At 73.0% G+C, this 57,671-nt stretch carries 41 protein-coding genes (2 of these 41 cut by a window edge); 22 read left to right on the forward strand and 19 right to left on the reverse strand.

Annotation, left to right across the window (positions count from 1 at the left end; genetic code table 11):
- Positions 1-8, reverse strand: partial view of an alpha-galactosidase gene (locus tag ACFPLC_RS35205; RefSeq protein WP_378204896.1) — the start only. The gene continues 2,083 nt to the left of window position 1, outside the view; the window shows 8 of its 2,091 coding nt (coding positions 1-8); its start codon is at positions 6-8; its stop codon lies off the left edge, out of view.
- A 236-nt stretch (positions 9-244) separates the two neighbouring features.
- Here ACFPLC_RS35205 and ACFPLC_RS35210 point away from each other — a divergent pair, with 236 nt between their 5' ends.
- Positions 245-1,240: a hypothetical protein gene (locus ACFPLC_RS35210; protein WP_378236034.1), complete on the forward strand. Its 996-nt coding sequence runs from the start codon at positions 245-247 to the stop codon at positions 1,238-1,240.
- Between the two features lie 47 nt (positions 1,241-1,287).
- On the opposite strand, the gene ACFPLC_RS35215 is transcribed toward ACFPLC_RS35210, so the two are convergent.
- The gene (locus tag ACFPLC_RS35215) at positions 1,288-2,244 is read right to left on the reverse strand and encodes a methionyl-tRNA formyltransferase (RefSeq protein ID WP_378204983.1); all 957 of its coding nucleotides are present in this window, start codon (positions 2,242-2,244) and stop codon (positions 1,288-1,290) included.
- 113 nt (positions 2,245-2,357) lie between these two features.
- Between ACFPLC_RS35215 and ACFPLC_RS35220 the strand changes: the two genes are divergently transcribed.
- Positions 2,358-3,656 carry a lysine N(6)-hydroxylase/L-ornithine N(5)-oxygenase family protein gene (locus ACFPLC_RS35220; protein WP_378204901.1) on the forward strand — a complete coding sequence of 433 codons (1,299 nt, stop codon included), beginning with the start codon at positions 2,358-2,360 and terminating at the stop codon, positions 3,654-3,656.
- Here the strand turns inward: ACFPLC_RS35220 and ACFPLC_RS35225 are convergent.
- The 5 genes from ACFPLC_RS35225 to ACFPLC_RS35245 are packed head-to-tail and all read right to left on the reverse strand — an operon-like array spanning position 3,643 to position 7,455.
- Entirely contained in the window at positions 3,643-4,035 is a 393-nt protein-coding gene (locus ACFPLC_RS35225) for a hypothetical protein (protein ID WP_378204904.1), read from the reverse strand. The genes ACFPLC_RS35220 and ACFPLC_RS35225 overlap by 14 nt on opposite strands.
- A 4-nt stretch (positions 4,036-4,039) precedes the next feature.
- Complete coding sequence (locus ACFPLC_RS35230; protein ID WP_378204906.1) at positions 4,040-4,525, reverse strand: DinB family protein; 486 nt, start codon at positions 4,523-4,525, stop codon at positions 4,040-4,042.
- 20 nt (positions 4,526-4,545) lie between these two features.
- Positions 4,546-5,355, reverse strand: coding sequence for an ABC transporter ATP-binding protein (locus ACFPLC_RS35235; RefSeq protein WP_378204909.1), 810 nt, complete (start codon positions 5,353-5,355; stop codon positions 4,546-4,548).
- A 4-nt stretch (positions 5,356-5,359) separates the two neighbouring features.
- Positions 5,360-6,418: a FecCD family ABC transporter permease gene (locus ACFPLC_RS35240; RefSeq protein WP_378204912.1), complete on the reverse strand. Its 1,059-nt coding sequence runs from the start codon at positions 6,416-6,418 to the stop codon at positions 5,360-5,362.
- Positions 6,418-7,455 carry a FecCD family ABC transporter permease gene (locus ACFPLC_RS35245; protein ID WP_378204914.1) on the reverse strand — a complete coding sequence of 346 codons (1,038 nt, stop codon included), beginning with the start codon at positions 7,453-7,455 and terminating at the stop codon, positions 6,418-6,420. Before ACFPLC_RS35245 ends, ACFPLC_RS35240 begins: the two co-directional genes overlap by 1 nt.
- A 136-nt stretch (positions 7,456-7,591) precedes the next feature.
- On the opposite strand from ACFPLC_RS35245, the gene ACFPLC_RS35250 reads away from it, so the two are divergent.
- From ACFPLC_RS35250 to ACFPLC_RS35265, 4 genes are all read left to right on the forward strand, one after another.
- Positions 7,592-25,630 (forward strand): non-ribosomal peptide synthetase, encoded by an 18,039-nt coding sequence (locus tag ACFPLC_RS35250; protein WP_378236035.1) that lies wholly within the window; start codon positions 7,592-7,594, stop codon positions 25,628-25,630.
- Positions 25,615-26,028 (forward strand): aspartate 1-decarboxylase, encoded by a 414-nt coding sequence (panD, locus tag ACFPLC_RS35255; protein WP_378204920.1) that lies wholly within the window; start codon positions 25,615-25,617, stop codon positions 26,026-26,028. The genes ACFPLC_RS35250 and panD overlap by 16 nt, the downstream gene beginning before the upstream one ends.
- A 67-nt stretch (positions 26,029-26,095) precedes the next feature.
- Positions 26,096-27,118: an ABC transporter substrate-binding protein gene (locus ACFPLC_RS35260; protein WP_378204923.1), complete on the forward strand. Its 1,023-nt coding sequence runs from the start codon at positions 26,096-26,098 to the stop codon at positions 27,116-27,118.
- A gap of 11 nt (positions 27,119-27,129) precedes the next feature.
- Positions 27,130-27,339, forward strand: coding sequence for an MbtH family protein (locus ACFPLC_RS35265; RefSeq protein ID WP_191306322.1), 210 nt, complete (start codon positions 27,130-27,132; stop codon positions 27,337-27,339).
- 256 nt (positions 27,340-27,595) lie between these two features.
- Here the strand turns inward: ACFPLC_RS35265 and ACFPLC_RS35270 are convergent, their stop codons facing one another.
- Genes ACFPLC_RS35270 through ACFPLC_RS35280 form a run of 3 tightly spaced genes read right to left on the reverse strand, consistent with a single transcriptional unit; the run spans position 27,596 to position 31,916 of the window.
- Complete coding sequence (locus tag ACFPLC_RS35270; RefSeq protein WP_378204926.1) at positions 27,596-29,347, reverse strand: ABC transporter ATP-binding protein; 1,752 nt, start codon at positions 29,345-29,347, stop codon at positions 27,596-27,598.
- Positions 29,344-31,014 (reverse strand): ABC transporter ATP-binding protein, encoded by a 1,671-nt coding sequence (locus tag ACFPLC_RS35275; protein WP_378204929.1) that lies wholly within the window; start codon positions 31,012-31,014, stop codon positions 29,344-29,346. Before ACFPLC_RS35275 ends, ACFPLC_RS35270 begins: the two co-directional genes overlap by 4 nt.
- A 53-nt stretch (positions 31,015-31,067) precedes the next feature.
- Complete coding sequence (locus ACFPLC_RS35280) at positions 31,068-31,916, reverse strand: DMT family protein (protein ID WP_378204932.1); 849 nt, start codon at positions 31,914-31,916, stop codon at positions 31,068-31,070.
- Positions 31,917-31,961: 45 nt separating this feature from the next.
- Between ACFPLC_RS35280 and ACFPLC_RS35285 the strand changes: the two genes are divergently transcribed.
- Both ACFPLC_RS35285 and srmL read left to right on the forward strand, forming a co-directional pair.
- The gene (locus ACFPLC_RS35285; RefSeq protein ID WP_378204935.1) at positions 31,962-32,474 is read left to right on the forward strand and encodes a DinB family protein; all 513 of its coding nucleotides are present in this window, start codon (positions 31,962-31,964) and stop codon (positions 32,472-32,474) included.
- A 610-nt stretch (positions 32,475-33,084) separates the two neighbouring features.
- The gene (gene srmL, locus ACFPLC_RS35290) at positions 33,085-34,206 is read left to right on the forward strand and encodes a PheS-related mystery ligase SrmL (protein WP_378204938.1); all 1,122 of its coding nucleotides are present in this window, start codon (positions 33,085-33,087) and stop codon (positions 34,204-34,206) included.
- Here srmL and ACFPLC_RS35295 read toward each other — a convergent pair.
- Entirely contained in the window at positions 34,175-34,786 is a 612-nt protein-coding gene (locus ACFPLC_RS35295; RefSeq protein ID WP_378204940.1) for a dihydrofolate reductase family protein, read from the reverse strand. The two genes, srmL and ACFPLC_RS35295, sit on opposite strands and share 32 nt — an antisense overlap.
- 102 nt (positions 34,787-34,888) lie before the next feature.
- Between ACFPLC_RS35295 and ACFPLC_RS35300 the strand changes: the two genes are divergently transcribed.
- The 6 genes from ACFPLC_RS35300 (at position 34,889) to ACFPLC_RS35325 (ending at position 40,289) form a co-directional block, all read left to right on the forward strand.
- A complete protein-coding gene (locus tag ACFPLC_RS35300) occupies positions 34,889-35,770 on the forward strand; it encodes a LysR family transcriptional regulator (RefSeq protein WP_378204943.1) in 882 nt (293 codons plus the stop codon).
- Positions 35,771-35,780: 10 nt separating this feature from the next.
- A complete protein-coding gene (locus ACFPLC_RS35305; RefSeq protein WP_191306313.1) occupies positions 35,781-36,491 on the forward strand; it encodes an MBL fold metallo-hydrolase in 711 nt (236 codons plus the stop codon).
- A gap of 124 nt (positions 36,492-36,615) precedes the next feature.
- Positions 36,616-37,434 carry an ABC transporter permease gene (locus ACFPLC_RS35310; RefSeq protein ID WP_378204946.1) on the forward strand — a complete coding sequence of 273 codons (819 nt, stop codon included), beginning with the start codon at positions 36,616-36,618 and terminating at the stop codon, positions 37,432-37,434.
- Entirely contained in the window at positions 37,419-38,123 is a 705-nt protein-coding gene (locus ACFPLC_RS35315; protein ID WP_378204949.1) for an ABC transporter ATP-binding protein, read from the forward strand. Before ACFPLC_RS35310 ends, ACFPLC_RS35315 begins: the two co-directional genes overlap by 16 nt.
- Positions 38,110-39,120, forward strand: a complete 1,011-nt coding sequence (locus ACFPLC_RS35320) for an ABC transporter substrate-binding protein (RefSeq protein ID WP_378204951.1) — start codon at positions 38,110-38,112, stop codon at positions 39,118-39,120. Before ACFPLC_RS35315 ends, ACFPLC_RS35320 begins: the two co-directional genes overlap by 14 nt.
- On the forward strand, positions 39,117-40,289 hold the full coding sequence (locus ACFPLC_RS35325; protein WP_378204953.1) for an LLM class flavin-dependent oxidoreductase: 1,173 nt from the start codon (positions 39,117-39,119) through the stop codon (positions 40,287-40,289). Before ACFPLC_RS35320 ends, ACFPLC_RS35325 begins: the two co-directional genes overlap by 4 nt.
- Here the strand turns inward: ACFPLC_RS35325 and ACFPLC_RS35330 are convergent.
- The 5 genes from ACFPLC_RS35330 to ACFPLC_RS35350 form a co-directional block, all read right to left on the reverse strand.
- Entirely contained in the window at positions 40,246-41,001 is a 756-nt protein-coding gene (locus ACFPLC_RS35330; protein WP_378204956.1) for a DJ-1/PfpI family protein, read from the reverse strand. The two genes, ACFPLC_RS35325 and ACFPLC_RS35330, sit on opposite strands and share 44 nt — an antisense overlap.
- On the reverse strand, positions 40,998-42,002 hold the full coding sequence (locus ACFPLC_RS35335) for a GlxA family transcriptional regulator (RefSeq protein WP_378204959.1): 1,005 nt from the start codon (positions 42,000-42,002) through the stop codon (positions 40,998-41,000). Before ACFPLC_RS35335 ends, ACFPLC_RS35330 begins: the two co-directional genes overlap by 4 nt.
- A gap of 10 nt (positions 42,003-42,012) precedes the next feature.
- A complete protein-coding gene (locus tag ACFPLC_RS35340) occupies positions 42,013-44,109 on the reverse strand; it encodes a glycosyl transferase (RefSeq protein ID WP_378204962.1) in 2,097 nt (698 codons plus the stop codon).
- Positions 44,110-44,171: 62 nt separating this feature from the next.
- The gene (locus ACFPLC_RS35345) at positions 44,172-44,945 is read right to left on the reverse strand and encodes an IclR family transcriptional regulator (protein WP_378204965.1); all 774 of its coding nucleotides are present in this window, start codon (positions 44,943-44,945) and stop codon (positions 44,172-44,174) included.
- 50 nt (positions 44,946-44,995) lie between these two features.
- Positions 44,996-45,586, reverse strand: a complete 591-nt coding sequence (locus ACFPLC_RS35350) for a TetR/AcrR family transcriptional regulator (RefSeq protein WP_378204968.1) — start codon at positions 45,584-45,586, stop codon at positions 44,996-44,998.
- A gap of 86 nt (positions 45,587-45,672) precedes the next feature.
- Here ACFPLC_RS35350 and ACFPLC_RS35355 point away from each other — a divergent pair, with 86 nt between their 5' ends.
- The 5 genes from ACFPLC_RS35355 to ACFPLC_RS35375 all read left to right on the forward strand — a co-directional run bounded on the left by ACFPLC_RS35355 (position 45,673) and on the right by ACFPLC_RS35375 (position 51,823).
- Complete coding sequence (locus ACFPLC_RS35355) at positions 45,673-46,590, forward strand: oxygenase MpaB family protein (protein ID WP_378204971.1); 918 nt, start codon at positions 45,673-45,675, stop codon at positions 46,588-46,590.
- A gap of 9 nt (positions 46,591-46,599) precedes the next feature.
- Complete coding sequence (locus ACFPLC_RS35360; protein ID WP_378204974.1) at positions 46,600-47,625, forward strand: LLM class F420-dependent oxidoreductase; 1,026 nt, start codon at positions 46,600-46,602, stop codon at positions 47,623-47,625.
- Between the two features lie 118 nt (positions 47,626-47,743).
- Complete coding sequence (locus tag ACFPLC_RS35365; protein ID WP_378204977.1) at positions 47,744-49,057, forward strand: MFS transporter; 1,314 nt, start codon at positions 47,744-47,746, stop codon at positions 49,055-49,057.
- A complete protein-coding gene (locus tag ACFPLC_RS35370) occupies positions 49,044-50,462 on the forward strand; it encodes a pyridoxal phosphate-dependent decarboxylase family protein (protein WP_378204980.1) in 1,419 nt (472 codons plus the stop codon). Before ACFPLC_RS35365 ends, ACFPLC_RS35370 begins: the two co-directional genes overlap by 14 nt.
- Before the next feature lie 104 nt (positions 50,463-50,566).
- Positions 50,567-51,823 carry an IS4 family transposase gene (locus ACFPLC_RS35375; protein ID WP_378235794.1) on the forward strand — a complete coding sequence of 419 codons (1,257 nt, stop codon included), beginning with the start codon at positions 50,567-50,569 and terminating at the stop codon, positions 51,821-51,823.
- Between the two features lie 264 nt (positions 51,824-52,087).
- Here ACFPLC_RS35375 and ACFPLC_RS35380 read toward each other — a convergent pair whose 3' ends face one another.
- Both ACFPLC_RS35380 and folE read right to left on the reverse strand, forming a co-directional pair.
- On the reverse strand, positions 52,088-53,293 hold the full coding sequence (locus ACFPLC_RS35380; RefSeq protein ID WP_378204197.1) for an NAD(P)/FAD-dependent oxidoreductase: 1,206 nt from the start codon (positions 53,291-53,293) through the stop codon (positions 52,088-52,090).
- A complete protein-coding gene (gene folE, locus ACFPLC_RS35385) occupies positions 53,293-53,913 on the reverse strand; it encodes a GTP cyclohydrolase I FolE (protein WP_191309270.1) in 621 nt (206 codons plus the stop codon). Before folE ends, ACFPLC_RS35380 begins: the two co-directional genes overlap by 1 nt.
- Positions 53,914-54,002: 89 nt before the next feature.
- On the opposite strand from folE, the gene ACFPLC_RS35390 reads away from it, so the two are divergent.
- On the forward strand, positions 54,003-54,653 hold the full coding sequence (locus ACFPLC_RS35390; RefSeq protein ID WP_378204200.1) for a helix-turn-helix transcriptional regulator: 651 nt from the start codon (positions 54,003-54,005) through the stop codon (positions 54,651-54,653).
- A gap of 37 nt (positions 54,654-54,690) precedes the next feature.
- Here the strand turns inward: ACFPLC_RS35390 and ACFPLC_RS35395 are convergent, their stop codons facing one another.
- Entirely contained in the window at positions 54,691-56,382 is a 1,692-nt protein-coding gene (locus ACFPLC_RS35395; protein WP_465251640.1) for a CU044_5270 family protein, read from the reverse strand.
- Positions 56,383-56,486: 104 nt separating this feature from the next.
- Here ACFPLC_RS35395 and ACFPLC_RS35410 point away from each other — a divergent pair, with 104 nt between their 5' ends.
- Together ACFPLC_RS35410 and ACFPLC_RS35415 are read left to right on the forward strand one after the other, a co-directional pair.
- Positions 56,487-57,356: a serine hydrolase gene (locus ACFPLC_RS35410; RefSeq protein WP_378204206.1), complete on the forward strand. Its 870-nt coding sequence runs from the start codon at positions 56,487-56,489 to the stop codon at positions 57,354-57,356.
- Positions 57,357-57,436: 80 nt separating this feature from the next.
- Positions 57,437-57,671, forward strand: partial view of a LacI family DNA-binding transcriptional regulator gene (locus ACFPLC_RS35415; RefSeq protein ID WP_378204343.1) — the beginning only. Its footprint extends 809 nt past the window's final position; only the first 235 of its 1,044 coding nucleotides appear in the window; its start codon is at positions 57,437-57,439; its stop codon lies beyond the right edge, outside the window.

Below are 57,671 nucleotides of genomic sequence, written 5' to 3' on the forward strand. Positions count from 1 at the left end.
ACGGCCATGCGGGCCATCCTGCTCACCGCCGGGACCGCCGCCAAGGGATGTCCCACCCACCGGGCACCGCGCAAATGTGACGCCAGAGCCTCCGTAGTGTTATTTCCTGCGGCTGTTCGAGTGGCTTTCCGGAAATGACTTTGGTTCCGTCGGGTGGCCCTCGTAACAATGGGTGAGATCGGAAAGATTCGAGGGGTGGCGACGTGGCGGCGACGCCGGCTGTCGTCGACGAGGGGAGATTGCCGTGGTGGCGGAAAGCGAGTTGAGGGGTACGCCGGTAGTCCTGGAAATGCCGGACGACTGCCCGTGCCTGCCCGACCTCATCGAGGCCAAGCGCGCCGGGGGACCGCGGTTCGCGGCGATGCGGGCGGCGTACGAGCGCGAGCAGGGAAAGATCCTGGAAGAGTTCTACGCGCTCGATTTCCGGGCGGCGGTGCTGCTCGTCGCCGCCAAGGAGCGGAAGGAGGTGAACGGCGGTGCGGAGCGGGCGGTCCTCAAGATGAGGCTGTACTACGACCCGCTCGAGAGCACCACGGAAGTCGACGACGTCTTCCAGTCGGCTCGCCGGGTGGAGCGGAAGTACTCGGTCCTGCTTCGCGGGGAGACCCAGGAAATCCTCGCGCGGGGCATCTACACGACGGCGGTGGTCCTCCTGAGCGTGCTCGACGCGATGGTGCGTTCTCCGCACAAGTCCGAGCGGGTGACGGCCGCGGCCGCTTCGGCCAGGAAGGAGATCCGCCAGATCGAGCAGAACGCGCGCGATGCGGCGTTGGACCGCGCGCTCATCCGCTACCTCGGCGGTCTCGCCGTGGGGGCCGTGCTGGCCCTCGCCGTCGTGATCGGCCTGAATTTCCTGCCCATGCAGGCCGAATTCGGCCCCCGGCTGCTCACCTGCCTGGTGTCCGGTGCCGTCGGCGCGATCTTGAGCGTCATGACGCGCACGGCGAACCGGGAAAGGGTGCGGGTGGGCCTCGACCAGGGCCGGGTCGTGGTCTTCCTTTCCGGCGGTTTCCGGCTGATCATCGGCGCCATCTTCGGCGCGGCGATGTTCGTGCTCGTCGGCGCCGGACTGCTGCCGATCGCCGTTCCGGCCGGCCCGGAACAGGTCAAGTTGTTCTTCGCCGGCCTCGCTTTCCTCGCCGGGTTCAGCGAACGGTGGGCGCAGGACACGATCGTCCGCACCCTGCCCGGCGCCGTGGACCGGAACGCGGTCGAGCCGGCGCGGGGCAAGGACGGCTGACCGGTCAGGGCCGGTCGGTCAGTCCATCCATGCCCCCGCCACCACCCTCAACGGAGACGCTTCGCGTCACTGCACAAATATCCGCCCATCGTCTTGAAGTACTCGTGCGCGGGCAGTTCGGTCCCGTCGGCCGTGCGGACGCGCTCGACCAGCAGGCCGGGGGACTGCCCGCGGCGAGCCTCCGGCCCGGCGACGATCACCACGCCGTCGCCCTCGCGGATGAAGATCCGGCCCGGCGTGCCGCCGTAGTGGCCCCGCGACACCGACGCCTTGAGAATCCGCAGCTCCTCGCCGCGGTGGTAGGCGAACGCGTTCGGGTACGGGTCCGAAAGCGCGCGCACGAACCGCTCGAGGTCCGCGGGCGGCAGCGTCCAGTCGATCAGGCTGTCCCGCTTGGCCCGCTTGTGGAAGAAGCTCGCCTTGGACCGGTCCTGCGGCACCGGGGTGTAGCCGGTCTCGATCATCGAGATGGCTTCGGCGGTGATCGGCGCGATCAGGTCGACCGTGCGGTGGAAGAGGTCGGTCGTGGTGTCGGCGGGCCCGACCGGAATCGCGCGCTGCAGCACGATATCGCCGGCGTCGAGTTCGCCGTCCATCATGTGGGCGGTGACGCCGACTTCGGGCTCGCCGTTGATCATGGCCCAGATGAGCGGCGAGAAGCCCGCGTACGCAGGCAGCAGCGAGTCGTGGATGTTCAGGGTGCCGTGGCGCGGCAGCTCGAAGATCTCCGGCGGCAGCCAGGTGCGCCAGTTGTTCGCCACGATCAGGTCGAGGTCGGCGGCCTTGAGCTCGGCCAGCAGCTCGGCGTCGTCCGGGCGGGTCCGCAGCAGGACGCGGATGCCGTGCTCCGCGGCGAGGTCCGCGACCGAGTCGGCCCAGATCCGCTCGTAGGCGTGGTCGCTCTTCGGGTGGGTGACCACGAGGGCGACCTCGTGGCCGGCGTCGATGAGCGCCTGGAGGGTCCGGTGCCCCCAGGTCTGGTAGCCGAACATCGCCACGCGCATTCGAGAGTGCCTTTCGGGGTCGGGGACGAACATCACCACGAACGTACTAGGACAGGCTCGCCTAAGTTAGGTTAGGGTGCCCTGAACCGTACCGGAGCGCGCGAGGGAGCAACATGACTGCAGAGGTCCCGATCTACGACATCGTCGGCGTGGGCTTCGGGCCGTCGAACCTCGCTCTCGCGATCGCCCTCGCCGAGCACAACGCGGGCCCCGGGGACCCGGTGACCGCGCACTTCCTCGAGCGGCAGCCGCGCTTCGGCTGGCACCGCGGGATGCTGATCGACACCGCGACCATGCAGGTGTCGTTCCTCAAGGACCTCGTCACCATGCGGAACCCCACCAGCGAGTTCAGCTTCCTCAACTACCTGCACGCGGCCGGGCGGCTGGTCGACTTCATCAACCACAAGAACCTCTTCCCGCTGCGCGTGGAGTTCCACGACTACTTCGAGTGGGCGGCCGCGAAGGTCGACGACGTCGTCTCCTACGGCACCGAGGTCGTCTCCGTGACGCCGGTGTACGACGGCGCCGAGGTCGCGTACTTCGACGTCCGGGCTTCGGACGGGTCGACGCTGCGTGCCCGGAACCTGGTGATGGGCACCGGTTTGCGGCCCCAGCTGCCCGCGGGCGTCACGGCCGGGCCGCGGATCTGGCACAACAGCGAACTGCTCTTCCGCGTGGACGCCCTGCGGAGCGCCGACCCGAAGCGGTTCGTCGTGGTCGGGGCCGGCCAGAGCGCCGCCGAGGTCGCCGCGTTGCTGCACGACGAGTTCCCCCGCGCCGAGGTGTGCGCGGTGTTCGCCCGCTACGGCTACAGCCCGGCCGACGACAGCTCGTTCGCCAACCGCATCTTCGACCCGGACGCCGTCGACCAGTTCTACCGCGCGGGCGAGCCGGTCAAGGACCGCCTGATGCGCTACCACGGCGCGACGAACTACTCGGCCGTCGACCTCGACCTGATCGACGAGCTCTACCGGCGCGTCTACCGCGAGAAGGTGCTGGGCGTGGAACGGCTGCGGTTGTTCAACGTCTCGCGCCCGGCCGAGGTGACCGACGCGGGCACGGTGACGGTCGAATCCCTGACCACCGGCGAGCGCACGGTCCTGGACGCCGACGCGGTCGTCTACGCCACGGGTTACCGGCCCGCGGACCCGACGCCGCTGCTCGGCGAACTGGGCCCGCGGTGCCTGCGCGACGAGTCCGGGCGCCTGCGCGTCGAGCGCGACTACCGGCTGGTGACCGAAGCGCCCGTCCGCGGCGGGATCTACCTGCAGGGCGGCACCGAGCACACGCACGGCATCACGTCGTCGCTGCTGTCGAACACCGCGGTGCGGGTGGGGGAGATCCTGCAGTCCGTCGTGGACCGCCGGGTGGTCGCGGAGCCGGCCGGGGAGCTGGCGGTCAGCGCGCGCTGAAGCGCCACACGGCGGTGACGTCGTAGAGGAACGTCGAGCGCACGACGAGCGCCGGACCGGGAAGCGCCTGCTTCAGCCGGTCCAGCGCCTCTTCGGTGCCGGAGGGCCCGCGGGGCACCCAGACGCGCCCGGTCGACGGTGGCTCGAGGAACTCCCGCAGGCGCTCGAAGACGTCGTCCGGGGCGGCGGACAGCGCGTACTGCCGCTCGCCGGGGCCCTTCTCCGAGTGCGCCGCCGCGACGACCTCGAAGTGCCAGCACGAACCGGGATCGGCGATCCGCAGGTAGCCCTCGATCGGGCCGTCGTACCAGTCGAGCACGGCGAGCCGCTCGACGCGCAGGTCCGCCGGCGGGGTGGTCAGCAGGCGTTCGGCGAGCACGCCGTCAGCCCGCGGTGATCTGTTCCCGGAGGATGTCGCCGTGGCCGGTGTGGCGGGCGAGTTCCTCGATCAGGAACAGGTAGACGAACCGGAGGGTCACCTCGCCGACGACCGGGTGCGTCCACCGGTCGTCGAGCGAGAAGCCGGCCGCGATCTCGCGGGAGCGCGCGCTGGTCCGCTCGTACTCGGCGATCACGCCCTCGACCGTTTCGTCGTCGGCGACCGCGAAACTGACGTCCCCGGGAGTCGAGGGGCCGTCGATCTCGGCCTCGTCGAGCCCGGCGATCAGCCACTGGAACCACCGCCGCTCGGCGACGGCGGCGTGCTTGACCAGGGCGATCGGCGTGGTCAGGGACGGGACGAGCCGGCGCCGGGCGTCGGCTTCCGAGAGGCCTCGGAGGTTTTCGACGAGAGCGAGGCGGCCCCGGTCGATCATGGTTTCCAGCAGGTCACGCTCGGAGCCGGTGGTCTTCTCGGGCAGCACGTACATGCCGCCAGCTTGCCCGAGAATCAGCCCTGGTGCACCGGTGCCGGGTGGTGGCGGCTGATCGGGATGACCATCGGTGTCCCGCTCACCGGGTCCGGGGTCACCTGGCAGCGGACGTCGAAGACCTCCTCGACGAGCTCCTCCGTGATCACCGACGCCGGCTCGCCGGAGGCCACCACGCGGCCCGCCTTCATCGCGATCACGTGGTCGGCGTAGCGGCACGCCTGCGGGAGGTCGTGCAGCACCATCACCACCGTGCGGCCCTCCGCGCGGTTGAGGTCGACCACCAGGTCCAGCACGTCGATCTGGTGGGCGAGGTCCAGGTACGTCGTCGGCTCGTCGAGCAGCAGCACCGGGGTGCCCTGGGCGACCGCCATCGCGATCCACGCGCGCTGGCGCTGGCCACCGGAGAGCTCGTCCACCGGGCGGTCGGCCAGGTCGGTCATCGACGTGGCCTCCAGGGCGGCGCGGACCGCGTCTTCGTCCGATGTGGACCATTGGCGCCACCAGCTCTGGTGTGGGGCGCGGCCGCGGCCGACGAGGTCGGCCACCGTCATGCCCTCGGGCGCCACCGGGGACTGCGGCAGGATGCCGAGCCGCTGGGCGACCTGGCGGGTGGGAAGGTCCTGGATCGAGCGGCCGTCGAGGTACACCGCGCCCGACTTCGGGGTCAGCAGCCGGGCCATCGTGCGCAGCAGCGTCGACTTCCCGCACGCGTTCGCCCCGACGATCGCGGTGATCCGCCCGGGCGGGACGTCGAGGTCGAGGCCGTCGATGACGACCCGGTCGTCGTAGGCGACGCGCAGGTCCTGCACGCGCAGTGACGGTGTCATCTTCTCAGCCTCCGGAGCCGGATCGGTTGGCCCTGGCCAGCAGCCAGAGCAGCAGCGGGGCGCCGAGCGCGCCGGTCACGATGCCGACCGGCAGCGGGGACGCGGTGATCGTGCGGGCCAGGATGTCGCTGCCCAGCACCACGACCGCGCCGGTGAGCGCGGACGCCGTCAGTGGCGGGGAAGCCTGGCGCGCCAGGCGTTGCGCGATCTGCGGCGCGGTCAGCGCGACGAACGAGACCGGTCCCGCGGACGCCGTCGCGAAGGCCACCAGCCCGGCGCCGGACAGCAGCAGGCCCAGCCGCACCGGCTGCACCGGCGTGCCGAGCCCCGCGGCCACGTCGTCACCGAGCTGCAGCGTGCGCATCCACCGCGACAGGGCCAGCACGAGCGGCAGCAGCACCGCCAGCGCGACGGCCAGCGGGACGACGTGCTCCCAGCCGCGGTTGGCGAGGTTGCCGACCAGCCAGCCGATCGAGGCCTGGGCTTCGGTGATCTGCGCGCGGCTGAGCAGGTAGTCGGTCAGGCTGGTGCACATCGCGAAGATGCCGATGCCGACCAGGATGATCCGGTAGCCGGTGGTGCCGCGCCGCCACGCGAGGACGTACACGAGCAGGCCGGTCAGCAGCCCGCCGAGCAGGCCGAGGGTGGTGGTGCCGAGGCCGCCGCCGAAGCCGAAGGAGATCCCGGCGACGACGGCGGTGGCCGCGCCCGCGTTGATGCCGATCATGTCCGGGCTGGCCAGGGGATTGCGCGTGATGGTCTGGAACACCGCGCCGGACGCGCCGAACGCGAGCCCGGCCAGCAGCCCGGTCAGCGCCCGCGGCAGCCGCAGCTCCCGGACGATGTAGCCGGTGCCGCTGTCGCCGCCGCCGAACACCGCGGACAGGACGTCGGACACGCTCAGCGGGACGTCCCCGATCGTCATGCCCACGCAGAACAACACGAACGCGACCACGGCGAGCACCAGCGAGACGGCCACGAGCCGCAGCCGGACCTGCCCGGACACCGCGGGTTTCGCGAGGCGGAAGGTGACGCGGTCGCGCCGCACCTGCAGCAGGCTCATCAGGACTCCACCAGCTTGCGGCGGCGGACCAGCCAGATGAAGAACGGCGCGCCGACGAAGGCGACGATCACGCCCGCCCGGACTTCGCCGGGGCGCGCCATGACCCGGCCGAGGATGTCGGCGGCCAGCAGCAGGCAGGGAGCGAGGACGGCGGTGTAGGGCAGCAGCCACCGGTGGTCCGGGCCGATGACGAACCGCACGGCGTGCGGGACGATCAGGCCGAGGAACACGATCGGGCCGGCGACCGCGACCGAGGCACCGGTCAGGAGCGTGATGGCCAGCGCGCCGCGCAGCCGCAGCGGGCCCAGCCGCCGTCCGAGCGCGACCGCGACGTCGTCGCCGAGCGCGAGGCTGTTGAGCGCGGGGCCGCTGGCGATCGCCAGCACCACGCCGGCCAGGAGGAACGGCAGGACCCGCAGCAGCGAACCGCTGTCGACGCCGGCGAGCGAACCGGCCGACCAGAACCGGAAACGGTTGAGCGCCACCGGGTCCGAGAGCACCATCGCGCTGGTGAACGAGCCGAGCAGGGCCGTGACGGCGGCTCCGGCGAGGGCGAGCTTGACCGGGCTCGAGCCGCTGCGGCCGCGGGTGCCGAGGAAGTAGACGACCACCGTCGCGGCGAGCGCGCCGGCGAAGGCGAACCAGATGTAGCCGTAGAGCGAGCTGACGCCGAGCACGGTGATGGAGAAGACGATGGCGAACGCCGCTCCGGCGCTGATGCCGAGCAGGCCCGGCTCGGCCAGCGGGTTGCGGGTCAGCGCCTGCATGAGCGTGCCGGCCAGGCCGAGCGCGGCGCCGACCAGCACGGCCAGCAGCGTCCGCGGCATCCGGACACTGTGGATGATCACCGCGTCGGCCGAACCGTCGTCGTGCCACAGCACCTGCCAGACGGCGCCGAACGAAATTTCCTTCGACCCCAGCCAGACGCTCAGCAGGCACAGGAAAACCAGGACACCGAGAGCGGCCAGCAGACCGAGCGCGCGGCCCGTGTGTGGCGGGCGTCGCTTGAGAGCGATCCCTCCGGGGTCTGTTCGCACCGCACCTCCGACTGGTATTGATTTTAGGTAAGGCTAACCGATGGTACAGGAGTGCATCCTCACCATCCGTTTGTTAGGGTCACCTAAGTTCGCGCCCCGATCGGGGCGCCGTGAGCAGCGGGAGGCTGGTCTATCGGTGAGCAACGGTGACGCTGTGCAGCAGCAGGGGTCGAGGCTCGGGTTCTGGCGTGACCGCCTCGCTTCGGCCCCGAAGGAGCTGCCGCTCCCGGTCGACCGGCCGTACCTCGGGGAGCCCGTCTTCGCCCGGCTGGACCGGCCGCTGCCCGCCGTCGACGAGCTGACCCTCCTCGCGGCGTTCACGGTGCTGTTGTCCCGGTACACGGGGACGGCGGACGTCGTGCTCGGGATCGGCGCGCTGGTGCCCCTCCGGGTGGATCTGGGCGGCTCACCGGGGTTTGACGAGGTGGTGGCGCGCGTCCGCGAGGCGCGGGAACAGGCCCTGGCGCACGAAGTTCCGTTCGAAGACCTGGTCGCCGAACTCGGACCCGAGCCCGGGCGCGGGGGATCGGTGCTGGTCAACGTGGGTTTCGGCGCCGAGACGGACCTGGCCCTCGACCTGAACCTGACCCGGGACGGCGTGGACTACCGCGCCGACGTCCTCGACGAATCCACTGTGGACCGGATGCTGGACCACCTCGGCAACCTTCTCGCCGACGCCCGCGAACGTCCACAGTGGCCGGTGGCCCGGCTGGAGCTCATGACGGCACCGGAACGGCACCGGATCTTCGAGGAATGGAACGACACGGATTTCGGGACGCCGTTGTCGACCCTGCCGGAGCTGTTCGCGGACCGCGTCCGGGAGGCGCCGGACGCGGTCGCGCTCGTCTTCGAGGACGAGGAACTGACCTACGCCGAGCTGGACGGGCGCGCGAACCGGCTCGCCCACCTCCTCATCGGGCGCGGCGCCGGGCCGGAACAGATCGTCGCGCTCGCCGTGCCGCGCTCGATCGAGATGATCGTCGCCGAGCTGGCCGTCCTCAAGGCCGGCGCCGCCTACCTGCCGCTGGACCCGGACTACCCGGCCGAGCGCATCGCGTTCATGGTCGCCGACGCCCGCCCGGTCTGCGTGGTGACCACGCGCGATCTCGCCGACCGTTTCGACGGCGACGTCCTGCTGCTCGACGACGTCTCGTGGGCCCCGGCGGCGGATCCGGCCGTCGCGATGGTCCCGGCCAACGCCGCCTACGTCATCTACACCTCCGGCTCCACCGGGCGGCCCAAGGGTGTCGTGGTTTCCCACGCCGGTGTCGCGAAGCTGGTCGCGACGCAGTCCGAGCGGTTCGGGGTGGGCCCGCACAGCCGGGTGCTGCAGTTCGCGTCGCCGAGTTTCGACGTCGCGTTCTGGGACCTGTGCCTCGGGCTGCTCTCCGGTGGCCGTCTGGTGATCGTCCCGGCCGAACGCCGGGTGCCCGGCCCCGAGCTGGCCGAGTACGCCCACGCCCACGGCGTCGACTTCATGATCCTGCCGCCCGCCCTGTTGGCCGAGTTCCCGGAAGAGTGCGATCTGCCGAAGGACAGCGTGCTGCTGGCGGGCACGGAACGCGTGGCGCCGGAGCTGGTGCGCCGCTGGGCGCCGGGCCGGCGGATGTTCAACGCCTACGGTCCGACCGAGGCCACGACCAACTCGACGCTCGGGCTCTGCGACCCGCTGATCGCGCCGGGGTCCGCCGTGCCGATCGGCGTGCCGGACCCGGGAACCCGCGCGTACGTCCTCGACGCGCACCTCGCGCCGGTTCCGGTCGGGGTGGTGGGGGAGCTGTACCTCGCGGGCTCCGGCTTGGCGCGCGGCTACCTCGGCCGTCCGGGGCTGACGGCGGAGCGGTTCGTCGCCGATCCGTTCGGTTCCGGCGGGCGGCTCTACCGAACCGGTGACCTGGTCAAGTGGTTGCCGGACGGGCGGCTGGTGTTCCTCGGCCGGGCGGACGACCAGGTCAAGATCCGGGGGTACCGGATCGAGCTCGGCGAGATCGAGTCGGTGCTGGCCGAACACCCGCGCGTCGGCCAGTCGGTCGTCGTCGCGCAGGACGGGCAGCTGATCGCCTACGCCGTGCCGGTGCCCGACCGCGACCAGGCGGCCGAGCGGGGCCACGTCGACGAATGGCACGACGTCCACGAGGAGATGCTCGCCGGCTCCCACGGCATCGAGGAGAACTTCGCGGGCTGGAACTCCAGCTACGACGGCTCCGAGCTCCCCCTGGCCGAGATGCGGGAATGGCACGCGGCGACGATCGAGCGGATCCGCGCGCTGCGGCCGGAGCGGGTGCTGGAGATCGGGGTCGGCAGCGGGCTCATCCTGTCCCGGATCGCCCCGGACGCCGAAACCTATTGGGGTGTCGACCTTTCCGAAAGCGCCATCGAGAACGTCCGGCGCGAGGTCGCGGCCACGGACTACGCGAGCAAGGTGCACCTGGCCGCGCGGCCCGCCCACGATCTGGGCGAGCTGCCGGAGTTCGACACGGTGATCATCAACTCGGTCGCGCAGTACTTCCCGAGCGCCGACTACCTCGCCGAGGTCGTCCGGACCGTCGCGGGCCGGCTGACACCGGGCGGGACGATCTTCCTCGGCGACATCCGGAACCTGCGCTCGCTGCGGGCGTTCCGGACCGCCGTCGAACTGCAGCGCGGCCGGACCGACGTGGCCGCGGTCGACCAGTCGATCGCCCGCGAGGGCGAACTGGTCCTCGACCCGGACTTCTTCCCGGCGCTGGCCCGCGACCTCGACGGCTTCGGCGACGTCGACCTGTGGGTCAAGCGCGGCACCGCGCACAACGAGCTGACCCGGCACCGCTACGACGTCGTCCTGCGGAAGGCGCCGCGGCGTGAGGTGGCCGGGGAGCAGGTCGTCGCGTTCGGCGATCTCGGGGCGGTGGAACGGTTCCTGGCCGCCGAGACGCCGGAGCGGCTGCGGGTCACCGCGATCCCGGACGCGCGGCTGGCCGGCGAGCTGGCCGCGGTCCGCGCCCTGGACACCGGCGACCCCGAAGCGGCCGTGGCCGCCCTCGACCGCCGGGACGGTGTCGACCCCGAGGCCCTGTATGCGCTCGGCGAACAGGTCGGGTACCGCGTCGCCGTCACGTTGGCGGCCGAAGGCGAACTGGAAGCCGTCTTCACGAGGGGCGAAGACGGCGCTGCCTACCGGCCGGTGCGGCAGACGGGCACGCCGGGGTCGTACGCCAACAATCCCGCCGCCCGGCGTGAGACCGGTGCGCTCGTGGCCTCGCTGCGTGCGCACGTGCGGGACCGGCTGCCGCTGTACATGGTGCCGTCGGCGTTCGTGGTGCTCGACAGGCTGCCCGTGCTCGCCTCCGGCAAGCTGGACCGTAAGGCCCTGCCGAGCCCGGAACGCTTCACCGCCGGGCCCGGCCGCGCGCCGCGCAACCCCGTCGAACAGCTGCTGTGCGAGATGTTCGCCGACGTCCTCGGCTGGGGCGGGGCGGGGCCGAACAACACAGTCGGTCCGGACGACGACTTCTTCGCCCTCGGCGGCCACTCGCTGCTCGCCACCCGGCTGATCCAGCGGATCCGCGCGGCCGTCGGCGCCGAGGTGCCGGTGCGGGCGGTGTTCGACGCCCCGACCCCCGCCTCGCTCGCCCACCTCCTCGCCGGGGCCGTCACCGAGACCGCGCGGCGGCCGCTCACCCGCGTCGCCGAACGGCCGGAGCGGCTGCCGCTGTCGTTCGCGCAGCAGCGCCTGTGGTTCCTGCACGGCCTGGAAGGCGGCTCGGCGACCTACAACGTCCCGCTCGTCATGCGGCTGGCCGGTGAGCTGGACGTCGAGGCGCTGCGCCAAGCGCTCAACGACGTCCTGGCCCGGCACGAAGCCCTGCGGACCGTCTTCCCGGTCGCCGACGGCGTGCCCTATCAGGAGGTTCTCCCCGAGGGGACCGTGGAACTCACCGTCCGCGAGGTGTCCGATGTGGACGCCGAAGTGGACGCGATCGTCCGCGGCGTGTTCGACCTCGGTGCCGGGGTCCCGGTGCGCGCGGAACTGCTCGGCGACGGCCCGCGGCGGCACGTGCTCGTCCTCGTCGTGCACCACATCGCCGCCGACGGCTGGTCGCTGTCGCCGCTGTGGCGGGACATCGCGACGGCCTACCGCGCCCGCCGGCACGGTGAGACTCCACAGTGGACGCCGCTGCCGGTGCAGTACGCGGACTACACGCTCTGGCAACGCGATCTCCTGGCCTCCGAAGAAGCCGCCCAGCTCGGCTACTGGCGGGAAACCCTCGACGGCCTGCCCGAGCGCATCCCGCTCCCGCTCGACCGGCCGCACCCGCCGGTCTCGGCCTACCGCGGCGGGTTCTTCACCTTCACCTGGGACGCCAGGCTCCAGGCCGCCCTCGCCGACCTCGCCCGTGCCTGCGGGGCCAGCCCGTTCATGGTCGTGCACGCGGGCCTGACGGCGCTGCTGTCCCGCCTCGGCGCGGGCACCGACATCCCGATCGGCACCCCGATCGCCGGCCGCACCGACCCCGCCCTCGACGACCTCGTCGGCTTCTTCGTCAACACCCTCGTCCTGCGCGTCGACACCGGTGGCGACCCCTCCTTCCGCGACCTCGTCGCCCGGGTCCGCGAACGCAGCCTCGACGCGTACGCCCACCAGGACGTCCCGTTCGAGCGGCTGGTCGAAGCGCTCAACCCGGCCCGGTCGCTGGCGCACCACCCGCTGTTCCAGACCATGCTCGCCTGGCAGAACACCCCCGGCAGCGGTGTCGAGCTGCCCGGGCTGACCGTCACCGAGCAGCCCGTCGGCACCGGCACGGCCAAGTTCGACCTCTGGTTCTCCTTCACCGAGCGGGCCGACGGCGTGGGTGGCCAAGCCGAGTTCAACGCCGAGGTGTTCGACCGGGCCACCGTCGCCGGCCTCCTTGATCGCCTCGAGACCCTGCTCCGGCAGGTCGCCGCCGCCCCGGACCGCCGGCTCGGCTCACTGGACGTGCTGACCGCCGCCGAGCGTGCCGGCCTCGAAAAGACCTGGTCCGGGGCCACGCAGGACGTTCCCGCGGTCACCGTGCCCGAGCTGTTCGCCGCCCAGGTCGCGCGGACCCCCGGGCATCCCGCGCTCGTCTTCGAGGACGACGAACTCACCTACGCCGAGCTGGACGCGGTCTCGAACCGCCTGGCCCGCGTGCTGGCCGCGCGCGGCGCCGGGCCCGAGCGCGTGGTCGCCCTGGCCCTGCCCCGCTCGACGCACCTGGTCACGGGCATCCTCGCCGTGCTCAAGACGGGCGCGGCCTACCTGCCGCTCGACCCCGGCTACCCGGCCGACCGCATCGCCTTCATGCTCGAAGACGCCGATCCGGCGCTGGTGCTGGCCGTCGCGGACACCGCTGTCGAAGGCGCCCTGCTCCTGGACGACCCGGAAACCCTGGCGGGCGTCTCCGGCGAGCCCCTGGAGGTTACCCTCCGGCCGGAGAACCCGGCGTACGTCATCTACACCTCCGGCTCGACGGGCCGTCCGAAGGGCGTCGTCGTCCCGCACGCCGGGATCGTCAACCGGCTGCTGTGGATGCAGGCCGAATACCGCCTCACCGACGGCGACCGCGTGCTCCAGAAGACGCCGTCCAGCTTCGACGTCTCGGTGTGGGAGTTCCTCTGGCCGCTGCTCACCGGGGCCACCGAGGTGCTCGCCCGGCCGGACGGCCACAAGGACCCGGCCTACCTCGCCCGGCTGATCCGCGACCGCGGGATCACCACCGTCCACTTCGTCCCGTCGATGCTCCAGGTCTTCCTCCAGGAACCGGCGGCGGGGGAGTGCCCGAGCCTGCGCCGCGTGCTGTGCAGCGGCGAGGCTCTGCCCCCGGACGCGGTCGCGCAGTTCCACCGGGTCCTCGAAGCCGAGCTGCACAACCTCTACGGCCCGACCGAAGCCTCGGTCGACGTCACCTCGTGGCGGACGTCCACTGAGGACAGTTTCGTCCCGATCGGACGTCCGGTGTGGAACACCCGCACCTACGTCCTCGACGCCGCCCTGCGCCCGGTGCCGCCGGGCACGCCCGGCGAGCTGTACCTGGCCGGCGTCCAGCTCGCCCGCGGGTACCTCGGCCGGGCCGGGCTCACCGCCGAGCGGTTCGTCGCCGACCCGTTCGGCGCGCCCGGCACCCGGATGTACCGCACCGGCGACCTCGCCCGCTTCCGGCCCGACGGCGTCCTGGAGTTCCTCGGCCGCGGCGACGAGCAGATCAAGATCCGCGGCTTCCGCGTCGAGCCGGGCGAGATCGCCGCGACCCTGTCCGCGCACGACGACGTCGCCCACGCCGTCGTCGTCGCCCGCGAAGACCGCCCCGGCGACGTCCGGCTGGTCGGGTACGTCGTCCCCGCCGGCACCTCCGGTTCGGCCGAGGAGGAGACCGAGCAGGTCGGCGAGTGGCGCGAGCTGTACGACTCGATGTACTCCGGCGACGACGACGAGTTCGCGGGCTGGAACTCCAGCTACACCGGCGAGCCGATCCCGCGCGAGGAGATGCGCGAGTGGCGCGACGCGATCGTCGCCCGGATCCGCGCCCTCCGGCCGAAGCGGGTCCTGGAGATCGGCGTCGGCAGCGGCCTGCTGCTCACCGAGCTGGCTCCGGACTGCGAGGCGTACTGGGGGACCGACTTCTCCGCCGAGGTCATCGCCGCGCTGGGGAAGCGGGTCGCGGCCGATCCCGTGCTCGCCGACCGCGTCGAACTGCGTACCGGCGACGCCGCCGACCTCGACGGCCTGCCGTCCGGGTTCTTCGACACGATCGTGCTCAACTCCGTCATCCAGTACTTCCCGAGCGGGACCTACCTCCTCGACGTCGTGCGGAAGGCTCTGGCGCTCCTGGCTCCGGGCGGGGCGCTGTTCGTCGGGGACGTCCGCGACCTGCGGCAGGTCCGGGCGTTCCACACCGCCGTGGCCCAGGCGCGCGGCGGCGACGTCGAACAGCGGCTGCTGCGGGAGAAGGAACTCCTGGTCGCGCCGGAGTTCTTCGCGGGGCTCGACGGGGTCGTCGCGGACATCCGCGTCAAGCGCGGCCGGGCGGTCAACGAACTCACCCAGTACCGCTACGACGTCGTCCTGCGCCCGGGGACCGCTGAGCCACACCCGGTGGAGACGCTGACCTGGGGCACCGATGTGTCCTCTGTGGAGGAGGTGGCCGAGCGGCGCCGCGACGGCCTGCGCGTCGAAGGCGTCTCGAACGGCCGGATCACCGACGGCGTGAACCCCGAAGACTGGTACGCCCTGGGTGCGGTCGTCACCTGGTCCGCCGCCGGTGACGGTTCGGTCGACGTCCTCTTCGCCGTCGAACCGGCGGGAGCGTTCCGGCCCGGCCCACACCCGATCCTCGGCTACACCGGCAATCCCCGGCGGTCGCGCCGGAGCATCGCCCTCCCGGCCGCCCTGCGGACCTTCGCCGCCGCACGGCTGCCGGAGCACATGGTGCCGTCGGCGATCGTCGTCCTCGACGCGCTGCCGGTGACGGCGAACGGCAAGCTTGACCGCCGCGCGCTGCCCGCCCCGGAAGCGAGCACCCTGGTCTCCGACCGCGAGCCGCGCACGCCGGTCGAACGGCAGCTGTGCGAGCTGTTCGCCGACGTCCTCGGCCTCCCGCGGGTCGGCCCGGACGACAGTTTCTTCGCTCTCGGCGGCCATTCCCTGCTGGCGACCCGGCTGATCGCCCGCGTCCGGACCACGCTCCACGCCGAGCTCGAGGTGCGGGCGGTCTTCGAGACGCCGACCCCGGCGGGGCTGGCCGCAGTGCTCGCCACCGCCCGCGGCACCGCGCGGCCGCCCCTGCTCCCCGCACGACGGCCGGACCTGGTTCCGCTGTCCGGCGCCCAGCAGCGGCTGTGGTTCCTGCACCACCTCGAAGGACCGTCGGCCACCTACAACGTCCCGCTGATCATGCGCCTCGAAGGTGACCTCGACGTCGACGCGCTGCGCCTGGCGCTTTCGGACGTGGTCGCCCGCCACGAAGCCCTGCGCACCCGGTTCCCGCAGCGCGACGGCGTGCCCTACCAGGACGTCCTCCCGGCCGGAGAAGCCGACCTGCCGGTTCGCGAGGTCACCGACCTCGACGAGGCCCTGACCCGGCTGGTCCGCGGCTCCTTCGACCTGGAACGGCACGCGCCGATGCGGGCGGAGCTGCTGCGGCTGGACGCCCGGGAGCACGTCTTCGCGCTGGTGTTCCACCACATCGCCTCCGACGGCTGGTCGATGGCCCCGCTGTGGCGCGACATCGCCACGGCCTACGCCGCCCGCCGCGCCGGTGACGCTCCACAGTGGACGCCATTGCCGGTCCAGTACGCGGACTACACGCTGTGGCAGCAGGACCTGCTCGGCCGCGAAGACGACCCGGACAGCGTGCTGAGCACGCAGCTGGACTACTGGCGGACGGCCCTCGACGGCCTGCCGGACCGGATCGAGCTGCCCCTGGACCGGCCGCACCCGGCGACCGCGACCTTCCGCGGCGAGCTGCACACCTTCACCTGGGACGCGGGGCTCCACGCGGGCCTGGCCGACCTGGCCCGCGAGAGCGGCGCGAGTGTGTTCATGGTGGTGCACGCGGCGCTGGCCGCCCTGCTCACCCGCCTCGGGGCGGGCACCGACGTGCCGATCGGCTCGCCGATCGCCGGCCGCACCGACCCGGCCCTGGACGACCTCGTCGGCTTCTTCGTCAACACCCTGGTCCTGCGCGTCGACACCGGCGGCGAGCCGACGTTCCGCGAGCTGCTCGCCCGCGTCCGCGAGCGCAACCTCGACGCCTACGCCCACCAGGACGTGCCGTTCGAGCGCCTGGTCGAGGTGCTCAACCCGGCGCGGTCGCTGGCGTACCACCCGCTGTTCCAGGTCATGATCGCCGGGCAAAACAACGCCCGCGCGCAAGCGACCCTGCCCGGCCTGGCCGTCACCGAGATCCCGGTGACCACCGGGACGTCGAAGTTCGACCTCGCGATCTCCCTGACCGAGCGCGACGCCGGAATCGCCGGGGTCCTCGAATTCAACGCCGACGTCTTCGACCACGCGGGCGCGAACGCGATCCTGCGCCGTCTCGAAGTGCTGCTGCGCGCGGCGCTGACCGAGCCGGATCGCCCCGTCGGGGCCCTGGGCCTCCTCGAAGGAGACGAGCGCGACCGGGTGCTCACCGAGTGGGCCGGGTCCCTCGAACCGGCGGGCACCGAGACGTTCCCCGGAATGTTCGCCCGCCGCGTCGCCGAGGCCCCGGACGCGGTGGCGCTCGTGTTCGAAGACGTCGAACTCACCTACGCCGAAGTGAACGCGCGTGCCAACCAGCTCGCGCACCTGCTGCTCGCCCGCGGCGCCGGGCCGGAGCGGGTCGTCGCGCTGGCCGTCCCTCGGTCCCTCGACATGATCGTCGCCGAGCTGGCGGTGCTCAAGGCCGGTGCCGCGTACCTGCCGATCGACGTCGACTACCCGGGCGACCGGATCGCCTACATGGTCGAGGACGCGGCCCCGGTGTGCGTCGTGACCACCCGGGAGGCCGAGGCGAAACTGCCTGCGTCCCTGCCGCGGGTGCTCCTGGAGGACACCGCTCTCGCGGATATGTCCACTGAGGACCCGCAGGTCGTGATCACGCCCGAGAACGCGGCCTACGTGATCTACACCTCCGGCTCGTCGGGACGGCCCAAGGGCGTCGTCCTCCAGCACTCCGGCGTCGCGAAGCTGGTCGCCACCCAGGTCGAGCGCTTCGGCGTCGGCCCGCACAGCCGGGTGCTGCAGTTCGCGTCGCCGAGTTTCGACGTCGCCTTCTGGGACCTCTGCCTCGGGTTGCTTTCGGGCGGGCGCCTGGTGGTCGTCCCGGCCGAGCGGCGGGTCGCGGGCCCGGCGCTCACCGAGTACGCGCACGCGCACGGCGTCGACTTCATGATCCTGCCGCCCGCCCTGCTCGACGCCATGCCGGCGGACCTCGACCTGCCGCGCGACAGCGTGCTGCTCGCCGGCACCGAACGCGTGTCACCGGAGCTGGTGCGCCGCTGGGCGCCCGGACGGCGGATGTTCAACGCCTACGGCCCGACCGAAGCGACCACCAACTCGACGCTCGGCGAGAGCGACCCCGCCGAGCTGGCGGACGCGACGGTCGTCCCCATCGGCATCCCCGACCCGGGCACGCGCGCGTACGTGCTCGACGCCGGGCTGCGGCCGGTGCCGCCCGGCGTGGTGGGGGAGCTGTACCTCGCGGGCTCCGGCCTGGCGCGCGGCTACCTCGGCCGCCCGGGGCTGACGGCGGAGCGGTTCGTCGCGGACCCCTTCGGTTCCGGCGGGCGGCTCTACCGCACGGGTGACCTGGTCAAGTGGCTGCCGGACGGGCGGCTGGTGTTCCTGGGCCGGGCCGACGACCAGGTCAAGATCCGCGGCTACCGCATCGAACTCGGCGAGATCGAGTCCGTGCTGGCCGAGCACCCGGCCGTCGGGCAGACCGTCGTCGTCGCGCAGGACGGGCGGCTCATCGCCTACGCCGTGCCCGCGGCCGGGCGGGACGAAGCAGCCGAACTGGACCACGTCGGCGAGTGGCGCGAGCTGCACGAGAACGTCTTCACCGAAGCCGCGTCCGGTGGCCTGGAGGAGAACTTCACCGGCTGGAACTCCAGCTACGACGGCTCCGAGATACCCCTCGAAGAGATGCGCGAGTGGCACGCGGCGACGATCGACCGGATCCGGTCCCTGCGGCCGAAGCGCGTCCTGGAGATCGGCGTCGGCAGCGGGTTGATCCTGTCGCGGATCGCGCCGGACGCCGAGGAGTACTGGGGCGTCGACCTGTCCGAGCAGGCCATCGCCAACCTGCGGCGCGAACTCGCCGCGACGCCGTACGCGAGCAAGGTCCACCTGGCCGCGCGGCCCGCCCATGACCTGGGCGAGCTGCCGGAGTTCGACACGGTGATCATCAACTCGGTCGCGCAGTACTTCCCGAGCGTCGGCTACCTTGCCGAAGTCCTCCGCACGGCCGCCGCGCACGTCCGGCCGGGCGGGGTCATCTTCCTCGGCGACATCCGGAACCTCCGCTCGCTGCGGGCGTTCCGGACCGCGACCGAGCTGCGCCACGGCCGCTGCGACGTCGCCGCGGTCGACCAGGCGATCGCCCGCGAAGGCGAACTCGTCCTGGACCCGGACTTCTTCCGGGCCCTCGACCTCGACGGCTTCGACGACGTCGACCTGTGGGTCAAGCGCGGCCACGCCCACAACGAGCTGACCCGGCACCGCTACGACGTCGTCCTGCGGAAGGCCCCGCGGCCCGGCACCCCCGAAGAGCTGGTCGTCGCACTGGACGACCTGGAAGAGGCCTTGGCCGCGCGCCCGGCCCGGCTGCGCGTGACCGGCGTGCCGAACGCCCGGCTGTCCGGGGAACTCGCCGCCGTCACCGCGCTGGCCGCGGGCGACGCCGAAGCGGCACTGTCCGCTTTGGACGGTCGCGACGGGGTGGACCCCGAGACCCTGCACGACCTCGGCGAGCGGCACGGCTACCGCGTCCACGCGACTCTCACCGCGGACGCAGGCGCTCTGGAAGTCGTGTTCACCACCGGCGAGCCGCAGCGGATCCACCGCGGCCGCCCGGTCCGGGCCGCCCTCGAAGCGCTGGGCAACCACCCGGCCGGGCAGCGGGACACGAGCGCACTGGTGGCGGCGCTGCGGGCGCACGTGCGCGACCGGCTGCCGCAGTACATGGTGCCCTCGGCGTTCGTGGTCCTCGACCGGCTCCCGCTGCTGGCGTCCGGCAAGCTGGACCGGCGGGCCCTGCCGAGCCCGGACCAGCAGGCGGTGACCCCCGGCCGGGCCCCGCGCACGCCGGTCGAAGAGGTCCTCTGCGGTCTCTTCGCCGAAGTCCTCGACACGGCGTCGATCGGCGTCGACGACGACTTCTTCGCCCTCGGCGGCCATTCGCTGATGGCGACCCGCCTGGTCGCCCGGCTGCGCGCGGTGTTCGGCGTCGAACTGCAGGTGCGGTCGGTGTTCGAGACGCCGACGGTCGCCGGGCTGGCCGCGCTGCTGGCCACTTCGGACTCCGGAGACGCCCGGCCCGCGCTGGTGCGCGCCGACCCGCGGCCGGACGTGCTGCCGTTGTCGTTCGCCCAGCAGCGGCTGTGGTTCCTGCACCGCCTCGAAGGCCCGTCGGCGACCTACAACATGCCGACCGCGGTCCGGCTGACCGGCGCCCTCGACGTCGACGCCCTGCGCACGGCGCTGGCCGACGTGGTCGAGCGGCACGAAGCCCTGCGCACGGTCTTCCCCGAGATCGACGGCGAAGCCCGGCAGCTCGTCCTCGACGACGTCTCGATCCCGCTGCCGGTCCACGCCGTCACCGAGGCCACGCTCGCCGACGCGGTGTCCGAAGCGGCGGGAACGGTGTTCGAGCTGGAGTCGGAAATCCCGCTGCGGGCCCGGCTGCTGCGCCTCGGCGGCCGCGAGCACGTCCTGGTGCTGGTGTTCCACCACATCGCCTCCGACGGCTGGTCGACCGCGCCGCTGTGGCGGGACCTCGCGACGGCCTACACCGCCCGCCAGGCCGGTTCGGCTCCACAGTGGACACCGTTGCCGGTGCAGTACGCGGACTACACGCTGTGGCAGCGGGACGTCCTGGGCGAGCCGGTCATCGAACCGCAGCTGGCGTACTGGCGCGAAGCCCTCGCCGGGCTGCCCGAGCGGATCGAGCTGCCCACCGACCGGCCGCACCCGGCCGAAGCCTCCTACCGCGGCGAGCAGTTCGCCTTCGGCTGGGACGCCGAGCTCCACGGTGGGCTCGTCGAACTGGCCAGGGCCTGCGGGGCCAGCGTCTTCATGGTCGTGCACGCCGGGCTCACCGCCGTGCTCACCCGGCTCGGCGCGGGCACCGACATCCCCCTCGGCACCTCCATCGCCGGCCGCACCGACGCCGCCCTCGACGACCTGGTCGGGTTCTTCGTCAACACCCTGGTCCTGCGCGTGGACACCGGCGGCGACCCGTCGTTCCGCGACCTGGTGGCCCGGGTGCGGGACCGCAGCCTCGACGCCTACGCCCACCAGGACGTCCCGTTCGAGCGGCTGGTCGAAGCGCTGAACCCGACCCGGTCCCTCGCCTACCACCCGCTGTTCCAGACGATGCTGGCCTGGCAGAACAACGCCGTCGCCGACCTCGCGCTGCCGGGCCTCACGGTCGCGGAAGAGCCGGTCCGGACCGGCACCGCGCGCGCGGACCTGACGTTCTTCGTCGGCGAGCGGCCCGGGAACCAGGCCGGGATCCGCGGGACCGCCGAGTACAACAGCGACGTGTTCGACCGCGGGACCGTCGAGGCGATCCTCGAGCGGCTCCGGACGCTCCTGGCCGCCGTCGTCGCCGACCCGGAAAGCCGGATCGGTGCCGTCGACCTGCTCACCGCGGCCGAGCACGACCAGCTCGCCGCCGATCCCGCGACCCCGCTGCCCGCGGAGACGGCCGCCGAGCTCTTCGCGGCCCAGGTGGCGCGGACGCCGGACGCGCTCGCCTTGACGTTCGGGTCCGAGCGGCTGACCTACGCCGAGCTGGACGCGCGGGCCACGACCCTGGCCCGGGCGCTGCTCGCGCGGGGTGCCGGGCCGGAACGCGTGGTGGCGGTCGCGCTGCCGCGGTCGGTCGACCTGGTCGTGGCCCTCCTCGCGGTGCTCAAAACCGGGGCCGCCTACCTGCCCCTCGACCTGAACCACCCGGCGGACCGCATCGAGCTGATGCTCACCGACGCGGCACCCCACCTGGTCATCGCCGAAGACGGCCTGCGCCCCGGGGTCGTGAGTGAGAAAGAGGGTTCTAACCCGCCTTACCACTCACGACCAGCCACGGCAGACGACCTGGCGTACGTGATTTTCACGTCCGGCTCCACCGGACGCCCGAAGGCCGTCGCCGGAACCCAGCGAGCCCTGGCCAACCGGCTGCACTGGGGCCGGGACCTCGCTCGCGGCGTGCGCGTGGCGAAGAGCGCGCTGACGTTCATCGACGGCTCGACCGAGCTGCTCGGCGGGCTCGTCGCCGGTGACCCGGTGGTCCTGGCCGACGACACCACGGCGACCGACCCGATGGCACTGGCCGCCTTCGTCCGCGAAACCGGCGCCCAGGTGCTCACCGTGGTGCCGAGCCTCCTCGACACCTTCGCCGAGGACGCCCCCGCCGGGGCGTTCGACTCGGTGGCCACCTGGATCACCAGCGGTGAACCGCTTTCCGAGGCCCTCGCCGCGAAGGTCGCGGCTCGCTGGCCGTCGGCGAAGCTGGTCAACCTCTACGGCTGTTCGGAGGTCGCGGGCGACAGCCTGGCCCAGGTCTGCGGCCCGGTGGCCATCGGACGGCCGGTCGCGAACACCCGCGCGTACGTCCTCGATGCGGCATTGCGGCCGGTGCCGCCGGGCGTGCGCGGCGAGCTGTACCTGGCCGGCGCCGGTGTCGCGCGGGGTTACCTCGGCCGCCCGGCGCTCACCGCCGAACGGTTCGTCGCCTCGCCGTTCGAGCCGGGGGAGCGGATGTACCGGACCGGCGACCTGGTCCGCCGCCGCGCCGATGGGACGTTGGACTTCCTCGGCCGCGCCGACCAGCAGATCAAGATCCGCGGCTTCCGCGTCGAACCCGGCGAAGTCGAAGCCGCGCTGATGGACGATCCTTCGGTGGCGCGTGCGGCCGTGATCGCGCGGGACAGCCGGCTGATCGCGTACGTGGCACCGGCCGGTGACCCGGTCGCGCTGCGGGCGCGGCTGGCCGAGCGGCTGCCGGAGTACCTGGTGCCGTCGGCGATCGTGGTGCTCGACGCGCTGCCGCTGAACGCCAACGGCAAGCTCGACCGGGCCGCCCTGCCCGACCCGGAGATCCGGACGTCCGGCCGTCTCGCGCGGACCCCGGCCGAGCAGGCGCTGTGCGAGCTGTTCGCCGACGTCCTCGGCGTGCCGTCGGTCGGCCCGGACGACGGGTTCTTCGCCCTCGGCGGGCACTCGCTCCTCGCCACGCGGCTGGTCAGCCGGATCCGCGCGCTGCTCGGCGTCGAAGTGCCGATCCGGGCGGTGTTCGACGCGCCGACCCCGGCCCGGCTCGCCGAAGCCCTGGACCCGGGGCGCGGCCGCCGTCCCGCGCTGGTCGCGGCCGACCGGCCGGACGTCCTGCCGCTGTCGTTCGCGCAGCAGCGGCTGTGGTTCCTCGACCGCCTCGACGGGCCGTCCGCGACCTACAACATCCCGTGGGCGTGGGAACTGTCCGGACCGGTCGACACCGACGCGCTGCGGGCCGCCTTGGGTGACGTCGTCGCCCGCCACGAGGTTCTCCGGACACTCCTGGTCGAAGCAGACGGCACGCCACGGCAGGTCGTGCTCGACGAGGCGGTCCCGGTGCTGGTCACCGAGACGGCGGCCGACCTCGACGAGCGCGTTGCGGCGGCGGCGTCGTACTGCTTCGCCCTCGACGCCGAGATCCCGATCCGCGCCACGCTCGTCTCGACCGGACCGGACCGGCACGTGCTCGTGCTGCTGGTCCACCACATCGCGGGCGACGGCTGGTCGCTGCCGCCGCTGAAGCGGGACCTCGACACCGCCTACGCGGCCCGGCTGCGCGGCGAGCGTCCACGATGGACGCCGTTGCCAGTGCAGTACGCGGACTACACGCTCTGGCAGCGGGCGATGTTCGGTCGCGCCGACGATCCGGACAGCCTCCTCGGCCGGCAGGCGGCGTTCTGGCGGGACACCCTCGCGGGGCTCCCCGACGAGCTGGCCCTCCCGGCCGACCGGCCCCGCCCGGCGCGGTCGACCAACCGCGGCGCCGCCGTGCCGTTCACCGTGCCCGCCTCCGTCCACAAGGGACTCCAGGAGCTGGGCCGGCGCAGCGGCACCAGCACGTTCATGGTCCTGCAGGCGGCACTGGCCACGCTGCTGACCCGGCTCGGCGCGGGCACCGACATCCCGCTCGGCACGCCGGTGGCCGGCCGCTCCGACCACGCGCTGGAAGACCTCGCCGGATTCTTCGTCAACACCCTGGTCCTGCGCACCGACACCGGCGGCGACCCGACGTTCCGCGAGCTGCTGGACCGCGTCCGGGAGGCCGACCTGGCCGCGTACGCCCACCAGGAACTGCCGTTCGAGCACCTCGTCGAACTGCTCAACCCGCCGCGGTCCCTTTCCCGGCACCCGCTGTTCCAGGTCATGCTCGCGGTCTACCACTCCGGCTCGGAACCGGAACGGCTGCTCGGGCTCGACGCGGCCTACCGGGACACCGGGCTGCGGCAGGCGAAGTTCGACCTGTCCTTCGACCTGGTCGAAACGGCCGACGGCATCGACGGCGACCTCGAATACAGCCTCGACCTGTTCGACGAGCCGACGGCCCGGACGCTGACCGAGCGCCTGGTCCGGGTGATGACCGCGGTCGTCGCGGACCCCGACCGGCCGCTGAGCCGGCTCGACGTCCTCGATGCTCCGGAGCGGGAGCGCGTCCTGCGCGAGTGGGGTGCCGGGGCGCCGCTGACCGTCTCGGCGCCGACGGTGGTCGACCGGCTGGCGGCCCAGGTGGCGGCGACGCCGGACGCGACCGCGCTGAGCGACGCGCACTCGAGCGTCACGTTCGCGGAGTTCGCCGCGCGGACCGACCGCCTCGCCCGGTGGCTCGCGGCGCAGGGCGCGGGGCCGGAGAAGGTGGTGGCGCTGGTGCTGCCGCGGTCGGCCGCGGTCGTCGAGGCGATCTTCGGCGTCTTCAAGACGGGCGCGGCCTACCTGCCCGTGGACCCGGACCAGCCCGCGGACCGGATCTCGGCGATCCTCGCCGACTCCGGCGCCGCACTGGTTTTGAGCAGCCGTTCGCTCGCGTCGCTCGTTCCGGGCGCGTTGTTCGTCGAGGACATTGTGGACTGTGCTGCGGCGCTTACCCCGCCGTCGCCCTCGAACCCGGCGTACGTGCTCTACACGTCCGGGTCCACCGGCAAGCCCAAGGGCGTGGTCGTCCCGCACTCCGGGCTGGTCAACCTGTTCCACAGCCACCGCGAAACGCTCTACCGTCCGGCCGTCGCCGCGGCGGGCGGGCGGCGGCTGCGGATCGGGCACGCGTGGGCGTTCTTCTTCGACGCGTCCTGGCAGCCCCAGCTGTGGCTGCTCGACGGGCACGAGGTGCACGTCGTCGACGACGACACCCGCCGCGACCCCGAGCGGCTGGCGGCGGTGGTGCGCGAGCGCGAACTCGACTTCCTCGAGCTCACGCCGTCGCACTTCGCGCAGCTGGCCGCGGCCGGGGTGATCGCGGACGGCCGGTGTGCCCTCGGCGTGGTCGGTGTCGGCGGTGAAGCCGTGTCGCAGACGCTGTGGGAGACGCTGTCGTCGATGCCGGGCACGCAGGCGTACAACCTCTACGGCCCGACCGAGGCCACAGTGGACGCTCTGGTCGGCCGCTTCGGGGACGCCGACCGGCCGGTGGTCGGCCGCCCGGTGCACAACACGCGCGCGTACGTCCTCGACGGCGGCCTCTCGCCGGTCCCGGCCGGGGTGCCGGGCGAGTTGTACCTGGCCGGCGCCGGGCTGGCCCGGGGCTACCACGGGCGGCCGGGGCTCACCGCGGACCGGTTCGTCGCCGACCCGTTCGGGCCGCCGGGGGAGCGGATGTACCGCACCGGCGACCTGGTGCGGTGGCAGCCGGACGGGCAGCTCGAGTACCTCGGCCGCACCGACGACCAGGTCAAGCTCCGCGGCTTCCGGATCGAGCCGGGCGAAATCGAGTCGGCGCTGGCCCGGCACGACGACGTCACGGAGGCGCTGGTCGTCGTCCGGGACGAACGGCTGGTCGCGTACACGACACCGGCGAACGCGGATCCGGTGCGGCTGCGGGAGTTCCTGGCCCGGTCGCTACCGGAGTACATGGTGCCCGCGGCGATCGTCCCCTTGGCCGCGTTCCCCGTGACCCCCAACGGGAAGCTGGACCGGACGGCGTTGCCGGAGCCCGGGTTCGCAGCCCGCGGCCGGGCCCCCGAGACGGCCACGGAGCAGGCGCTCTGCGAGATCTTCGCGGAGGTACTGGGAGTGGCCGCCGTCGGCGCCGACGACGACCTGTTCACCCTCGGCGGCCATTCGATGCTGCTGGTGGTCCTGCGCAACCGGATCACCGAGCGGCTCGGGACCGAGCTGCCCATCGCCGAGTTCTTCCGCACCCCCACCGCGGCGGGCCTCGCCGCGCTGCTGAACGAAGACAAGGACAGCCAGTGCACCGCACCCTGATGAACGCCAAGATCCACCGCGCCACCGTCACCCAGGCCGACCTGCACTACGTCGGCTCGCTGACCATCGACGCGGACCTGATGGTCGCCGCGGACATCGTCGAGGGCGAGAAGGTCCAGGTCGTCGACATCACCAACGGCGCCCGGCTGGAGACCTACGCCATCACCGGCGAGCCCGGGTCCGGCGTGATCGGCGTCAACGGCGCCGCGGCGCACCTCGTGCACCCCGGCGACCTCGTCATCATCATCACCTACGCCCAGGTGGCGGAGTCCGAGCGCGCCGGGCACCGGCCGCGGGTGGTGCACGTGGACGCGGACAACCGGCAGGTTCACCTCGGGCACGACCCGGCCGAGCCGGTGCCGGGCGCCACCGCGCAGCGGTCCGGCCGTGGGCGCTGACACAGTTGCTTTTGACAGGCTTACCTAAATAAGGTGTGCCTAAGTTAAACCCCTGCGAGAGGTGCTCATGTCCGTGTTCCCAGCCGCCGGGCTCAGCCGGCGTGGATTCCTGATCGGGGCGGGTGGCCTCGCCGCCGCCGCGGCCCTCACCGCCTGCGGCAGCGGTGACAAGCCGTCGAGCGGTGCCGCGGGCGGCCCGTGGGAGTTCACCGACGACCGCGGTCAGAAGGCCTCGCGCGACCAGCGTCCGGCGCGGGTGGTGGCCTACGCCAGCTCGGCCGCGGCGCTCTGGGACTACGGCGTCCGCCCGGTCGGCGTGTTCGGCCCGCAGAAGACCGCCGACGGCGGCAAGGAAATCCAGGCCGGCAACATCGACCTGAACGCGGTCACCTCCATCGGCAACGCCTGGGACGACTTCAGCATGGAGAAGTTCGCCGCGCTCAAGCCGGACCTGGTCGTCACCGGCCTGACCGGCACCAAGCCGACGGACATGTGGGTGCTCACCGACGACCTCGGCCCCAAGGTGCAGCAGGTCGCGCCGATCGTCGCGCTTTCGGAGTACAAGGTCACGCTGCCCAAGGTGATCGAGCGGTACTCGCAGCTGGCCGTCGCCCTGGGCGGCGACGCGAACTCGGCGACCATGAAGCAGGCCAAGGCGGACTTCGAGAAGGCGTCCGAGGACCTGCGCGCGGCGGCGAAGGAGAAGGCCGGTCTCAAGGTCCTCGTGTTGTACGGCGACAAGGACGGCCTCTACATCGCGAAGCCGGACTTCTTCGCGGATCTCGCGTACTACCGCGAGCTCGGCCTGGACATCGTCTCCGGCGGCGGCAGCGAGGACTACTGGGAGCAGCTGTCCTGGGAGCAGGCGGGCAAGTACCCGGCCGACCTGATCCTGACCGACTCGCGTTCGTACGCGCTGCCGCGGGCCCAGATGACGCAGTTCCCGACCTGGAACCAGCTGCCCGCGGTCAAGGCGAACCAGCTGGGCGACTGGTCGGCCGAGCCGCGGTTCAACCACCTGCTCGCCACGCCGGTTATCCAGAAGCTGACCGCGCTGGTGAAGGGTGCCCGCACGGACATCACCGCCTGAGGAGGCCCGCCGTGACCAACCCGTTCGAAGACCCGTCCGCGACGTACCTGGTGCTGGTGAACGCCGAGAACCAGCACAGCCTGTGGCCGGAGTTCGCGGACGTCCCGGCCGGCTGGACGGTCGCCTTCGGCCCGTCGTCCCGCCAGGAGTGCCTGGACCACGTGGAAGCGAACTGGACGGACATGCGCCCGAAGTCCCTGGCCGACGCCATGGACGCCTGACCTTTTTCCCGCACGGCACGCCGGAAGCCAAGCGGCTCCCGGCGTGTCGTCTTTCCCGCCACGCGTGATGCCTCCCCAATCACGCGAGAAGCCCCTCCAGTCACGTGAGTTGCCCCCTCAATCACGCGAGTTCCGGGCCGGATCACCCGACTTTCGTGTACCTGGCCGGACGACTCGCGTACCCGGAGGGTCGGTTCGTGTGATCGGAGGGGCATCTCGTGTGATCAGAGGGGCATCAGGCGTGACTGGAGGGGTATCAGGCGCGCTGGCCGGACCACGCCTCCCAGAGCTTCGAGTACCGGCCACCGGCGGCGACCAGCTCGTCGTGGGTGCCGGACTCCACCACCGCGCCCGCGTCGAGGACCACGATCCGGTCGGACGCCGCGGCCTGCGTCAAGCGGTGGGCCACCACCAGGGCCGTTCGTCCTTCGAGGGCCGCCGCGGCCGCCGCTTCCAGGACCTTCGAGCCCGCGCTGCCCGCTTCCGCCGTGGCCTCGTCGAGGATCGCGATCGGCGGGTCGGCCAGCACCAGCCGGACCAGGGCCAGCTGCTGCGCCTGCGTCACCGTCAGCTGGTGACCGCCTTCGCCGACGACCGTCGCCAGCCCGTCGGGCAGCGACGAAACCCACGTCAACGCCCCCACCTTGGCCAGCGCCGCCCGCAGTTCGGCGTCGGTCGCCGACGGGCGGGCGAGCCGCAGGTCCTCGGCCAGCGGCCCCGCGAAGACGTGGACCTCCTGGCTGATCAGCCCCACCGTCCGGCGGACGGCTTCGGGCCCCAGCTCCTCCAACGGCACGCCGCCGAGCGTGACCGATCCCGCGTCCGGCCGGTGGATGCCGGCGATCAGCTTGGCCAGCGTCGTCTTCCCGGCCCCGCTTGCGCCGACCAGTGCCACCCGTTCGCCGGGGGCGACCCCCAGGTCGACGTCGCGCAGCACCGGGTGACCGTCCACATAGGAGTACCCGAGTCCGGCCGTCTTCACCGACGCGTCCGCCGGCCGTGACGGCTGCGAAGGCGACGCTTCGGCCGGCAGGTCGGCGACACCGATCAGCCGCGCGAGGCTGGCCGCGGCCGCCTGCGCGTCGTCGACCAGCGCCAGCGCCGTCATGATCGGCCCGAACAGGCTGTGGAAGTACAGCGCCGCCGCCGTCGCGACGCCGACCGTCACCGCGTCCGCGCCCACCAGCACGAACCCGAGCGCCAGCATCGCCGCCAGCCCGACGAACTCCGCCGCGTTGAGCCGCGAGTAGAACCGCGTCACCAGGCGGATGCCCTGCAGCGCCAGCGAAACGGCCGCGTCGGACCGCTGCCGCACCCGCTCCAGGTGGGGGCCCGAGAGCCCGAACGCCCGGACCGTCTTCGCGCCGCCGATGGTGTCGAGCAGCTGCTGCTGTTGCGCCCCGACCGCCTCTCGCTGGGCGGCGTACAACGGCTTGGCGCGCGGCACGTACCAGCGCACGGTCCACAGCTGGATCGGCACGGCCAGCAGAGCGGCCAGCAGGAACCGCCAGTCCAGCACGGCCAGCGCGCCGAACGTCAGCACCACCGTCAGCACCGAGCGCCCCAGCTCGGGCAGCGCCTGCCGGACGCCCTCGGCGACCACCGAGACATCGTTCGTCACGCGGGCGGTGAGGTCGCCGGACCCGGCGCGTTCCAGCTGTTCGAGCGGCAGCCCGAGCGCGCGTTCGATGAAGCGCTCGCGCAGCTCGGCCAGGATCGTCTCGCCCAGGCGCGCGACCAGCGACACGCCGATCGCCGTCGCCACCGCCTGCGCCACCGCGACGAGCACGAGGCCCACGATCGGCGTGACCAGCTCGGCCGCCGGGCGGCGGGTGGCGACCAGGTCGACGACCCGGCCGAGCAGGGGCGCGGTCAGCAGGCCGATCGCGGTGGCCGCGACGAGCGCGGTGAACGCGGCCGCGGCGCGGCCTTTCGCCCGGCCGACGAGCTCGCCGACGACGGCGCGGATCCGGCGGCCGCCGGCCACGGGGAGCAGTTCGCGGGTCATGACAGCACCGCCGCTCGGTAGTCGGGACGGCCGGCCAGCTCGGCGTGACTGCCCTCGCCCGCGACGCGCCCGTCGTCGAGGAGGACGACGCGGTCGGTGGCCGCCAGCAGCGCCGGGCTGGTGGTGACGAGGATCGTGGTGCGGCCGCGCCGCAGTGCGGCGAGCCCCGCGGCGATCCGGGCCTCGGTGACCGTGTCGACGGCGGTCGTCGGGTCGTGCAGCACCAGCACCGGCGCGTCGGCGGCGAGCGCCCGGGCGAGTGCGACCCGCTGCCGCTGCCCGCCCGACAGCGACCGGCCGCGTTCGCTGACCGGGGTCGCGACACCGTCGGGTAGCGCGCTCGCCACCTCGTCGACGGCGGCCGCGGTCAGCGCCTCGGCCGTCTTCGGCCCGGTGGCCACGTTCTCGGCCACCGTCCCGGCGAACAGGTCGGCGTCGTGCGCGGCGACCAGCACCACTTCGCGGACGTGCCGCGGATCCACAGTGGACAGATCGACCGAGTCGACCGACACGGTGCCGCTCGCCGGATCGGCGGCGCGGCCCAGGCAGTCGAGCAGGTCCGTCGCCGCGGCCGGATCGGTGGCCACCACGCCGAGCAGCTCACCCGGCCGTGCTTCGAACGCGACGTCACGCAGGACGCCGCGGCTGAGCGCGGACAGCTTGACGTGCCCGGCGACCGGAACCGGCAGCATCGCGTCCCCGGTGCCGACGGCCGGGGCGGCGTTCAGCACGTCGGCGATGCGCCCGGCCGACGCCCGGCCCTGCGCGAGCTCGCCGTTGACCCACGAGAAGAGCGTGAACGGCGTGATCAGGTACTGCGCGAGGCCGACCGCGGCGACCAGGTCACCGACGCTGATTTCGCCCGCCGCGGCGAGGTCGCCGCCGACCAGCGCGACCAGGGCGATGAAGACGCCGGTGAGCGCGAGCAGCGCGCCGTTGTGCCAGGCCTGGGCGCGGGCCGCGCGCAGCGTCGCCCGCAGCGAGTCCTGGCTGGTGCGCCGGTAGCGGTCGACGGCGGCGCGTTCGGCGCCGACGCCCTTCAGCACGCGCAGCCCGGCGACGAGATCGGTGGCGACCCCGGAAGCGAACGCCGACCGCTCCTGCTCGGCCTCGCTGCGGCGCTCGAGGGGCTTCCCGATCAAGTGCGCCAGGTAGAGCATCGGCGGCGTGCCGAGCAGCACGAGCAACCCGAGCGGCAGTGACATGGTGAGCAGCGCCACGGCGCTGACCAGCAGCCCGGCCAGGCCGGCGACGCCGAAGGGGAGGACGCTGTTGACGATGCCGACGCGCTTGGCGTCGGACGTCCCGATGCTCACCAGCTCGCCGGCGAGCGTGCCGGAGTCGGCGACGCCGCCGGGATCCAGGACCCGGCGGGCGATGTCGATGCGCAGGCCGTGGGCCGCGCGTTCGGCGGCGCGCTCGCCGAAGCGGGCGCCGAGGCGGTAGCTGTTCGACAGCGCGGCGAAGAGCACGCCCAGCACCGCCAGCCAGACCACGAGCGTGCCCACCGAGCCGCCGGCGACGGCCTGGTCGATGACCACGCCGATCACCACCGGGACCAGCGCTTCGCCGCCTTGGTGGCTCGCGGCCAGCAAGGCGGCGAGCGCCACCGGTCGTCGTTGCCCGGCGATCGACCGGCGGAGGACCTGCCGTCCCGTGGTGCTCACCCGCGCCTCCCTCTCCAGAGCTGAGGAAGGTAAGGCTAGTCTAAGTAAAGGAGTCAGGGGAACACGGTCGGCTTCGGGTCGGTCGCCGGTTCGCCGAACCGCGCCAGCGCGAGCGCGGCCACCACGGCGAGGACGAATCCGGCGAGGGCGACGAGCGCGAAGCCGGGCCGGGTGCGGTCGCCGAGGACCAGCACACCGATCAGTGAAGGGAACACCGTCTCGCCGAGGACCATCATCGCGGTCGCGGTGGTGACGCTCCCGCGCTGCAACGCCGTCGCGTAGAACAGCATCGCCATCCCGCCCGCGACCGCGACGGTGTAGGTCGCCGGGTCGGTGAGCAGGTCGAGCGGCGCGAGGCTGGGGATGATCCGCCCGGCGATGGCGACGACGCCGAAGCACAGCCCGGCGACGAGCCCGAGCGCCGGCGTCCGGATCCGGCGGCTCGCCTTGCCGGCGGCGATCCCGGCCACGGCGAGGACGGCGACCGCGCCGATCAGGCCGAGTCGGAAGCCGAGCCCGACGGGATCGGAGCCCTCGCTTTCGGCGGCGGCGCCGAGCAGCGCGAGCCCGGCGCAGACGACCCCGACCGCGGCCCACTCCCGCCGGCCGAGCCGCACACCGAGGAACCGTGCGCAGACGGCGGTCACGGCGAGGCTGGCGGCGAGCGCGGCCTGGACGACGAACAGGGGCAGCACGTGCAGGGCCGCGATCTGCGCGACGAACCCGAGGACGTCCAGCGCCAGCCCGAGCACGAACTTCCCCTGGCCGAGCACGCGGACCAGCAGCTTCGGGTCGACGCCCGCCGCACCGGTGTCCGTGGCCCGCGCGGCGACCGACTGCATCACCGAAGCCACCCCGTACGCGCAGGCCGCGCCCAGGGCGCAGAGCAGTCCCCACCACATGCCGGTCACTCTATTTTGTCGGACCCGCGGGGTACGGTACCGGGCATGTCGAACACGAGTTCGAAGACGCACCGCCAGTGGCCCGCGCCCCTGGCGTCCGACGAGCTGCGTCTCCTCCTGGATTTCCTGCAGTTCCTGCGCGCGACGGCGGTCAACAAGCTGGCGGGGCTGACGATCGCGCAGGCGGTGGCGACACCGCTGCCGGCTTCGCCGCGGATGAGCGCGCTGGGGGTGGTGAAGCACCTCACGGCGGTGGAGCGCTGGTGGCTGTCGATCGAGGCGGGCGGCGCGGACCTGCCGTCGCTGTGGGCGGGCACCCCGGACCCGAGCTGGGACATCGCGCCGCACGACACCCCGGCCTCGGTGGTGGCGGCGTACAAGGCGGAGTGGGCCCGGGTCGACAAGGCCCTGCGCGGACTGAGCCCCGACGACCGCACCCGCCGGCGGTCCGAGTTCACCGTCCGCTGGGTGGTCACCCACGTGGTCCAGGAGACGGCGCGGCACGTCGGACACCTGGACGTGCTGCGCGAGCTGGCCGACGGGGAGGTGGGCGAGTAACGCGACGGTGAGGTGGTGGCGGCGGGTGGGCAAGGGGGAGGGGGAAGGGAAAGGTCCGCGCAGTCGGGTTTTCGGCATCGGCCCGATGCGGTGGCTGGCAGCCACGGCTTGGGCGGCTTTGCGGTGCGGTGGCGGGCGGTTGCGATGTCGTGAATGACTCATTCCTTACCTCCGACGCCAGGAATGAGTCATTCACGGCATCGGCCGCGCCTTCCGGTGGCCGGGTGGGTAGCCACGGGTTGGGGCGGCTTTGCGATGCGGTGGCGGGCGGTTGCGATGTCGTGAATGACTCATTCCTTACCTCCGACGCCAGGAATGAGTCATTCACGGCATCGGCCGCACCCTCCGACGGCCAGCCCGGCAGCCAGGGCCCGCTGCGGCGACCTCCGAGAGAGCCGTGCCCGGGAAGGCCGGAAAACCGGATGACAAGCGCCGTTACCCTGGATCCGTGGCCGTCGTCGCGGAAGCCCGCCGATTTACCGGCCCCCTGGCCCTTCCCAGCCAGCGGGGTTCCGGTGTCATGTCCACAGTCGACACCGCCTGAACCTCACCGGACGCCCGGGCCAGGGGGGAACCGCCCCGAAACCCACCCCCGCCCGGAGGTTCCGCCATGCCCGCCACCCTCACCCCCGCCCAGCTCGCCCGCGACCTCGCCGTCCGCGATCTCACCGATCCCGCCGCCGGGCCGCACGCCGTCCAGCTCGTCGTCGACCAAGCCGTCGAAGCCCTCGCCGGCCTGTGGTCGTGTGCGGTCCGGCGGCACCCCGGCGAGCGCGTCGTCACCGTCGCCGACAACTACGACCACCTCGGCTACGACCCCGCCGACGTCACGCGCGACGCCCGCTACACCCGGTACGTCGACGCCGGGCACGTCCTGCGCAGCCACTCCACCGCGATGATCCCCGCGGCCCTGCGCGCGCTCGCCGCGAACCCCGCCGACGACGTGCTGCTCGTCTGTCCCGGCCTCGTCTACCGCCGCGACAGCATCGACCGGCTGCACAGCGGCACCCCGCACCAGCTCGACCTCTGGCGGATCGTCCGCGGGACCGTCACCCGCGCCGACCTCGAGGACATGGTCGCCGCCCTCGTGCCGAACCGGGAATGGCGGCTCGAACCGCGCCGCCATCCGTACACTGTGGACGGTGCGCAGCTCGACGTCCGGCACGACGGGCGCTGGGTCGAGGTCGCCGAGTGCGGGCTCGCCTCCCCGGCCGTCCTCGCGCGGGCCGGACTCGGGAACGGCTGGTCCGGCCTGGCGCTCGGCATGGGCCTCGACCGGATGGTCATGCTGCGCAAGGGCATCCCCGACATCCGGCTGCTGCGCTCCACCGAGCCGGCCGTCGCCGCCCAGCTGACCGACCTCGCGCCCTACCGGCCGGTCTCCGCCCTGCCGCCGGTCCGGCGCGACCTCTCGATCGCCGTCGACGCCGACGACCGGGCCGAGGACCTCGGCGACCGGGTCCGGGAGGCCCTGGGCGAAGACGTCGTCGAGTCGGTCGAAATCCTGCAGGAGACGCCGTACGCCCGGCTGCCGGCGCAGGCCCGGGCCCGGCTCGGAGCGACGCCGGACCAGAAGAACCTGCTCGTCCGCCTGGTCCTCCGGCCCCTGGACCGGACGCTGTCCGATCACGAGGCGAACGTCCTGCGGGACCGGGCCTATGCCGCCCTGCACCGGGGGAGCGTCCACCACTGGGCCGGGCTCACCGGACCACGCGGTACCGCAGGTGCGTGACCGAAGCCGTGGCCCGCGCGTCGATCTGCTCGAGGTCCACCGGCGGGACACCGTCGAACAGCCGGACGCCGCCGCCGAGCGTGTACGGCGCCACGTGCAGCCGCACCTCGTCGATCAAGCCGGCGGCGAGGTACTGGTTGACGGTGCTCGGGCCGCCGTGGACGGAGATCCCGCCGTCGCCCGCCGCCTCGCGGGCGCGGGCCATCGCGGCCTCGATGCCGTCGGTGACGAAGTGGAACGTGGTGCCGCCCGCCATCGGCTGCGGCTCGCGCGGGTGGTGGGTGAGCACGAAGACCGGCCCGTGGTACGGCGGATTGTCGCCCCACCAGCCCGTCCACGGCCGGTCCCACTCGCCGCGCACCGGGCCGAACATGTTGCGCCCCATGATGAACGCCTTGGCCGTCATCATCCGGTCGAACTCGGCGGGGTGTTGGTCGCGGCCTTCGCCGTACCAGGCGTGCAGCTTGTCGCCCCAGCCGTCACCGCCGTCGTCGCCGAACGGGCGCTGTTCGGTCTGGTGGTGCCCGGCTGCGTACCCGTCGAGGGTGATCGTGAGGTCGCAGGTCACCGTGCCGGTCATGGTCGTCTCCTCCTCGTCGGCTGTTGCGAGGTCCAGGATGGACCGGACAAGACATGACGTCCAATGCCAACCGAGCCGACAACCCATTGATATTCTCGATGAATGCTGAACCTGGTCCAGCTCAAGGTCCTGGCGGCGGTCGCGCGGCACGGGTCGGTGACCGAGGCGGCGCGGGAACTCCACTACTCACAGCCGTCGGTGAGCCACCACCTGGCCCGCCTGGAAGCGGCCACCGGCGCCCGGCTCGTGCAGCGGGCCGGCCGCGGGATCCGCCTGACGCCGGAAGGCCGCCTGCTGGCGGACCGCGCCGCCGAAATCGCCGGCCGCGTGGACGCGGCGGCCGAAGAGCTGGCCGCGCAGGTCGGCCTGCGGGCCGGGCGCGTCCGGCTGGGCGCCAACGCCTCCGCGCTGAGCACCCTCGTGCCGAAAGCGGCGGCGTCGCTGGCCCAGGCGCACCCGGCACTCGAGCTGAGCCTGGTCGACCGGCATCCCGTCGAAGCGCTGGACATGCTGCGCCGCGGCGAACTCGACGTCGCGCTCGTGTTCCAGCACGCCGGCGCCCCGCTCGAGGGTGACGGCTTCCGGTTCCGCCACCTCGCCGACGACCCGATCCACCTGATCAGCCGGCAGCCGGGCGCCGTCCTGGCCGACCACCGCGACTCGGCCTGGATCGGCGGCTGCCCCCGGTGCCGCGAGGAGCTCACTGCCATCTGCGCCGAGGCGGGTTTCCGCCCGCGCCTCGGCTCGTTCAGCGACGACATGGTCGTCGTGCAGTCCCTGGTCGCGGCCGGCCTGGGGGTCGCGACCCTGCCCGGGCTCGCGCTGGAAGCCCATCGCCACCCCGGCATCCACGCGACCGAGCTCCCCGGCGCCCACCGCCGCATCCAAGCGGCCACCTACGGCGACCCACCGGACCCGCCCGCGGTCGCCGCCGTCCTGGCCGCCCTCACCCGGGCCGCCGCGCCGGGGCCGAGCGGACCGTAGGGTGTCCGGCATGACTGATCGGCTCTACTTCCGGCAGCTGCTCGCCGGGCGTGACTTCGCCGTCGGGGATCCCGTCGCGACGCAGATGGTGAACTTCGCCTACCTGATCGGCGACCGCGAGACCGGCGACGCCGTCATCGTCGACCCGGCCTACGCCGTGCGGGATCTGCTCGACGTCCTCGCGCAGGACGGGATGCGGCTCACCGGCGTTCTGGCCACCCACCACCACCCCGACCACGTCGGCGGGGAGATGCTCGGCTTCTCGCTGCCCGGCATCGCCGAGCTCCTCGCCGTCGAACAGGTGCCGATCCACGTCAACGGCGCCGAGACCGAATGGGTCAAGCGGGTCACCGGTGTCTCCGGCACCGACCTGCGCGCCCACGACCACGACGACGTCCTCGAGGTCGGGGCCATCCCGATCCGGCTGCTGCACACGCCCGGGCACACGCCGGGCAGCCAGTGCTTCCTCGTCGAGGACAAGCTCGTCTCCGGCGACACGCTCTTCCTGGAAGGCTGTGGCCGCACCGACTTCCCGGGCGGGGACGCCGAAGAGATCTACCGCAGCCTGCAGGCACTCGCGGGCCTGCCCGGCGATCCGGTCGTCTACCCCGGGCACCAGTACTCGGCCGAGCCGTCGGCCGCGCTGTCCGAAGTCAAGCGCTCCAATTTCGTCTACCGGCCGCGGTCGCTCGACGAATGGAAGGTCATGTTCGGCGGCTGAGCCAAGTAGTTCCACGGGGTGAAACACGGGGCGTTCACGGAGTGGGCGCGGATTGACTTCGCTTCCCACTCCCCGGAAGGTCGGGACCACCCATCCCGAACGTCCCCGTCCCCGGGAGAAATCCGTGTCGATTTCCACCACGGGCGTGCTCACCCGCGCCCGGAAACGCGCCGTCGAGCCGCCGCGCCGAACAGCCAGGCGGCTCGATCTGCGGCGCTGGATCAGCCCGGTCGTGCTGCTCGCCGCCTGGCAGATCGCCAGCGCCACCGGCGTGCTGCCGCCCGACAAGCTCAGTGCGCCGTGGACGGTCGTGCAGGCCGGCCTCGAAGCCGCACGCAGCGGCGAACTCGGTGACGCCTTCGCCGTCTCACTCGGCCGGGTCGGCGCCGGTTTCGCGCTCGGCGCCGCCGCCGGCGTCCTGCTCGGCATCGTCTCCGGGCTGTCGCGCTGGGGCGAAGCCCTCGTCGACCCGCCGGTGCAGATGCTGCGCACACTGCCGTTCCTCGGCCTGATCCCGCTGTTCATCCTGTGGTTCGGCATCGGCGAAGAGACGAAGATCGTGCTGGTCGCCCTCGGCGTGGCGTTCCCGCTCTACCTCAACGTCCACTCGGGAATCCGCGGCGCCGACCCGGCGCTGGTCGAGGCCTCGCGGGCGCTCGGGTTCAGCCGCGCGGAACGGCTCTGGCACGTCGTCCTGCCCGGCGCGCTGCCGCAGGCGCTCGTCGGGCTGCGGCAGTCGCTCGGCCTCGCCTGGCTCGCGCTGATCGTCGGCGAGACGGTCAACGCCGACGCCGGTGTCGGCTACCTCATCAACAACGCCCGCGAATTCCTGCGCACCGACGTCGTGGTCGTCGGACTGGTCCTGTACGCCCTGCTCGGCCTGGTCACCGACGCGCTGGTCCGGCTGCTCGAACGGAAGGTGCTGCGGTGGCGAACCCGGTAGCCGAGGTCCGCGGCCTGACCAAGCGGTTCGGCGACCGGACCGTCCTCGACGGACTCGAGCTGACCGTCGGACGCGGCGAATTCGTCGCCCTGCTCGGCCGCAGCGGGTCCGGCAAGTCGACGCTGCTGCGGGTGCTCGCGGGCCTCGACGACGACGTCGACGGCCGCGCCGAAGTCACCGGCACCGTCTCGGTCGCGTTCCAGCAGCCGAGACTGCTGCCGTGGCGGAAGGTCTGGCGCAACGTCGTCCTCGGCCTGCGCCAGGACGGCGTCGCGAAGTCCCGCAACCGCGCGCTGGCCGAGAAAGCGCTGGCCGAAGTGCACCTGGCCGAGCACGCCGACGACTGGCCGCTCACGCTGTCCGGCGGCGAGGCCCAGCGCGTGTCGCTGGCCCGCGCGCTGGTCCGCGAACCCGACCTGCTGCTGCTCGACGAACCGTTCGGCGCCCTCGACGCGCTGACCCGGATTTCCATGCACGGCCTGGTGCAGGACCTCTGGCGGCGGCACCGGCCGGGCGTGCTGCTGGTGACCCACGACGTCGACGAAGCCCTGCGGCTCGCCGACCGCGTCCTGGTGCTCGACGGCGGCCGGATCGTGGCCGCGCACCGGCCGCGCGAAGCCGACGACCACGACAACCTCCGCCGTCGCGTGCTGGCCGACCTGGGAGTGACCGAAGATGCTGTGGCGTAAGGGAATCATCGCGGTCGCGGCGGTCCTCGCCGTGTCCGCGTGCGGGACCGAGAGCGGGGACGGCCCCGCGGCCGTGCCGGCCGCGGTCAGTGCGGCCGACCTCGCGAAGGTGACGCTCAAGGTGGGCGACCAGAAGGGCGGCGTCAAGTCCCTGCTCACCGCGGCGAGCCTGCTGCAAGGGACGCCGTACCGGATCGAATGGGCGACGTTCACGTCGGGGCCGCCGCTGCTCGAGGCCGCCTCGGCGGGCGCGATCGACGCCGGGCGCGTCGGCAACACGCCGCCGATCTTCGCGGCCGCCGCGAAGGCGAAGATCAAGGTGATCAGCGTGTCGCGCAGCAACGTCGAGCGGGAGGCCGTCCTCGTCCCGCCGGACTCGCCGCTGCGCGACGTCGCTTCCCTCAAGGGAAAGACGATCGGCGTCGCCAAGGGCACCTCGGCGCACGGGCAGCTGCTGAACACGCTGCACAACAACGGACTGTCCACGAAGGACGTCAAGCTGAGCTTCCTGCAGCCGTCGGAGGCCTACGCGGCGTTCACGCAGCACACCATCGACGCCTGGGCGATCTGGGACCCCTACACCGCGCAGGCGCAGATCGAGGCGCACGCGCGGGTGCTGGCCGACGGCCGGGGCGCGTCCAACGGCCTGGGCTTCCTCACCGCGAGCACCGCCGCGCTCGGCGATCCGGGCAAGAACTCGGCGCTGCGCGACTTCGCGGTGCGCGTGGTCAAGGCGCAGAAGTGGGCCGACACGCACCGCGAGGAGTGGGCGCAGGCGTGGGCCAAGGAGACCGGGCTGAAGCTCGAAGTCGCGCAGAAGGCCGTCGAGGCGGGCCGTGACCTGCCGATCGTGCTGGACGACGCCGTGGTGGCGTCCGAACAGCAGCTCGCGGACGCCTTCACCGACGAGAAGACTTTGCCGGGCAAGGTGGACTTCGCCGCCTTCGTCGACCGGCGGTTCGGTCCCGACCTGGACCAGGCGAGGAGCAACGGATGAGCATCAGGCTGCACTGGTTCCTGCCCACCAGCGGCGACGGCCGCACGATCGTGGAACGCTTCCACGCCAACCGGTCCGCGGGCCCGGCCGCCCAGCGCGACCCGGACCTCGACTACCTCGCCCAGGTCGCTCGCGCGGCCGAGCGCCAGGGCTTCGAAGGAGTCCTGACGCCGACCGGCACGTGGTGCGAGGACGCGTGGCTCACCACGGCCGCCCTGATCCGGGAGACGACCCGGCTGAAGTTCCTGGTCGCGTTCCGCCCCGGCGTCATCTCGCCGACGCTGGCCGCGCAGATGGCCGGGACCTTCCAACGGCTGTCCGGCGGCCGCGTGCTGCTCAACATCGTCACCGGCGGCGACGCGGTGGAGCAGCGCCGCTTCGGCGACTGGCACGACCACGACGCCCGGTACGCCCGCACCGACGAGTTCCTGACGATCGTGCGCGGGGTCTGGTCCGGTGAGCCGTTCAGCTTCGCCGGCGAGCACCTGCGGGTCGAAGGCGCGACGACCCTCGCCGCGCCGGACCCGGTGCCGCCGATCTACTTCGGCGGCTCGTCACCGGCCGCGCTGCCGGTCGCGGCCCGGCACGCCGACGTCTACCTGACCTGGGGCGAGCCGCCCGCGCAGGTCGCGGAGAAGATCGGTAAGGTCCGCGAGCTGGCCGGCGACCGGCTGATCCGGTTCGGCGTCCGGCTGCACACGATCTCGCGCGACACCTCGGCCGAGGCCTGGGCCGAGGCGCAGAAACTGCTCGACGCGCTGAGCCCCGAGCAGGTCGCGAAGGCCCAGGCCCAGCTGGCCGCGAGCGAGTCGGTGGGGCAGCAGCGGATGGTCGCGCTGCACGGCGGCCGGACCGACGGCGGCGTCCGCGGGCTGGAGATCCACCCGAACCTCTGGGCGGGCGTCGGCCTGGTCCGCGGCGGCGCGGGCACCGCGCTGGTCGGCAGCCACGAAGAGGTCGCGGACCTGATCGAGGAGTACCACGACGTCGGCGTGAGCGAGTTCGTGCTGTCGGGCTACCCGCACCTGGAGGAGGCGTACTGGTTCGGCGACGGCGTGCGGCCGGAACTGGCCCGGCGCGGCCTGCTGGCCGGCGTCCCGGCGCTGCCCCGGCCGGCGCCGGGCGCTACACCTGTGATTCGGCGAGCAGCCGCAGCGCCAGTTCCTTGAGCTGCGGGCTCGCCGTCGCCGCGTCGCCCGCGTCGAACGGCGGCTGCGGGTCGTACTCCACGGCCAGCTGGACCGCCCGGGCGGCCTCGGCGCCGGCGAGCTCGCTCGCCAGGAACAGCGCCAGGTCGATGCCCGCGGAAACGCCCGCCGCGGTGATCACCTTGCCCACCCGGACGTACCGCTCGGGCACGTACTCGACGCCGAAGGTGGCCTCCAGGTAGGGCGCCGCGGCCCAGTAGGTCGTGGCCCGCTCGCGCAGCAGGCCCGCCGAGCCGAGGACCAGGGCGCCGGTGCACACCGACGTCGTCCAGGTCGTGTGGCGGTCGATGCGGCGGATCCAGTCGAGCAGCACCGGGTTGTTCATCGCGGCGACCGTGCCGCGGTTGCCCGCGCCGGGCACCAGCAGCACGTCGAGCCGGTCCACTTCGGACACCGCGCGGTCGGCGAAGACGGCCGTGCGGCCGGTGTCGGTGCGCACCGGGCCGCGGTGCTCGCCGATCATGGTGACCGTCGCGCCCGGGAGCCGGGACAGCAGTTCCGCCGGACCGGTCGGGTCGAGCAGGCTGAAGCCGTCGTAGAGCAGGATGCCGATCCGCGGGCCGGGACGGCCGGTCGCGGCGGCCGCGGTGCCGGTGGCGGCCGGGAGCGCCAGCGCGGCGGCCGCGGCCAGCCCGCCGAGCACCGTCCGGCGGGTCGTCTGTGTGGTGGTCATGCCCCCGGAGTCTGGACGGCCGCCGCGCCCGGGGGCCGGGGCATGTCCGTCATCCTGCGAAGCGTGTCCCCGGTGACGCCGAAGTGGTCGAGGAACGCCTGCCGCAGGGTCTCGGCCGAGCCGAACCCGCACCGGCGGGCGACGGCGGCCATCGGCAGTTCGCTGCCGCGCACGAGGTACGCGGCGGCTTCGGTGCGCACGGCACGGACCGCGCGGGCCGGGGTGGTGCCGACGTGGGTGGCGAACAGCCGGGTCAGGTGCCGCGCCGTCACCCCCGCCCTGGCCGCCAGCGCCGGCGGGCTCAGGTCCTCGGCCAGGTGGCCGGCGATGTACCCGAGCAGGTCCCGCACGACCCCGTTCCCCGGCGCGGGCGCGGCGAGGAACATGCTGATCTGCGCCTGGTCCGCCGGGCGGTGCAGGTAGGTCACGAGCTCACGGGCGACTTCCCGGGCCAGCGTCGGGCCGTGGTCGGCTTCGACGAGCGCGAGGGTCAGGTCGAGCGCGCTGGTGACCCCGGCCGAGGTGTAGACGTTGCCGTCGCGCAGGTACAGCGGGGCCGGATCGACCGTCACGGCGGGGAAGGCGGCCGCGAGCAGCTCGCCGTAGCCCCAGTGCGTGGTGACCCGCCGCCCGTCGAGCAGCCCGGCCGCGGCGAGCACGAACGTGCCCGTGCACACCGACGCGATCCGGCGGCTGCGCCCGGCCAGCCGGCGGATCTGGGCCAGCAGCGGCTCGTCGAGGACGGCCGCGCGCGTCCCGGCCCCGCCGACGACCATCAGCGTGTCCAGCGGCCCGGTGATCGCGGCGAGCCGCCGGGCCCCGGCGAGCACGATCCCCGCCGAGCTGCGCGCACCCTGCCCGGACACGGTGGCCAGCTCGACGCGGTACCGCGGCGTGGCGCCGTGCGAGTTCGCCAGCTCGAGCGCACCGCTCGGGCAGGCGACGTCGAGGATCTGAACCTGATCGTAGGCGGCGATGACGACCCGCCGTTCCTGCCCCATGCCCCGGAATCTACCGGGTCCGGGGCAGCAGCCCGGGCGGCGCGAACAGCGGGTAGGTGACGAGCACGCCGCCCGCGGTGCGGACGACCGACGCGGGGCGGAAGAGGTCGCGCTGGCCGGTGTAGAAGGCGGTGGTGCCGTCTTCGCCGCCGGTGAGCAGCACCCGGCGGCGCGGCTGCCCGGCGGCGTCCTCGCCGGGGATTTCGGGGAAGGACGCGACGTCGACGGGCTGGACGGCGGCGAGCGCGGCGAGGGTCGCGATGAGCCGCGGATCGGCGCACCCGTCCCGCAGCACACCGGCGGCTTCGGGGGACAGGGTCATCCGGGCCGAGGCCGCCAGTGCTTGGCCGGCGTGGGCCCGGGCGGGGGTTTCCGGCGGCGCGGCGGGATCGGGCGGGGGCAGGCCGAGGCGCCAGACGGTGACCCCCGTGTCACCGGAGCCGAAGACGGCGGTGGGGCCGGCGCCGGTGAAGGCGCTGTCCAGGGCGGGGTACTGGTTCCGGAGGGGGATCTCGTCGCTGCCGAAGACGGCCCACTCGGCGGGCGGGCAGGCGACGGAACAGCTCGCGGGCGGAGCGAGCAGGCCGGTCGGCCAGCCGGTGTCGGCGAGTTCGGCCCAGGCGGCGTCGTCGACGAGGAGACGGGAGCCGGAAGCGTTGCCGTGCAACCAATCCCGGGCGGCGGAAAGGGGGCCGCCGCGATCGACGGTGGGGCGGAGGGCGGGGTAGCCGGCGCTCCAGCTGAGGCTGAACGCGGTGAGAACGGCGGCGGCGCCGAGGAGGGGCACGGTCCGGAGGCGGCGGGTTGCGCGGCCGGGGAAAGGCACGGGGGTGGGCCGGGTTGCGGTTCGGCCGGGCCGGGGTGTGTCGCGGGGGAGCGTGGGGGGCTGGCGGTGGGCGGTGCAGGCGGGCTCGGCCGGTGAAGCCTCGGTTTCCTGTTGGCGTTGTGCGGGGAAGGTTTGCGGAGTCGTGGGGTGGGTGGCGTCGGCCGGTGGAGTTTCGGTTTCCTGTTGGCGTCGCGCGGGGAAGGGGCGCGGAGTGGCGGGGTGGATGGCGCGGGCCGGTGGAGTCTCGGCCTCCTCTTGACCCTGCGCGGGGAAGGGTTGCGGAACGGCGAAGCGGCTGCGCGGCCGGCCTGCGCTGCCGTGGCGGGGCAGGCGCCGCCGCCGGAACGCCGCCTGGGCCGCTCCGGCCAGCAGCAGCGGGGTCACCGGCACCAGCAGCGCCAGCACCGCCGTCGCCGGCACGCCCGGCACCAGCAGCGCCGCCGCGAGCAGCAAGCCCGTCAGCGCCACCGGCCGCATCGCCGGCACGCCGAGCGCGGCGGCCAAGGCGACCGCCGACAGCGCCACCCACACCGGATCCAGGGCCGCCCAGTCGGTCACCGACGGGCGGGTCGCCGCGGCCAGGTGCGGGCGGAGCACCCCTGCCGCCGGGCCGAACGCGAGGCCCAGCCCCAGGTTCAGCACCACCGCCACCAGCGCCGCCCGCACCGGTGCCCGGCGCGCCAGCAGCCAGCCCGCCGCGGGCAGGAAGAACAGCGCCAGCGGCGAGGTGAGCACCGCCGCCAGCAGGCACACCGCCGCCGCGAGGTCGTGGCGGATGCGGGGGCGCCGGCGGGTGATCAGGACCAGCGCCCCCAGCGACCACGCGGCCGCCAGGTGCTCCACGACGACCAGCCGCTGCAGCCCGAGCGCCAGCGGCGAGGCCGCGAGGACCAGCACTGCCGCGGCCGAGGCCCAGCGGTTCAGGCCCAGGCGGCGCGCCAGGAACCACGACAGCACCACGCCGGCGAGCGCGGCGAGCAGCACGGTTTCGCGGACTGCGGCCAGCGCCGTGGCCGAGCGGCCGAACGCGTCCGAGACCATCGTCGCCGCCGCCAGCTGGAGCCAGCCGAAGGGGCTCGCCCCGGCCCCGCCCGCGTCGGTGAACGAAGTCAGGTTGCCCAGCGCGTAGACGTGGGCGACGGTCGCCGCCTCCGCGGGCAGGGCCGGCCAGGGCGCGGCGAGGCAGAGCACCCGCAGCCCGCCGGCCAGCGCCAGCAGCGCGAGCACGATGTCGAGCGACAGCAACCGGTGCGCGGCGGAAACCGGGCGGTGCTGGACCATTGCACGGACTGTAGCGGGTCCTCACCGTCCCGCCGAGTGCAGGGATCCCTTGCCCGGCAAGATTATCTCCGGTCGCCGGAGAGTGTCCGGGTCAGCGCGAGCGCCACCGTCCGGACGGCCGGGGCGACCCGTTCGGTCCGCATCCGGTTGGCCCAGCCGGAGATCGACACCGCCGCCACCGCGACGCCGCCGGCGTCGAGCAGCGGGCTGGCCGCGCACACCACGCCGACCCCGGATTCCTCGCGCTCCAACGCGATCCCGTCCTCCCGGACGCGGGTGAGCTGACGGCGGAGCAGCCCGGGTGCGGTGATCGTCCGCGCGCTCATCCGCGGCAGGCCGGCGTCGATCACCTGGTTCACCACGGATTCCGGCGAGAACGCCAGGATCGCCTTGCCGACGCCGGTGGCGTGCGCCGGGAACCGGCCGCCGATGCGGGAGGGCAGCGTCGGCGCGTCCGGACCGCGCAGCACGTCGAGGTACACCACTTCGGTGCCTTCGAGGATCGCCAGGTGGACCGTATTACGGGTGGCCTCGCGCAGGTCGGCCAGGTACGGTCGGGCCGCCTCGACCAGCCCGCGCCGCGGCGAGGCGAGCTGGCCGATCTCGAACAGGCGCAGGCCGAGCCGCACCGCGCCGGTCTCGCGTTCGAGCAGGCCGGTCTCGGTCAGGTGCCCGACGAGCCGGTGCACGGTCGTCTTCGCCAGCCCGGTCCGGCGGGCCAGCTCCGAGACGCCGAGGACCTCGTCACCCGGCCGGAAGGCCTCCAGGAGCGCGGCCAGCCGGGCCGCGACGAGGCCGTCGCCGCTCACGCCGTCGTTCCGCCCAGCGGTACGCATGGGTTGAGTGTGCCCGATCGGCAGGGCGAGTGTCAGCAGCGGAGGTGAGGTCAGTGGCCGTCGGCGCCGAGGACGAGTTTCACGCAGTGCGCGACGAGCCGCTCGCGCGAGACCTTCAGCGACCCGTCGAGGTAGGCGATGAACACGTTGCTCAGCGCGCCGACCAGCCCGACGGCGACCATCCGCCGTTCGGTCTCGTCGCCGTGGGACAGCTGCTCGCCGACGAGCGCGGCGAACACCGGCAGCAGGTGCAGGCCGCGGCGGGTCAGCGCGGGGTCGGTCAGCGGGGCCAGCAGCAGGACCCGGCCCTTGCGGGGGTCGTCGACGATCAGCTCGACGAACGCACGCACGGCGTGCTCGGCCCGCGAGACGGGCGTGGGCGCGTCCCGCACCGCGTCGACGAGGGACTGCCGCGCCTCTTCGCCGACGTGCTCGTACACGGCCGCGACGAGCTCTTCGCGGTCGGCGAAGCTTTCGTAGAAGTAGCGCTCGGTCAGCTTCGCGTGCCGGCACACCGCGCGGACGCTCGTCCCGGCCGAGCCTTCGGTGCCCAGCAGTTCCAGGCCGGCGGCCACGAGCTGCCCGCGCCGGAGCGCCTTCCGGTCGTCCAGCGTCGTGCCCGCCCACGTGCGGCCCGGCATGGCGACTCCTCGGTTGACTACAACTGTTGTCAGATCCTAGCCTGACAACAGCCGTAGTCAGTTCCGGACTCGACGAGGAGCCGCCGATGACGCCCCAGCCGCTGGGTCCCGACTCGCTGACGTGGAGGTACTTCGGCGACTGGCGCGGCCTGCTCATCGGCCTCTGGGCCGGATCCATGCAGAACATGCACCCGGGCCTCGGCGCGGGCGTCGAGCAGCACTCGCGGTTCTTCGAAGAGCGCTGGCAGCGGCTGTTCCGCTCGCTCTACCCGATCGGCGGCGTGGTCTACGACGGCCCGCGCGCCCACGCGACCGCCCTCGAGGTCCGCGGCTACCACGATCGCATCAAGGGGGTCGACACGCGGGGCCGCCGCTACCACGCGCTCGACCCCGGCACGTTCTACTGGGCGCACGCGACGTTCTTCGTCAGCACGATCCTCATCGCCGACCACTTCATGGGCGGCATCGGCGAAGCCGGGAAGCGGCAGCTGTTCGACGAGCACGTCCGGTGGTGGCGGATGTACGACATGAGCATGCGGCCGGTGCCGGAGAGCTGGGAGGACTTCCAGCGCTACTGGAAGCACATGTGCACCGACGTCCTCGAGGACAACAAGGCCACCCGGGACGTCCTGGACATCCGCGGGCTCGGCAAGCCGCCGTTCCTGCCGTGGCTGCCGGACGCGCTGTGGCGGCCGGTCCAGCGGGTGATCGCGCGCAACTTCGTCTGGCTGACGATCGGCTTGTACGACCGCGAGGTCCGCGACCTGCTCGGCTTCCGCTGGACCGAGCGCGACGCCCGCCGGCACCGGCGGTTCGGGAAGCTCATCAACGCCGCCTTCAAGCTCGTCCCGCACGACCGCCGCTACCACCCGCGCGCCCGCGCCGGGTGGCGCCGCGAGCGCGGGGAGGTGGCCGCGGACGCGCCGTTGGTCGAAACTCCACCCAGGAACCTTCCCCCGCTGTCCGAGCGGGGCAAGCCCGAGCACTACGCGCCGAACGTCTAGGAGGCATTCGTGAAGCTGGGATTCCACGTCGGGTACTGGCAGAGCGGCCCGACCCCGGGTGCGCTGGAAGCCGTCCTCAAGGCCGAGGAGCTCGGCTTCGACTCGGTGTGGACGGCGGAGGCGTACGGCTCGGACGCGTTCACGCCGCTGGCCTGGTACGGCGCTTCGACCAGCCGGATCCGGCTCGGCACGAACATCGTCCAGATGGCCGCCCGGACCCCGACGGCGACGGCGATGAGCGCGCTGACCCTCGACCACCTCTCCGGCGGCCGGATGGTGCTCGGGCTCGGCGCGTCCGGCCCGCAGGTCGTCGAGGGCTGGTACGGCCAGCCGTACCCGAAGCCACTGGCCCGGACGCGCGAGTACATCGACATCGTCCGGCAGGTGATCGCCCGCGAGGCGCCGGTGACCCTGGACGGCGAGCACTTCCAGCTGCCCTACAAGGGCGGCGCCGGGCTCGGCAAGCCGCTTAAGCCGACGGTGCACCCGCTGCGCAAGGACATCCCCATCCACCTGGCGGCCGAAGGCCCCAAGAACGTCGCCCTCGCGGCGGAGATCGCCGACGGCTGGCTGCCGCTGTTCTTCTCGCCCAAGAGCAACGACTTCTACAAGGCCGCCCTCGAAGAGGGCTTCTCGCGGCCGGGCGCGCGGCACACCTTCGACACGTTCGAGGTCCCGTGCTCGCTGCCGGTGATCGTGCACGACGACGTCGAGGAGGCGGCGAGCTGGATCAAGCCGTCGCTGGCGTTGTACATCGGCGGGATGGGCGCGAAAAGCGTCAACTTCCACCACGACGTGTACGCGCGGCTCGGCTACGGCGACGTCGCCGACCGCGTCCAGGAGCTCTTCCTCGCCGGCCGCAAGGAGGAGGCGGCCGCGGCGATCCCGACGTCGCTGGTGGAGGACACCTCGCTGATCGGGCCGGCGGAGAAGATCCGCGACGAGCTGAAGGCCTGGGAGGACACCGTGGTCACGCAGCTGCTCCTGCGCGGGGACGCCGCGACGCTGGAGAAGATCGCCCGCGCACTGGGCTGACCGGCGGGTCGCTCCGTGCGCCAGGTCACGACGATGGCACGATTCCCCTCGACCCCTACCGGGTGTCCGCCGAGATCGAATACTCATGCGGGCACCCGGTACGCCTTCGAGGAGGACCATGGCGACGCTGTCCGGCCGGACGAGGTTCCGCTATTCGCTCGGCTCGTTCGTCACCGGGTCCTTCGGCACGGTCCCCGGCCTGGTGCTGGTGAAGTACCTGACCGACACGATGGCCGTGCCCGCGGGCTGGGCGGCGGCGATCGTGTTCGTGCCCAAGGCCTGGGACGTGCTGTTCAACCCGATCGCGGGCCGGCTGTCCGACGCCGACCTGATCAAGACCGGCAGCCGCCGCCGGTTCCTGCTGATCGGCGGCATCGGCGTGGCGATCCTGTTCGCCGCGATGTTCGCCCACCCCGGGTTCGGCGGCCCGCTGCCGGACGCGCTGTACGTGGCGATCACGTTCGCCGCCTGCGCCACGGCGTACGCGCTGTTCCAGGTGCCGTTCAACGCGCTGCCCGCCGAGCTGACCGAGTCGGCGACCGAGCGCACGAAGCTCACCAGCGTCCGCATCGGCGTGCTCGCCGTGACGATCCTGGTCTGCGGCGGCGGCGCCCCGGCCATCACCGCCGGGATCGAGGGGGTCGCCGGCTACCGGATCATGGCCGTGGTGATCGGGCTGATCGTGCTGGCCGCGACGCTGCTGGTCTACTTCGGGCTCAAGGACGCGCCGGTCGGCTCGCTGCGGCCGAACACGGTGAACCTGAAGGAACTCGTCCGCACGCTGGCCGGCTGGCGGCCGTTCCGCTGGCTGCTCGGCACGTACTTCATCCAGGCACTCGGCATCGGCACGGTGCTCGCCGCGATCCCGTTCTTCGCCCAGCGCATCCTCGGCGACGACGCCTACGGCACCGTCCTGTTCGTCATCTTCGTCGGCCCGGCGCTGATCACCATGCCGCTGTGGCCGCGGCTGGGCGACCGGGTCGGCAAGCTCAACGGCTTCCGCCTGGCGACGGCGGCGTTCGCGATCGGGCTGCTGGGGCTCGTGTTCGCCCAGTCGATCCCGCTGGTCGTCTCGTTCGTCTTCGTGGCGCTGTGCGGTGTCGGCTACGCCGGGATTTCGGTGTTCCCGCTGGCGATCCTGCCCGACCTGATCACCGCCGAGGAGGAGCGCACCGGCGAGACCCGCGCCGGGATCGCGGCGGGGGTGTGGACCGCGGGGGAGACCCTGGGGCTGGCCTTCGGCGGCGGGCTCTGGGCGCTGATCCTCGCGTTCGGCGGGTACGTCTCGAGCACCGACGCGACGGCCTTCCAGCCGCACAGCGCGATCGTGGCGATCCTGGTCGGGTCGTCGATCATCCCCGGCGTGCTGATCGCGCTGGCCCTGCCGCTGCTGCGGCGCAAGGTGCTGGAGCCGCGCCATGAACCCGCCTGAGGACGTCCTGGCGGCGCTGCGGGAGCTGCGGGCGGGCGATCTGCCGACGCACGGCGGCCGGACCCTGGCCTACGTCTACGACAGCGGCCTGTCCGAAGTGGACTCCCTGGGGGCGGCGGCGCACGCGCTGGCGTCGTCGGCCAACGGCCTCGACCCGACGGCGTTCCCCAGCCTGCTGCGCATGGAGAACGACCTCGTCTCCGCGGCCTCCGCGCTGCTCGGTTCGGTGCCCGGCGTGGTCGGCTCGGTGACGTCCGGCGGCACGGAGTCGTGTCTGCTGGCGGTGCTCGCCGCGCGCGACGCGAACCCCTCGATCGCGTCGCCGTCCCTGGTGCTCCCGACGACCGCGCACGCGGCGTTCCACAAGGCGGCGCACCTGTTCGGGCTGCGGCGGATCGACGTGCCGGTCGACCCGGTGACCTTCCGCGCCGACCCCGAGGCGATGGCCGCGGCGATCGACGACTCGACGGTCCTGGTCGTGGCGAGCGCGCCCTCGTACGCCCACGGCGTGCTCGACCCGATCGCTTCGATCGCGGCTGCGGCTCTCGAGCGCGGCGTCCGGATGCACGTCGACGCCTGCATCGGCGGCTGGGTGCTGCCGTACTTCGCGCAGCTCGGCGCGGACGTCCCGCCGTTCGACTTCCGCGTCCCCGGCGTCACGAGCATCTCGGTGGACCTGCACAAGTACGCGTACTGCCCGAAGGGGACGTCGGTGCTGCTGCACGCCTCGGCGGAGCTGCGGCGCACGCACCACTTCGCGAGCGCGGCCTGGCCGGGCTACACGATGCTGAACACGACGATCCAGAGCACCCGCTCCGGCGGGCCCCTCGCCGCGGCGTGGGCGGTGGTGAACCACCTGGGTTCCGAGGGCTACCTGAAGCTGGCCGCCGCCGCGCGCGAGGCCGTGTCCCGCATCCGTTCCGGCATCGAGGAGCTGCCCGGCCTGCGGGTGCTGGGCGATCCGGTGTCGACGTTGATCGCGTTCACCGGCGACGACGGTTTCGACCTGTTCACGGTAGCCGACGAGATGAAGACGCGCGGCTGGTACGTCCAGCCGCAGTTCGCTTTTGAGTCGTCCCCGGTCAACCTCCACCTGACGGTGACGGCGGCCAACCACGGCAGCGAGAAGGAGTTCCTGGCCGACCTCGCGGCTTCGGTCGACGCGGCCCGCGCTTCCGGCCCGGTGGTCGTCGACCCGGCCGTGGCGGAGTTCGTCGCGGCCCTCGACCCGGCGACGCTGACCTCGGAGCAGTTCGCGGGCCTACTCGCCGCGGCCGGTTTGGGCTCCGGCGCGGGCCTCCCGGAGCGGATGGCCCCGATCAACGCGCTCCTCGCCACGGCACCGGCACCGTTGCGGGAGCGGTTGCTACTCGAATTCCTCGGCGCCCTGTACACCCCCTCGTGAGTGGTAAGGCGGGTTAGAACCCAATGCCGCTTAGCTTAAGTTGATGTTGTGCTGGTCGGTGTGGTGCTTCTGGCGGTGTCGGTTGGCTGGTTAGTGTCGCTGCCGTGAGCGGGATTGGTGGCGGGTGGGCGGACTCGATGTCGGTGGGGGTGCTGGCCACGGCGGTGCCACGGGACGCGGTGGACACTGCGATCGCGGTGACCCGCCGGGGCGCGAAGCGCTCCGGCGGGAAACTGCCCCCGCACGTGATGGTGTACTACGCGATGGCGCTGTCGTTGTTCGCCGACGACGATTACGAAGAGGTCATGACCCGCCTCGCCGGCACGCTGGCCTCGTGGGGATGCTGGGATCCGGGCTGGGACATTCCCACCACAGGCGGGATCACCCAGGCCCGCCAGCGGCTGGGCGCCGAGCCGCTGGCGGAGGTGTTCGACACGGTCGCGGTCCCGGTAGCCGATGAGCTGACCCAGGGCGCGTTTCTGGGGCCATGGCGGCTGATGAGCATCGACGGATTCGAGTGGGACGCCCCCGACACCGACGCCAACGTCGCCGAGTTCGGGTATTCCGGCGGCACCGGCGAGAAAGCATCCGCGTTTGCAAAGGTTCGGGTACTGACCATCGCCGAGTGCGCCTCCCACGCAGTCGTGGCCACCCGGATCGGCGGGCGCGGGACCGGCGGGAAGCGCCAGGGCGAACAGACCCTGGCCCGCCGGCTCTGGCCCGCACTGGCCGAGGACTGGCTGCTGATCGCCGATTCCGGTTTCTACAGCTACCAGGACTGGAGCAAGGCGGCCGCCACCGGCGCGGCCCTGCTCTGGCGGCTGCCCGCCACGGTGAAGACCCCGAAGCTGATGGATCTGGACGACGGATCCTACCTGTCGGTACTGATCAACAAGACCGTGCGCAGCACCACCCGCCGCGCCGAGATCCTGCAGACCGCCCGCGACGGCGGTGACCTCGACCCCGCCGAGGCGACCGTGGTGCGCGTGATCGAGTACACCGTGCCCGACCGCGGACCCGACCCGGACGAGGTGATCCGCGTGATCACCACCATCGGCGATCCCGCCGACGCCCCGGCCGAGATACTCGCCCAGGCCTACCACCAGCGCTGGGAGCACGAGACCGGCAACGACCAGCTCAAAACCCACCTCCGCGGCCCCGGCCGGGTCCTGCGATCGAAAAGCCCGGACATGATCCGCCAGGAAATCTACGGCTACCTGCTCACCCACTACGCCATCAGCACACTGATCTGCCGAGCCGCCACCGAAGCCGACATCGACCCCGACCGGGTCAAATTCCTGCGCACCGTCCGCCTCGTTCGCCGCCAGACCACCTCCGGCCCGGCGGCCTTTTCCCCCTAACCAGCAGACCAGAACACTCACCACCGCCATCACCACCCGCCGTCACCTCAACCCGCAACGCCGGCACAGAACCTACCCACGCGTGGTCAAACGAGCCCGCCACACCGCATACCGGATTAAGAAACCCACCGACACCGGCACCCACCACAACGGACCCGCCACCATCACCCTCACCACCGCCGCATGATCAACACAAGCTAAGTGGCATTGGGTTAGAACACTGTTTCCCACTCACGAGCCGCGGGAGGGCGGGCACCGGCGGCGCTATTCCGTCAGCGGCTGCTCCGGGTCGGCCAGCCGGTCCGGGTCCACGGTCCGGCCACTGAGGATCAGCTCGCGCACCGCGTCGAGGCCCTCGTCCCACTTGTTCACGTGCAGGCCCGCGACCACCCGGCCGCCGGTCAGCCAGAAGGCGTGGAACGCCTCGGCGTCGCCGCGGGTGACGACGCGGTCGTAGCCACCGGGCGGGAACCAGCCGGTGAACTCCATCCCGGCGTCGTACTGGTCCGAGAAGAAGTACGGCAGGTCGTCGTGGACCACCTCGCGGCCGAGCATCGCCTGTGCCGCCGCCGGGCCGCCGTTCGTCGCCGCGGCCCAGTGCTCCACGCGGATCCGGCGGCCGTAGCGCTCCTGCCACACGCTCGCGACGTCTCCCGCCGCGAACACGTCCGGGTCTTCGGTGCGCAGGCCCGCGTCGACGAGGACGCCGTCGTCGACGGCCAGGCCCGCGTCGGCGGCCAGCTGCGTCTCGGGCCGGGCGCCGATGCCGACGACGACCACGTCGGCCGGGATCTCGCCGTCGTCGGTCAGCACCGCGGAGACCGCGGAGTCGCCCGCGAAGCCCGTCACGCCGGTGCCGAACCGCAGCTCGACGCCGTGGCGGCGGTGCAGGTCGGCGAAGTACTCGCCCAGCTCCGGCCCGAGCGTGGCGTGCAGCGGGGCCGGTCCGGGCTCGACGATCGTCACCGGGCAGCCGTGGTGGCGCGCGGCCGCGGCCGTCTCCAGCCCGACCCAGCCCGCCCCGGCCACGACGACCCGGCCGCCGGCGGCCAGCGCGTCGCGCAGCCGGTCGGCGTGCCCGAGCCGGCGCAGGTAGTGGACGCCGTCGAGGTCGTTGCCGGGCACCCGCAGCCGCCGCGGCGACGCCCCGGTCGCCAGCAGCAGTTTCCTGTACCCGAGGCGTTCGCCGCCGGCCAGTTCCACCTCGTGCGCCGCGCGGTCCAGCGCGGTGACCCGCCGGCCGGTCAGTACCTCGATGCCGTGGTCGACGTACCACTTCTCGTCGTGGACGAACACCGACGCGCGGTCGTCCTGGCCGAGCAGGTAGCCCTTCGACAGCGGCGGCCGCTCGTAGGGCAGGTCCGGTTCGGCGCCGACGACGACCACGCGCCCGTCGAACCCTTCGGCGCGCAGCGTTTCCGCGGCCTTCGCGCCGGTCAGCCCGGCGCCGGCGATGACGAAGGTGTCCATCAGGCGCTCACCCCGGAGAGGGCGAAGAACTCCTGCCGCGTCTTGGGTTCCTCCCGCAGCAGGCCGTGGAGCGACGACGTCACCGTCAGCGCGCCGGAGGCCCGCACCCCGCGCAGGGACATGCACAGGTGCTCGGCCTCGATCACGACGCCGACGCCCTTGGGGGCCAGGTGCTCCTGGAGCCAGTCCGCGACCTGCTTGGTCAGCCGCTCCTGCACCTGCAGGTCGCGCGCGAACATCTCGACCACGCGGGCGAGCTTGGACAGCCCGAGGATCCGCTCGCCGGGCAGGTAGCCGACGTGCGCGACGCCGCGGAAGGGCAGCAGGTGGTGCTCGCACAGCGACTGCACCGGGATGCTCTTCGCCAGCACGAGCTCGTCGTAGCCCTCGTCGTTGGGGAAGGTCGTCAGCTGGAAGTCACGCGGCTGCAGCATTTCCGCGTAGGCGTGGGCCACCCGCCGCGGCGTGTCGCCGAGGTGCTCCGACGACGGGTCCTTCCCGAGGGCGCGCAGCAGGTCGGCGACCGCGCGTTCGGCGGCGTGCAGGTCGACGGTGTCCCGGTCGTGGACGACGCCGAGGTGCCGCAGGGGAACCGGTGCGCTGACGGGTTCGACGGTCACGGGGAGTGCCTCCTTCTAAAATCAAGTCAGACCGACGTTAGAAGCTCCCCGGGTTTTTCGTCAACAGGAGTTTGTTTTAGAATGCGGTGATGCAGGAAACCCAGGCGCTGGCCGCGGTCGCCGCCCTCGACGAGCCGACCCGGCGCCGGTTGTACGAGTACGTGGTCCGCCGCCCGGAGCCGGTCAGCCGCGACGACGTCGCCGCGGCTCTCGGCGTCCCCCGGGCGACGGTCGCGTTCCACCTCGACCGCCTGGTGGAGGAGCAGTTGCTGGCCGTCGGCCACGAGCGCCGGACCGGCCGCAGCGGCCCGGGAGCGGGCCGCCCGGCGAAGCTGTACCGGCGGTCGGACCGGCAGGTGAGCATTTCCCTGCCGGAGCGCCAGTACGAGCTGGCCGGCGGGCTGCTGGCGGCGGCGGTCGAGGAGGCCGACGAAACCGGCGGGTCACCGCGGGAGATCCTGGCGCGCCGGGCCCGCGAGCGCGGGGCGGAGCTGGCCGCCGACGGGCAGGACATCCTGAGCACGCTGGAGGAAAACGGCTTCGAGCCGCGTTCCGGGGACGGCGAGGTGTCGCTCGCGAACTGCCCGTTCCACCGGCTCGCCGAGGCGCACACGAGGCTGGTGTGCGAGATGAACCTGGGCCTGGTCGAGGGCATGCTGGCGGGAGCGGGCGAGACCGGCTTACGGGCCCGGCTGGACCCGCAACCGGGCTCGTGCTGCGTACGCCTGTCAGCAGACTGAGGACAAAGCGCGCTCGCCTACCGCTTGAAGCCGGGTGCTACTTCGGGGGGATCTCGCCGAGCCTGCCGACCACCGCGGTCGTGATCGCGCTGGCCCCAAGCTCCGTGCCCGGCTTGAGCCACGGCTGCTCGGGCTCCGCCCCGGCGACCGTGCGCTCGCCGATGAACCCGCCGGTCGCCGGATCGATGATCAGCTGCCGGATCTCGTGCCGGTCGTCCAGACCCAGCGCGACGCCGGTGCGGCCGTCCAGGTTGGCGGAGGCGGCCAGGACCGTGATGCCCGGGATCTTCGCCAGCGCCCGATACCACTGCGCCCGCAGCTGCGCCGGCATCTGCCCGGCGCGGAGGATCTCGATGCCGAAGTGGAACATCACCGACGGCGTCGAGCCGCGTCCCTTCGTCAGCTGCTGCAGCTTCGCGTAGAGCGCCGCCGGGTCGTGCGGCAAGGCGGCGTAGAACGCCGGGCTGTCCCAGTCGCTCGCGTCGCCGCACTTCTTCGGCGGCTTGGCCTTCGGGAAGAAGTCGCCGCAGGGGCCCTGCCACTGCCCCTGGTCGGTGGCCGTGATCTCCGGCTCCGGGGCCTGCGCCTGCGGCACCGAACCGCCGAGGAACTTCCCGGTGCCCAGGATCCTGCGGGTCTCCTGCCAGACGTCGCGCTCGTCCGCCGGGATCCAGCGGTCGACCTCCTGCTCCCACAGGTAGGTGTAGCCGGTGCGGTCGCCCGTCTGGACGCCGCGCTGCACCCAGGTGTGCTCGGCGACGTACCGGAACTGCCCGGGCCCGACGGGCTGGTCGGCGGCGCCGACGGTCAGGTCCGCCGCCCGGGTCAGGACCTGGACCGCCGACATCAGCCGGACGTCCGGGGCGGTCGCCGTCGGGACGGACCCGGTCGTCACCGGGGCCGAGCCGGCCGGCGGCGCGGCGGCCGGAGCGGGCGCCGGAGCCGTCGGGCGCTGCTGGGCGACCACGACCGTCACCGCCACCACGCCCGCCACGGCGGCCGCAACCGGCAGCGCGAACCGGCGCACCCGCTTCGGGCGCAGGGGGAGGACGGTGCCGGCGTCCAGCTCGGCCAGCAGCCGGGCCCGGGCCGCGGACAGGTCGGCCGGCGCGGTGCGGGCTTCGCGGTGGAGCAGCTCGAGGGTCTCGTCGAGCTCGTTCATGACTGGTTCTCCTCGGTGGGGGCGAGCAGGGCCTGGAGCCGGTGGCGCACGCGGTGCAGGCGCGAGCGCACCGTGCTGGCGGGCACCCCGAGCGCCTCGGCGACTTCGGCCGGTTCGAGACCGGCCCAGGACGTGAGCAGCAGGACGTCGCGGTCCTGTTCGGACAGTTCGGCGAGCTCGGCGGCCAGCACTCGCAGCCGCGCCGGCCGCGTCGACGCGGCCGGCGACCGCGGCGTCGTGGTTCTCGGCCGGGCGGTCCCCGGCACCCGCCTTCGCGGTCAGCTGGAGCCCGCGGACCTCCTGGCGCACGTGGTTGCGCAGCAGGTTGGTGGCGATGCCGTAGAGCCAGCCGCGGATCGGCGCCTTCTCCGGGTCGTAGCTCGCCCGTCTTCGCAGCGCGACGACGAAGGTCTCCGCCACGAGGTCGTCGGCGGCGTGCACGCCCACCCGGCCCGCGAGGTAGCCGCGCAGGGGAGGGGCGTACTCGTCGAAGAGCCGCGCGAAGATCTCCTTCGGATCCCGCGTGGCGAGGTCGGGCCGGTCCAGCCGTTCGACGATTCTGGTCACGGTACTGGTTGTCGCGGTCCGCCGCCCGCGTCCCCGCTCACCCGTCCGACTGAGACGCACGCCACATCCGGGAACGGTTCGAGCTCCGGCGGACAAGAGCTGGTATGCACCGACGGAACGCGACGCTGCTCGCCGGGACAGCCGCCGCCGCGGTGGTGGCGATGCTGACGGCGGCCGCCGCGATGCGGCCGCCGGACCCCACGCAGGCGCGGCTCACCGCGCCACCGGCTCTGACGACGAGCGTGGCGACGACGGCGACCGCGGCCCCGCCCGAGGACGCCGGGCAAGGGGTGCCCACCGCCGCTGATCTCGCCGACCTCGTGCCCGGCGAGCTCAGCGTCGTCGTCCACGACCGCCGGACCGGCCGGGACCTCGTTTCCCACCGGCCGGACGCCGCCTACCCGGCGGCGTCGCTGGTCAAGCTGCTCATCGCGCTCGAAGCGCTGCGGCGGGGCGAGCCGGCGGGCGTGGTCGCGGAGCTGCTTTCCCGCAGCGACGACGAGGTCGCCGGGCGGCTGTGGACGAAGCTGGGCGGCCCCGCGATCGTCACCGGCTGGGCGGCCCGGATCGGCCTGACCTCGACCCGCCCGCCCGAAGATCCCGGCGAGTGGGGCGGCACCGTCGTGTCCGCCGCCGACCTCGCGCGGGTTTACCGGTACGTCCTCGACACCGCGCCCGCCGCGACCCGGCAGACCGTGCTGCGGGCCCTCGGCAGCGCCGCGCCCCGCAGCGCGGACGGCTCCGACCAGCTCTACGGCATCGCGGCCGCGGTCACCGCCACCGGCCGGGCGGTGAACCAGGGCTGGTCCTGCTGCGACCCGGACCGGCTCCTGCACACGAGCGGAGTGGTCGGTGACGGCCGGTTCGTGGTCGTCGTGCTGACCGCTCAGCGGGCCGGCACGAGCCGGGCGAGCGCCGCCCAGCGCGTCACCGCGGTGTCGAAAGCGCTCTCTGGTGCGTTCGGCTGGTCCTGATCCGGCGCGGGACGTCCGGATACCGCCGATTCGGCGGTACCGTCTCGGGGGTGAGACGGTACGACGTGGAGGGGGCCAGGGTGGTGGACCGGGCGAAGCCGGGGGAGCAGACGAGGACTCCCCTGCCGGGGCCGCGGCAGCCGAGCCTGGCCGACGTCGCCGGTATGGCCGGCGTCTCGCACATGACCGTTTCGCGCGTGGTCAACGAGAGCGGGCCGGTGCGCCCGGAGACCCGCGAGCGGGTCCTCGCCGCCGTGCAGAAGCTCGGCTACCGGCCCAACACGGCCGCGCGGGCGCTGGTCACCGGCCGGTCCG

It is taken from the genome of Amycolatopsis plumensis, assembly GCF_042652605.1.
Classification (GTDB): Bacteria; Actinomycetota; Actinomycetes; order Mycobacteriales; family Pseudonocardiaceae; genus Amycolatopsis; species Amycolatopsis plumensis.

Excerpts from the sequence above, each read along its gene's own strand:
- ACFPLC_RS35270 (WP_378204926.1), bottom strand. The coding sequence starts at position 29,347 with ATGACCCGCGAACTGCTCCCCGTGGCCGGCGGCCGCCGGATCCGCGCC.
- ACFPLC_RS35260 (WP_378204923.1), top strand. The coding sequence starts at position 26,096 with ATGTCCGTGTTCCCAGCCGCCGGGCTCAGCCGGCGTGGATTCCTGATC.
- ACFPLC_RS35305 (WP_191306313.1), top strand. The coding sequence starts at position 35,781 with ATGACTGATCGGCTCTACTTCCGGCAGCTGCTCGCCGGGCGTGACTTC.
- ACFPLC_RS35390 (WP_378204200.1), top strand. The coding sequence starts at position 54,003 with ATGCAGGAAACCCAGGCGCTGGCCGCGGTCGCCGCCCTCGACGAGCCG.
- ACFPLC_RS35300 (WP_378204943.1), top strand. The coding sequence starts at position 34,889 with ATGCTGAACCTGGTCCAGCTCAAGGTCCTGGCGGCGGTCGCGCGGCAC.
- ACFPLC_RS35285 (WP_378204935.1), top strand. The coding sequence starts at position 31,962 with ATGTCGAACACGAGTTCGAAGACGCACCGCCAGTGGCCCGCGCCCCTG.
- ACFPLC_RS35345 (WP_378204965.1), bottom strand. The coding sequence starts at position 44,945 with ATGCGTACCGCTGGGCGGAACGACGGCGTGAGCGGCGACGGCCTCGTC.
- ACFPLC_RS35340 (WP_378204962.1), bottom strand. The coding sequence starts at position 44,109 with ATGGTCCAGCACCGCCCGGTTTCCGCCGCGCACCGGTTGCTGTCGCTC.
- ACFPLC_RS35370 (WP_378204980.1), top strand. The coding sequence starts at position 49,044 with ATGAACCCGCCTGAGGACGTCCTGGCGGCGCTGCGGGAGCTGCGGGCG.
- ACFPLC_RS35330 (WP_378204956.1), bottom strand. The coding sequence starts at position 41,001 with ATGACCACCACACAGACGACCCGCCGGACGGTGCTCGGCGGGCTGGCC.
- ACFPLC_RS35230 (WP_378204906.1), bottom strand. The coding sequence starts at position 4,525 with ATGTACGTGCTGCCCGAGAAGACCACCGGCTCCGAGCGTGACCTGCTG.
- srmL (WP_378204938.1), top strand. The coding sequence starts at position 33,085 with ATGCCCGCCACCCTCACCCCCGCCCAGCTCGCCCGCGACCTCGCCGTC.
- ACFPLC_RS35410 (WP_378204206.1), top strand. The coding sequence starts at position 56,487 with ATGCACCGACGGAACGCGACGCTGCTCGCCGGGACAGCCGCCGCCGCG.
- ACFPLC_RS35235 (WP_378204909.1), bottom strand. The coding sequence starts at position 5,355 with ATGACACCGTCACTGCGCGTGCAGGACCTGCGCGTCGCCTACGACGAC.
- ACFPLC_RS35355 (WP_378204971.1), top strand. The coding sequence starts at position 45,673 with ATGACGCCCCAGCCGCTGGGTCCCGACTCGCTGACGTGGAGGTACTTC.
- ACFPLC_RS35220 (WP_378204901.1), top strand. The coding sequence starts at position 2,358 with ATGACTGCAGAGGTCCCGATCTACGACATCGTCGGCGTGGGCTTCGGG.
- ACFPLC_RS35365 (WP_378204977.1), top strand. The coding sequence starts at position 47,744 with ATGGCGACGCTGTCCGGCCGGACGAGGTTCCGCTATTCGCTCGGCTCG.
- ACFPLC_RS35295 (WP_378204940.1), bottom strand. The coding sequence starts at position 34,786 with ATGACCGGCACGGTGACCTGCGACCTCACGATCACCCTCGACGGGTAC.
- ACFPLC_RS35335 (WP_378204959.1), bottom strand. The coding sequence starts at position 42,002 with ATGGGGCAGGAACGGCGGGTCGTCATCGCCGCCTACGATCAGGTTCAG.
- ACFPLC_RS35280 (WP_378204932.1), bottom strand. The coding sequence starts at position 31,916 with ATGTGGTGGGGACTGCTCTGCGCCCTGGGCGCGGCCTGCGCGTACGGG.
- ACFPLC_RS35350 (WP_378204968.1), bottom strand. The coding sequence starts at position 45,586 with ATGCCGGGCCGCACGTGGGCGGGCACGACGCTGGACGACCGGAAGGCG.
- ACFPLC_RS35240 (WP_378204912.1), bottom strand. The coding sequence starts at position 6,418 with ATGAGCCTGCTGCAGGTGCGGCGCGACCGCGTCACCTTCCGCCTCGCG.
- ACFPLC_RS35215 (WP_378204983.1), bottom strand. The coding sequence starts at position 2,244 with ATGCGCGTGGCGATGTTCGGCTACCAGACCTGGGGGCACCGGACCCTC.
- ACFPLC_RS35325 (WP_378204953.1), top strand. The coding sequence starts at position 39,117 with ATGAGCATCAGGCTGCACTGGTTCCTGCCCACCAGCGGCGACGGCCGC.
- ACFPLC_RS35380 (WP_378204197.1), bottom strand. The coding sequence starts at position 53,293 with ATGGACACCTTCGTCATCGCCGGCGCCGGGCTGACCGGCGCGAAGGCC.
- ACFPLC_RS35320 (WP_378204951.1), top strand. The coding sequence starts at position 38,110 with ATGCTGTGGCGTAAGGGAATCATCGCGGTCGCGGCGGTCCTCGCCGTG.